At 65.6% G+C, this 48,435-nt stretch carries 44 protein-coding genes (1 of these 44 running past the window's edge); 22 read left to right on the top strand and 22 right to left on the bottom strand.

Annotated features, from left to right (window positions below; genetic code table 11):
• The 6 genes from ASE31_RS32740 to ASE31_RS20650 form a co-directional block, all read right to left on the bottom strand.
• On the bottom strand, positions 1-1,104 hold a 1,104-nt coding region (locus ASE31_RS32740; RefSeq protein WP_235514707.1), incomplete at its 3' end, for an MCP four helix bundle domain-containing protein.
• An 88-nt stretch (positions 1,105-1,192) separates the two neighbouring features.
• Positions 1,193-1,711: a chemotaxis protein CheW gene (locus ASE31_RS20670; protein WP_057203675.1), complete on the bottom strand. Its 519-nt coding sequence runs from the start codon at positions 1,709-1,711 to the stop codon at positions 1,193-1,195.
• Positions 1,712-2,047: 336 nt separating this feature from the next.
• Positions 2,048-4,591: an ATP-binding protein gene (locus ASE31_RS20665; protein WP_057203674.1), complete on the bottom strand. Its 2,544-nt coding sequence runs from the start codon at positions 4,589-4,591 to the stop codon at positions 2,048-2,050.
• A 1-nt stretch (position 4,592) separates the two neighbouring features.
• The gene (locus ASE31_RS20660; protein ID WP_057203673.1) at positions 4,593-5,387 is read right to left on the bottom strand and encodes an ABC transporter substrate-binding protein; all 795 of its coding nucleotides are present in this window, start codon (positions 5,385-5,387) and stop codon (positions 4,593-4,595) included.
• A 25-nt stretch (positions 5,388-5,412) separates the two neighbouring features.
• A complete protein-coding gene (locus ASE31_RS20655) occupies positions 5,413-6,183 on the bottom strand; it encodes an HD-GYP domain-containing protein (RefSeq protein ID WP_235514706.1) in 771 nt (256 codons plus the stop codon).
• On the bottom strand, positions 6,149-6,550 hold the full coding sequence (locus ASE31_RS20650) for a response regulator transcription factor (RefSeq protein WP_057203671.1): 402 nt from the start codon (positions 6,548-6,550) through the stop codon (positions 6,149-6,151). Before ASE31_RS20650 ends, ASE31_RS20655 begins: the two co-directional genes overlap by 35 nt.
• Positions 6,551-6,682: 132 nt before the next feature.
• Here ASE31_RS20650 and ASE31_RS20645 point away from each other — a divergent pair, with 132 nt between their 5' ends.
• Both ASE31_RS20645 and ASE31_RS20640 read left to right on the top strand, forming a co-directional pair.
• On the top strand, positions 6,683-7,381 hold the full coding sequence (locus ASE31_RS20645; protein WP_057203670.1) for a helix-turn-helix domain-containing protein: 699 nt from the start codon (positions 6,683-6,685) through the stop codon (positions 7,379-7,381).
• Between the two features lie 49 nt (positions 7,382-7,430).
• Positions 7,431-8,141: a response regulator gene (locus tag ASE31_RS20640; RefSeq protein ID WP_235514715.1), complete on the top strand. Its 711-nt coding sequence runs from the start codon at positions 7,431-7,433 to the stop codon at positions 8,139-8,141.
• Between the two features lie 43 nt (positions 8,142-8,184).
• Here ASE31_RS20640 and ASE31_RS20635 read toward each other — a convergent pair whose 3' ends face one another.
• Together ASE31_RS20635 and ASE31_RS20630 are read right to left on the bottom strand one after the other, a co-directional pair.
• A complete protein-coding gene (locus tag ASE31_RS20635) occupies positions 8,185-9,810 on the bottom strand; it encodes a PAS domain-containing methyl-accepting chemotaxis protein (protein WP_057203668.1) in 1,626 nt (541 codons plus the stop codon).
• A 141-nt stretch (positions 9,811-9,951) separates the two neighbouring features.
• A complete protein-coding gene (locus tag ASE31_RS20630; protein WP_057203667.1) occupies positions 9,952-10,866 on the bottom strand; it encodes a sensor domain-containing diguanylate cyclase in 915 nt (304 codons plus the stop codon).
• A 500-nt stretch (positions 10,867-11,366) separates the two neighbouring features.
• Here ASE31_RS20630 and ASE31_RS20625 point away from each other — a divergent pair, with 500 nt between their 5' ends.
• The 10 genes from ASE31_RS20625 to ASE31_RS20580 all read left to right on the top strand — a co-directional run bounded on the left by ASE31_RS20625 (position 11,367) and on the right by ASE31_RS20580 (position 23,415).
• Positions 11,367-12,200: a nitrilase family protein gene (locus ASE31_RS20625; RefSeq protein WP_369819479.1), complete on the top strand. Its 834-nt coding sequence runs from the start codon at positions 11,367-11,369 to the stop codon at positions 12,198-12,200.
• A gap of 71 nt (positions 12,201-12,271) precedes the next feature.
• Positions 12,272-13,435, top strand: a complete 1,164-nt coding sequence (locus ASE31_RS20620; RefSeq protein ID WP_057203850.1) for a substrate-binding protein — start codon at positions 12,272-12,274, stop codon at positions 13,433-13,435.
• Between the two features lie 167 nt (positions 13,436-13,602).
• Complete coding sequence (locus ASE31_RS20615) at positions 13,603-15,264, top strand: methyl-accepting chemotaxis protein (protein ID WP_057203665.1); 1,662 nt, start codon at positions 13,603-13,605, stop codon at positions 15,262-15,264.
• Between the two features lie 20 nt (positions 15,265-15,284).
• On the top strand, positions 15,285-16,475 hold the full coding sequence (locus tag ASE31_RS20610) for a substrate-binding protein (protein WP_082604281.1): 1,191 nt from the start codon (positions 15,285-15,287) through the stop codon (positions 16,473-16,475).
• Between the two features lie 467 nt (positions 16,476-16,942).
• Positions 16,943-17,776, top strand: a complete 834-nt coding sequence (locus ASE31_RS20605) for a branched-chain amino acid ABC transporter permease (protein WP_057203664.1) — start codon at positions 16,943-16,945, stop codon at positions 17,774-17,776.
• Positions 17,777-17,840: 64 nt separating this feature from the next.
• On the top strand, positions 17,841-19,604 hold the full coding sequence (locus ASE31_RS20600; RefSeq protein WP_235514714.1) for an ATP-binding cassette domain-containing protein: 1,764 nt from the start codon (positions 17,841-17,843) through the stop codon (positions 19,602-19,604).
• Positions 19,601-20,320 (top strand): ABC transporter ATP-binding protein, encoded by a 720-nt coding sequence (locus ASE31_RS20595; protein ID WP_057203663.1) that lies wholly within the window; start codon positions 19,601-19,603, stop codon positions 20,318-20,320. The genes ASE31_RS20600 and ASE31_RS20595 overlap by 4 nt, the downstream gene beginning before the upstream one ends.
• A 1-nt stretch (position 20,321) precedes the next feature.
• The gene (locus tag ASE31_RS20590; RefSeq protein WP_057203662.1) at positions 20,322-21,350 is read left to right on the top strand and encodes an asparaginase; all 1,029 of its coding nucleotides are present in this window, start codon (positions 20,322-20,324) and stop codon (positions 21,348-21,350) included.
• A 9-nt stretch (positions 21,351-21,359) separates the two neighbouring features.
• Positions 21,360-22,511 (top strand): transporter substrate-binding domain-containing protein, encoded by a 1,152-nt coding sequence (locus ASE31_RS20585; protein WP_057203661.1) that lies wholly within the window; start codon positions 21,360-21,362, stop codon positions 22,509-22,511.
• Between the two features lie 271 nt (positions 22,512-22,782).
• Positions 22,783-23,415: an ANTAR domain-containing response regulator gene (locus tag ASE31_RS20580; protein WP_200961146.1), complete on the top strand. Its 633-nt coding sequence runs from the start codon at positions 22,783-22,785 to the stop codon at positions 23,413-23,415.
• Positions 23,416-23,430: 15 nt separating this feature from the next.
• Here ASE31_RS20580 and putA read toward each other — a convergent pair whose 3' ends face one another.
• Positions 23,431-27,174 (bottom strand): trifunctional transcriptional regulator/proline dehydrogenase/L-glutamate gamma-semialdehyde dehydrogenase, encoded by a 3,744-nt coding sequence (gene putA / locus ASE31_RS20575; protein ID WP_057203660.1) that lies wholly within the window; start codon positions 27,172-27,174, stop codon positions 23,431-23,433.
• Between the two features lie 125 nt (positions 27,175-27,299).
• Here putA and ASE31_RS20570 point away from each other — a divergent pair, with 125 nt between their 5' ends.
• The 3 genes from ASE31_RS20570 (at position 27,300) to rlmD (ending at position 29,692) form a co-directional block, all read left to right on the top strand.
• Positions 27,300-27,773, top strand: coding sequence for an Lrp/AsnC ligand binding domain-containing protein (locus ASE31_RS20570; RefSeq protein ID WP_057203659.1), 474 nt, complete (start codon positions 27,300-27,302; stop codon positions 27,771-27,773).
• Between the two features lie 84 nt (positions 27,774-27,857).
• On the top strand, positions 27,858-28,160 hold the full coding sequence (locus tag ASE31_RS20565; protein ID WP_057203658.1) for a hypothetical protein: 303 nt from the start codon (positions 27,858-27,860) through the stop codon (positions 28,158-28,160).
• A gap of 68 nt (positions 28,161-28,228) precedes the next feature.
• Positions 28,229-29,692, top strand: a complete 1,464-nt coding sequence (rlmD, locus tag ASE31_RS20560; protein WP_057203657.1) for a 23S rRNA (uracil(1939)-C(5))-methyltransferase RlmD — start codon at positions 28,229-28,231, stop codon at positions 29,690-29,692.
• Positions 29,693-29,753: 61 nt separating this feature from the next.
• Here the strand turns inward: rlmD and ASE31_RS20555 are convergent, their stop codons facing one another.
• Both ASE31_RS20555 and ASE31_RS20550 read right to left on the bottom strand, forming a co-directional pair.
• Positions 29,754-30,113 carry a hypothetical protein gene (locus tag ASE31_RS20555; protein ID WP_057203656.1) on the bottom strand — a complete coding sequence of 120 codons (360 nt, stop codon included), beginning with the start codon at positions 30,111-30,113 and terminating at the stop codon, positions 29,754-29,756.
• Between the two features lie 108 nt (positions 30,114-30,221).
• On the bottom strand, positions 30,222-30,917 hold the full coding sequence (locus ASE31_RS20550) for a Bax inhibitor-1/YccA family protein (protein ID WP_057203846.1): 696 nt from the start codon (positions 30,915-30,917) through the stop codon (positions 30,222-30,224).
• 250 nt (positions 30,918-31,167) lie between these two features.
• Between ASE31_RS20550 and ASE31_RS20545 the strand changes: the two genes are divergently transcribed.
• Positions 31,168-31,575 carry a heme-binding protein gene (locus tag ASE31_RS20545; RefSeq protein WP_057203655.1) on the top strand — a complete coding sequence of 136 codons (408 nt, stop codon included), beginning with the start codon at positions 31,168-31,170 and terminating at the stop codon, positions 31,573-31,575.
• Positions 31,576-31,653: 78 nt separating this feature from the next.
• Here ASE31_RS20545 and ASE31_RS20540 read toward each other — a convergent pair whose 3' ends face one another.
• From ASE31_RS20540 to ASE31_RS20500, 10 genes are all read right to left on the bottom strand, one after another.
• Entirely contained in the window at positions 31,654-32,850 is a 1,197-nt protein-coding gene (locus ASE31_RS20540) for a fatty acid desaturase (RefSeq protein WP_057203654.1), read from the bottom strand.
• Positions 32,851-33,245: 395 nt separating this feature from the next.
• Positions 33,246-33,470, bottom strand: coding sequence for a hemin uptake protein HemP (gene hemP, locus ASE31_RS20535; RefSeq protein WP_057203653.1), 225 nt, complete (start codon positions 33,468-33,470; stop codon positions 33,246-33,248).
• Between the two features lie 216 nt (positions 33,471-33,686).
• Positions 33,687-34,094 carry a biopolymer transporter ExbD gene (locus ASE31_RS20530; RefSeq protein ID WP_057203652.1) on the bottom strand — a complete coding sequence of 136 codons (408 nt, stop codon included), beginning with the start codon at positions 34,092-34,094 and terminating at the stop codon, positions 33,687-33,689.
• Positions 34,095-34,097: 3 nt separating this feature from the next.
• A complete protein-coding gene (locus ASE31_RS20525; protein WP_057203651.1) occupies positions 34,098-34,820 on the bottom strand; it encodes a MotA/TolQ/ExbB proton channel family protein in 723 nt (240 codons plus the stop codon).
• Between the two features lie 15 nt (positions 34,821-34,835).
• On the bottom strand, positions 34,836-35,531 hold the full coding sequence (locus ASE31_RS20520) for an energy transducer TonB (protein ID WP_057203650.1): 696 nt from the start codon (positions 35,529-35,531) through the stop codon (positions 34,836-34,838).
• 101 nt (positions 35,532-35,632) lie between these two features.
• The gene (locus ASE31_RS31180) at positions 35,633-35,905 is read right to left on the bottom strand and encodes a bacterioferritin-associated ferredoxin (protein ID WP_082604280.1); all 273 of its coding nucleotides are present in this window, start codon (positions 35,903-35,905) and stop codon (positions 35,633-35,635) included.
• 82 nt (positions 35,906-35,987) lie between these two features.
• On the bottom strand, positions 35,988-37,136 hold the full coding sequence (locus ASE31_RS20515; protein WP_057203649.1) for an alpha-hydroxy acid oxidase: 1,149 nt from the start codon (positions 37,134-37,136) through the stop codon (positions 35,988-35,990).
• 27 nt (positions 37,137-37,163) lie between these two features.
• Complete coding sequence (locus ASE31_RS20510) at positions 37,164-37,856, bottom strand: Fe2+-dependent dioxygenase (RefSeq protein ID WP_057203648.1); 693 nt, start codon at positions 37,854-37,856, stop codon at positions 37,164-37,166.
• Between the two features lie 56 nt (positions 37,857-37,912).
• A complete protein-coding gene (locus ASE31_RS20505) occupies positions 37,913-40,153 on the bottom strand; it encodes a TonB-dependent siderophore receptor (protein WP_057203647.1) in 2,241 nt (746 codons plus the stop codon).
• 304 nt (positions 40,154-40,457) lie between these two features.
• Entirely contained in the window at positions 40,458-40,790 is a 333-nt protein-coding gene (locus ASE31_RS20500; protein WP_007856154.1) for an SWIB/MDM2 domain-containing protein, read from the bottom strand.
• Between the two features lie 314 nt (positions 40,791-41,104).
• Here ASE31_RS20500 and rraA point away from each other — a divergent pair, with 314 nt between their 5' ends.
• A complete protein-coding gene (gene rraA, locus ASE31_RS20495) occupies positions 41,105-41,617 on the top strand; it encodes a ribonuclease E activity regulator RraA (RefSeq protein ID WP_057203646.1) in 513 nt (170 codons plus the stop codon).
• Here the strand turns inward: rraA and ASE31_RS20490 are convergent.
• A complete protein-coding gene (locus tag ASE31_RS20490; RefSeq protein WP_057203645.1) occupies positions 41,609-42,562 on the bottom strand; it encodes a DMT family transporter in 954 nt (317 codons plus the stop codon). The two genes, rraA and ASE31_RS20490, sit on opposite strands and share 9 nt — an antisense overlap.
• 176 nt (positions 42,563-42,738) lie before the next feature.
• Between ASE31_RS20490 and ASE31_RS20485 the strand changes: the two genes are divergently transcribed.
• The 5 genes from ASE31_RS20485 to infC form a co-directional block, all read left to right on the top strand.
• Complete coding sequence (locus tag ASE31_RS20485; protein WP_057203644.1) at positions 42,739-43,716, top strand: zinc-binding dehydrogenase; 978 nt, start codon at positions 42,739-42,741, stop codon at positions 43,714-43,716.
• Between the two features lie 27 nt (positions 43,717-43,743).
• Entirely contained in the window at positions 43,744-44,166 is a 423-nt protein-coding gene (locus tag ASE31_RS20480; RefSeq protein WP_057203643.1) for a gamma-glutamylcyclotransferase, read from the top strand.
• 330 nt (positions 44,167-44,496) lie between these two features.
• Positions 44,497-45,816 carry an isocitrate lyase gene (gene aceA / locus ASE31_RS20475; RefSeq protein WP_057203642.1) on the top strand — a complete coding sequence of 440 codons (1,320 nt, stop codon included), beginning with the start codon at positions 44,497-44,499 and terminating at the stop codon, positions 45,814-45,816.
• 418 nt (positions 45,817-46,234) lie between these two features.
• Positions 46,235-48,154 carry a threonine--tRNA ligase gene (gene thrS, locus ASE31_RS20470; RefSeq protein WP_057203641.1) on the top strand — a complete coding sequence of 640 codons (1,920 nt, stop codon included), beginning with the start codon at positions 46,235-46,237 and terminating at the stop codon, positions 48,152-48,154.
• Between the two features lie 152 nt (positions 48,155-48,306).
• A protein-coding gene (gene infC / locus ASE31_RS20465) for a translation initiation factor IF-3 (RefSeq protein WP_057203640.1) crosses the window boundary here: on the top strand, positions 48,307-48,435 show its 5' portion. 408 nt of this gene lie beyond the right edge of the window; 129 of the gene's 537 nt are visible here — the first part of the coding sequence; the start codon lies at positions 48,307-48,309; the stop codon falls past the right edge of the window.

Genomic DNA, 48,435 nt, shown 5'->3' with positions numbered 1-48,435 from the left:
CTGGAAGGCGATGCCGTCGATGACGCTGATGATGTCGGCGATCTTGCTGCTGCTGGCGTTGATTTCCTTCATCGTCTCCACGACTTCGGACACCACATCGCCGCCCTGCACCGCCACCGTGGAAGCGCTTATGGCCAATTGGCTGGCTTGTCGGGCGCTGTCCGCGTTTTGCTTGACGGTGCTGGACAGTTCCTCCATCGATGCTGCCGTCTCTTCCAGCGCCGAGGCCTGTTGCTCCGTGCGCGCCGACAGGTCGTTGTTGCCCGAGGCAATCTCTGCACTGGCCGATGCCACACCCTCGGCGTTCTGGCGCACGGCGCCCACGGTGGTCACCAGGCTTTGCTGCATGCGCTGCAGGGAACTGAGCAAGTGGCCCGTTTCGTCCTGGCTCCGGACCACGATCTGGCCGCTCAGGTCGCCCTGGGCGATGCGATCGGCCGCGTTGACGGCCTGTTCCAGCGGCCGGGTGATGGAGCGGATCAACCACAGGGCTGCCAGCGTTGCAAAGGCCACGGCCAGGGCTGCTGCCGCAATCAGTACCACCCGTGCGGTTGCCTCAGTCTGTTTGGCATTTTCGGCTTCTTGCCGTGCTCCCCTGCCGTTGAGCTCCACCAGCTTCTCGAGGGTGGCAGAGGTCTTGTTGAACAGCTGAAGGGATTCGCCACCCAGCAAGGCTGCCGCCTGGTCCTTGTCGTTCTTGCGCGAGAACTCGAATATCTTCGTTGTGAGTTCGACGTACTTCTTGCGGTCGGCAATGAAATCGTCATAGATCTTTTGCTCTTCTGGCGAGTTGATCAGGACTTCGTAGGATTTTTTCAGTTTGTCCATCTCTGCCTGCAACTCGCCCATGGATTTCTCGTGGGTGGCGGTGGCGGCAGGCTCGGCGGCCATCACGTGGCGCAGTTCAAAGAGCCGGGCTTTGGCAATGCCGGTGTCGAGCTGGTTCACCAGTTCCACACTGGGGAGCCAGTCGCTTGTGATTTCGCGGGTCTGGGCGCCCATGGCAGCCAATTGCGACCAGGCGGCGATGACGACGGCCAGCAAGACGGCGACCAGAACCGCGAAGGTGCCGGCCAGGCGGGTGGAGATTTTCAGGTTGTTCATGGGATTGAGCTTTGAAACAGGAGGGGTCCGGGGTCAGCTCGTCTGTGGCGCGGCCGGTCCGGGATGTTCTGGGGTGCTATACGCCGTATCAGGCGGTCGCCGTGGACTCGACCAGCCCGATTTCCTCGTGGCTGAGCAAGGCGTTGATGTCCATCAGGATCAGCATGCGGCCGTCCACGTTGGCAATGCCCTGCACGAACGAAGGGTCCACGTCGCCCTGGGTTTCGAACTGAGGAGCCGGTTTGATGAGTTCGGGCGCCAGCGACACCACGTCGGCCACCGAGTCCACCACCGCGCCGATCACCGAGGTGCCGATGTCCAGGATGATGACCACGGTGAAGTCGTTGTAGGCGACCTCGGCGCACTGCAGCTTGATGCGCAGGTCCAGGATGGGGACGATGCGCCCGCGCAGGTCGATGACCCCCTTGATGAAGTCAGGCGCATGCGCCAGGCGGGTGGGCTGCTCGTAGGAGCGGATCTCCTGCACGCGCAGGATGTCGATGGCGTACTGCTCGGCACCCAGGCGAAAGGCCAGGTACTCACCTGGTGCGGCGGAGTCCAGGGCGATGCCTGAGGTTTTGGGGGGGGTGGAAATTGTGGTGTTCATGATAAAAAAAGTGGTATCTTGCGGGTTTTTCGTAATTTTAATGATAAAAATGATTTAAGCAAGCGATTCACGTCTTGCTTTGACAATAAATTCATATTTGCTACCTTTGGGTGATTCCGCGGGCGGCGCCGTTGGAGTAGGGAGGCGGCCCAGCGCGGGGCCGCCGCTGGCGGCCTGCGCACCACCAGGATCCTTGGAACGCACTCACGACAATGCGCGGTGCCTGGGGGTTGTCTTGCGCGCGATGCGACGCAGCTGCGCCCAGCAAGCCGTCGGCATGCACAAGCCACCCACCTGCCAGCATTCTTGCCGGCTGTGCGGCTTTTGGAGGCCGGGCTATTCCAGCTCGGCCGGCATGGTCTCGCTGGCGCCGCGTGCGGGCAGGATGATGTGGAACACCGAGCCGCCTTGCCGCACGTTCTCGGCGTAGATCTGCCCGCCCAGGGCCTCCACGATCTTCTTGCAGATGGCCAGGCCCAGGCCCGTGCCCCCCGAGCCGTCCTTGGTCTTGCTGGACTGCTTGAAGGCCTCGAAGATGGCGCCGAGCTCGTCTTGCGGGATGCCCGGGCCGTGGTCGCGCACGGCCAGCCGTATCTGGCCCCGGCGGTCGACCCTGCCCAGCAGGGTGATGGACGATGCCTCGGGAGAGAACTTGATGGCGTTGGCCACCACGTTGCGTATGACCTGTTGGAACCGCACGGGATCGACCTTGGCCGTGAGCGGCAGGTCGCCCAGCGCCACCTCCAGGTGCAGCTTGCGTTGGGCCAGCAGCGGCTCCAGCTCGCGCAGCACGGGATGGATGATGCCGCGCAGGTCCACCCGCTCCAGGTGGAAGGTGCCCACGGTACTTTCCAGCTTGGCCACGTCCAGCAGGTCGTTGACCAGCGAGAGCATGCGTTCGCCGGAGCGGTGGATGTCCTCGAACATGCCCGCCAGCCGGGCGTCGGCCTTGCCGCGAAGCATGCCCAGCTCCGAAAAACCCATGATGGATTGCAGCGGTGTGCGCAGCTCATGGCTCATGTTGGCCACGAACTCGGACTTGGATCGGGATGCCTCCTCGGCGGCCTCGTGGGCCTCGCGGGTCAGCCGTTCGGCCTCGCGGAAGTCGCTGACATCCATCAACGTGGAAAGAATGCCGGTGGCCTGCCCGCGGGCATCGGTCACCACCGCTTTCGTCACCCGCGTATCGCGCCAGGATTGCCCACCGTAGAGCACCCGGGTCTCGAACATCACCCTGCCGCCCTGTTGCTGCAATTGCCTGTCTGCAGACTGGTGCACGGCTGCTTCTTCGGAGGGCAGAAAGTCCGCCAGGCGCAGCCCCATCACGTCGGCGCGCTTGCGCGCCTTGTACTCCTCCCAAGCGCGGTTGACCAGCACCAGGTGGCCCGTCATGTCGGTCATCGAGATCGGCAGGGGGTTCATCTCCAGCATCTGGCCGCGAAACTCCAGCTCGGTCTGGAGGCTCTGCTGTGCAACCCAGCGCTCGGTCACGTCCACGGCGCTCCCTGCAAAGCCGATGACCGCGCCTTCGTCGAGCAAGGGCACCAGTGCCACGTCGAACAGCAACTGGCGGCCAGTGTCGAGGTGGATCATGGCCTGGCAGTTGCGCACCCCGCCCGCTTCGCCGTTGGCGAAGAGGCCTTCCACCGCGGGCCGGCTGCCGGGCTCCACCAGTTCCTGCAGTGGCCGGCCTATGGCCGCGGATTCGCTGCCACTGATCAGCGATGCCAGCCGGGCGTTGACGAAGGTGATGCGGCCGGCGGTGTTGGTGCGAAAGATGACCTCCTGCACGCTGCGCATCAGCACTGCCAGCTCGCGTTCGCTGTGGGCAATGCGTATCTGGGCGTGCCGGGAAGCGTGGCTGGCGGCCTCGCGGGAGCGCAGGCTGCGCCAGGCCACGAGGGTGAGCAGCAGCACCACCAGGGTCGCGGCGCAACTGAGCCAGATGTAGCCCTGTGATTCGGTCCACCAGCGGTTGATTGCAGCGTCTCGTGGCTCCTCCACCAGGACTACGAGCGGCTGGGTTCTGGACAGGCGGAACGCGACGATCTGGTTGCCGCCACCCAGCCCCTGGCCCACATAGCTGCCGTGCTCGCGCGCGGGCAGGTAGGTGCGGAACACGGGGAGGTCGCTGGCCTGTGCGCCATGCAGTGCGGTCTCCTGGGAGGTCGCAAGAATCTTGCCGTCGTACGATGCAATCGCAGAGCTGAAGCCGACCTGGCCTACGGCCAATTGCTGCTGATTGGCCAGCGCGTCGGGGTTGATCAGCCCGATCAGCAGCAGGTCTTGCCCATCGGGCGTGACGAACTTGCGCATGAGCGGAATGAAGCCCAGGCCCGCCGGGGTGGGGCCTTGTGGTGCACCGGCGCGCAGGCTGCTAACGCCCCGGCCGGCGATCCAGGGGCCCAGGGTGGTTTTGCCCTTCTGCGGACGTGGCCCCAGTTTGAGCAGATCGATGGTAACCCCCGCCTCCTGTGGCGAGCTGCTGGCGATGACCAGGCCGGTGGCATCGGCTACCAGCACCGTGCGCAGGAAGGGGGCGCCTGCCATTGCCTCGCGCAGAAACGCCTCGGTGCGCGGCAGGTCGGCCCCGGGGGCGTGCAAGGCATTGGCATCGCCCATGGTGGCCAGGATGAAAAGGCCACTTTCCACCGTGCGGGTGGTCTGGTCCTCGAGCACGCGCGCCAGGAGTTCGGCCCTGTCGGTGTCCGAGGCGATTGCCTTGGACCGGTCTTTCAGCGATATCCAGGCCGTGGCCGCCAGGATGCCCGCCACGAGCAGCAGGCCGCAGAGCAGCGCGGTGTTGCTCGCCTTGCGGCTGAGCTTCACCAGGCCCTGGGCGTGGCGCCAGGGTGCGCTGCGGGTGAAGGTCTGTGCCATGTCAGTGCACAACGATCTCGGTCAGCCCGTGCCTGGCGGCCGCAGCGTCGAGCCGGCCGTCACGCTTGACGCGTGCCACGAAGTCATCCACGGTCTTGAGCCAGGCATCGTCGCCCGGCTTCACGGCATAGGCATAGGGCAGCACGAACACCGGTTTGGGCGGGGACACCAGGCGTGCCCAGTCGGCATTGTCGAGCAAGCGCCGGCTGTAAGGGAAGTCGGTCATGAACACGTCCACCCGACCGCCTTCGAGCTCCCGTTCGCGCGTGGCGGGGGGCGATATTCTCACCAGCTTGGCATGCTTGAGGCGCTCGCCCATCACCGGTTCCATGAAGGTTCCGGCCTGTACGGCCACCAGCACGCCGGGCTGGTCGATGTCGGCCCATTGCTTGATGACGGCATTGCTCTTGGTGGTGATGCCGTAGATGTCACTGCTCAGGTAGGGCTGGGTGAATTTGAGATGCGCCATGCGCTGGGGCAGCATGCCAATCGCGAACATGCCCACATCGCAACGGTCTGCCTGCAGGTCTTCGACCAGGGTGGCGAAAGACGTCTCCACATACTCCACTTTTGCCTTCAGATCCTTGCCCAGTTCGGCCGACAGATCGATGTCGATCCCTGCCAGCTGCTGGGTGCGCGGGTTGCGAAAGGTGATGCCGTAGTAGTCGGGCCAGATGCAGACGCGCACGGCGTGCCGTGCCGATACCTTTTCCTGCACCGGGCCTGCCAGAGCGGGTCCGCAGAGCATCAGGCTGGCAATTGCGCTGGTGAAGGCGATTCGGAGGATGGGGGGCATGGCGCTATCCTAGTGGGAGGATGGTTCAGGGGGCGTCGATCAGATCGGCGAAGGTGGGGCGTTGCTCGGTGACCTTGCGCCGCAACGTGTCCAGATGATCGAAGTGCTGGACGAAAGTGTCCACGATCACGGGGTCGAATGCCGTGCCGCGCTGTTCGATGAGCATGGACAAGGCCTTTTGGGGGCTGAATGCGGGGCGGTAGACGCGGTCCATGGTCAATGCGTCGTAGAAATCCACGATGGCCGTGATGCGGCCCGACAGGGGGATATCCTCGCCTGCCAACCCGCGGGGATAGCCTTTGCCGTCGTAGCGTTCGTGGTGGGTAAGCGCCACTTCGGCGGCAAGCAGGAACACAGGCACGCGGGATTTGCCGATGATCTGCGCGCCAATGGCCGGGTGGAGTTGAATGACAGCCCGCTCTTCTTCGGTGAGCGGCCCTGCCTTCTTGAGCACATGGTCTGGAGTGCCGATCTTGCCAATGTCGTGCATGGGCGCAGCGCGCCGCAACAGGCTGGCAAATCCAGGTGTCGATCCCACGAGCAGTGCCAGCGCCTCGGCCAGAAAACCTATCCTGACGATGTGCACGGAAGTGTCATCGTCGCGGGCCTCGGCGGCCATGCACAATTGCAGCAAAGCCTCGTTGTGCGCCCGCGTGATTTCATCCAGCGCCTTGTTTCGCTCACGGTACATGTGGCCAAAGTCTTCGACGAAGCGCAGCATCTGTTCAGCTGCCGCTTCGTCGAAGCGAGTGCTCTCGCCTTCAAAATGGGAAGGCATCGGAATGGTTTCGGTCATGGGCGATTTCCAGCCGGTAAATTGATTCCAGCACCTGGATGGTGCTGAACGGCTTGATGAGGTATTCGTCTGCGCCTGCCTTCATGCCATCGCGACGGTCTTCCGCCTGGCCGCGCGCGGTGAGCATGATGACCTTGGTGTGCTTGAGCGCGGGGTTGGCCTTGATGCAGCGGCACACTTCCAGCCCCGACAGGGTGCCCGGCATCATGATGTCCAGCAACACCACGTCGGGTGAGTGAGCACGGGCCATTTCCAGCCCCACATCGCCGTTGGCGGCCTCATAGATCTCGAAATCCTCGAATTCCATGGTCATGTGCAGTAGCTTTCGGATGTCGGCGTGGTCTTCGACGATGAGTACTTTTTTCATGGAGTGCCTGTTGCAGTTGTTGGCCTATTTGCCAAAATTTGACAAATTGTTCTGTTGAAGAATCATATCAATCATTTAAATCATTTGCAAGTGCCTTCAATAAAAATGATTTGCAAGTAAAATGGTGCAGCCATGAAAACTGAAAAATCTCTAGACACTTCATCTGCCGCCGATCAGCTCACGACCTTTGAGGCTGCACGGATGCTCGGAATGGCCGTGCGCTCCGTGCAACTGATGGTCGACCGCAACGAGCTCCAGGCATGGAAGACGCCGGGTGGGCACCGGCGTATTTCGCGCCGCTCGGTGGAGCAGTGGTTGCGTTCGCGCTCTGGCGGACCGGTGCCTGCGGCCGATGCACAGTTTTCAGCGGCCGCAGCGCATGAACCTTTCAGGCACACGGCCATGCCGATCCCGGAGCTTGCAGATGGGCGAGTGCAGGCGCCTGGTGATATGAAGGTGCTGCTGATCGAGGACTCCATCCACTTCCAGAACCTGGTGTCCTTGCTGGTGGAGCAGCACTTTCCGGCATGGCAGTTGCACATTGCCAATGACGGCATCACCGGGCTGGCGATGTACGGGCAGATCCAGCCCGATATCCTGATCGTGGACATTCTGCTGCCCGGAATCGATGGCGCGGCCCTCATCACGACGCTGCGCTCGCATCCCCAGTTCGCCCGCAGCCGCCTCATCGTCGTGACCTCGCTGGACGAATCCCAGCGCGCGCCCTATGCGTTTGCGTTGCAGGGCGTGAACGTGATTCACAAGCCGCGGCTGGTGGCCGAGTTGCCAGCGCTTCTTGCCCAGAGTGCGGAAGTCAGGGCCGCGTCCTGAGCGCAGCGAGGGTTCCATGACCAACGCATCTGTTGTGCCGGTTCGGCGCGTGTTGCTGGTGGAAGACGATGCCTCGATTGCGCGCTTCATCGACATGGCGCTGGAAGACGAGGGGGTGGATCTGACCGTGTGCGGCGACGTGGAAAGCGCCTTGGCTGTTCTGCACGAGGGCCCTGTGGGGCTGGTCATCACGGATCTGATGCTGCCCGGCTTGTCGGGCTACGATCTGGTGGAGCGGTTGCATTCCGAGCCCGCACTACTCGCTGGCGCCAGGCTGGTCATCTTCAGCGCGGGTGTGAACCTGGACAAGCAGGCGCGGCTTGAAGGCCGTGGCATATGGCGCATTCTGCGCAAGCCGGCGTCGGTTGCCCAGCTGCAGGCCTGCGTACTGGAGGCATTTGCGGGACAGGATGCAGCGCCGCCGCCAGCAGAGGTGCCGGCGCAGCCTGCTGACCCCAACTGCGCCGAGAGCGACGCGGTACTTGCCTATTTTGGCGGCGACGCCGTCCTGTTCCGTGCGTACCGGGCCAAGTGCCTTGTGCAGTTTGAACACGATCTGGTGGCGGGTGATGCCGCATTGCATGCGGGCGATCTCGCGGCGCTGCAGCGCTTGTCGCACAGTCTGTCCACGGTGTTCAGCACCTTGGGCTGGGCAGAGGATGGCCTGGTGGCAAAACAGCTGGAAGCGCTGGCGGCCTCTGGTGACACGCAGGCCTCGGCCACTGCCTGGTACCAGGTGCGCCGCAGATTGATCGGCTGACACGCGGCCTGGTGCGCCATACCGGTGGGTGGTCGTGGATGCATCAATCGATGGCCAACTGGCTGGCGTTGCCGGCGCGCCGAAGAGCCACAGCATCCATTTGGGACAGTGACACTTCACCGGTCCTCAGTCGGAACAGGCGCATGGAGTTGCTGACGCCCTGCACCTGGCCGTAGACCGATTGAGCTGCCGCTGCCAGTTCTTCCACCATCGCGGCGTTCTGTTGGGTGATGGAGTCCATGTGCGCTACCGCCTCGTTGATCTGGGACACGCCGACCTTTTGCTCGCCTGCGGCAGTGCTGATCTCATCGAGCACGGTGTTCACCTTTCCAATCGACTGCAGGACCGCCTGCATCCGCTCGCGTGCCTGGCCGGCACTGGCCACACCTGCCGTGACGCGCGCACCAGACTCGACGATGAGTTCCTTGATGTCCTTGGCGGCCGATGTGGTGCGCTGAGCGAGTGCCCGCACTTCGGATGCCACGACCGCGAAGCCGCGCCCCTGGTCTCCCGCCCGCGCTGCTTCCACTGCGGCGTTCAGCGCCAGGATGTTGGTCTGGAACGCGACGCCTTCGATCAATTGGATGATGTCTTCGATGCGTTTGGACGATGCGGCGATGCCTTGCATGGTGTCCGCCAGGTTCTGGACTGCTTCGTCGCTGTGCCGGGCGACTTCGGAGGTGGCGTGGGCCATCTGGGCTCCCTGGCTTGCCGAGGTGGCGCTGTTCTGGATCGTGCCATTGATCTCTTCCATGGACGCGGCCGTCTGCTCTAGGCTGCTGGCCTGCGCCTCCGTGCGGGAGGAGAGGTCGTTGTTCCCGGAGGCGATTTCCTGCACGGCCACATCCAGATGCCCCACTTCCTGGCGGACATCGCTCACGACCGTGCGCAGGTTCACGCTGAGCTGGTTCAGTGCTTGCTGCAGTTTCCCCACCACGTCGGAGGCACCAGTTTCCACGCCGCGGGACAGGTCACCGGATGCGAGGCGGTTGGCATCCCTGACCAGGCGATGCAGGGGACTGACTGCAAAGGCGCGGATGAGCGAGGCGCTGGCCAGCAGCGCCAGCAGCGCTGCACCCAGCACCACATAAGCCGGTGCGCCCAGAAAATGCGGAGTAACTGCTGCGGCAATCGCTGCGGCTTGTGTCAGCGCCAGCTTCGTCGCCAAGGTGGGCTGGCTCAGCCGTTTGAACCATCCGGTCAAGCCCTTGCGTACTACCAGGCCACCCTGGAGCCCCAGGTGCCGCTGCCCTGTCGCTTCCTGTCGCTTGAACTGCGTGTACAGCGCCTCGGCCGACCGGACCTGATCGCGGCTGGGAACCGTGCGCACCGACAGAAAGCCGGTGATCTGGGTGCCATCCATCATGGGGGTGGCGTTGGCCTGCACCCAGTAGTGGTCGCCGTCCTTGCGCCGGTTTTTGACGAGGCCGGTCCATGGCAGACCGGCCTGGATCGTTTCCCACATGTCGCGGAATGCCTCGGAGGGCATGTCGGGATGCCTCACCAGGTTGTGGGGCTGGCCCAGCAGTTCCTCGCGCTGGAAGCCGCTGACCTGGATGAATGCGTGGTTGCAGTAGGTGATGCGCCCCTTGAGGTCGGTCACGGACACGAGTGTTTCGTCGGGGGAGAAAGTGAACTCCCGCTGTGTGATGGGCAGATTGTTGCGCATGGGTGGCTTTTAGGTCTGTATGGTGGGTAACTCAAAGCCAGAGCCATCAGAGTGGCTACCAGTTTTGTGATTCAAATGATAGTTTCATTTGATAACAATGTCAAATATGATTTTCCTGTGGCGCATTTGGGGCGTGGGAGGCTATCGGGCAAATCTGGAAGTTGTCGACGCTGACATTTCGGGCGTGAACACGATGCTGCGCCCCCGGCCTTGGGCCTTGGCGTGGTACATGGCGAGGTCGGCGCAGTGCATCAAGGCCTCGGGCTCCTGCGCATCCATGGGGTACATGGCGATACCCACGCTGCAGCCAGTCTGAACCGGGAAGCCATCGAGGTTGCGAGGGCTTGAGAGCGCGGCGGTGAGTTTTTCAGACACCAGGACTGCATCCGAGACTGCTTCGACCTCGCGCAGCAAAACGACAAACTCGTCCCCGCCAATGCGCGCAACGACGTCGCTGGCACGCACTTGGGCTGTCAGGCTCCCGGCCACATCGATCAGCAGCTTGTCTCCAATGGCATGGCCGAAGGTGTCGTTGACGGACTTGAAGCCATCAAGGTCCAGCAGTAGCAGCGCAACCCGCCGGCCAGCGCGCTGTGCATGCGCGATGGCGTGACGCAGGTACTCACTGAACAGCCAGCGATTGGTCAGGCCCGTCAGTGCGTCGTGCGTTGCCTGGTGCTGCAGTTGCCGTTCGGACTGCTTCGCCTCACTGGTGTCTCGAACAAAGGCGATGGTGCCAACATGGCCTTCGCCATCCACGCGGCTCAGTGCGATGTCTATCGGGACCTTGGTTCCGTCCTTGCGCAGCAGGGTCAGATCTCCCATGGTTCCCATGGGTCTGCGTTGGGGTTCGCTCGCATAGCGCTGCCTGTTTTCGACATGCAATCGGCGCAGGTCGGCCGGCAAGAAGAGCTCGACGGATTGCCCCAGCAGTTCATGGGGCTGGTAGCCTGACAGCGTGCACAGCGCCTCGTTGGCAAGCACGATGGTGCCGGCGTCCGATACGAACAGGATGCCGTCGGGCGCCTGTGTGACGATGAGCTCGGAAAGGTTCATGGGGCGCGGAATCCGTGGGTAGCCCTGCTGGGCGGTGCACCGGAACCGTTGTGGGGCCGGGTACCTTCCCATGGTCGGCCAAGTGCAGGTTCACCGGCTTGACGTGCATCAAGTCTTGCGTGCGTGACGGCGAAAGTGCGAGTTGGCGAGGCGAAGCAGGGGCGCCTATTGCGTTCCGGAAAATTCACACCGCTCGCCATGGCTATTTTTTGTTCGCCTGCATGCCCGATCGACTACAGGGCGCAACAACGACACTGTGACAAGTTGTTGACTCCGATTTTTTACACGTCCATAATTCGCAGCACTGGTTCGGTCTTCACCGCACCAGCACCTCAGCAACATTGCTGATCACATACCGGCTATGAAAGCCCCTGACATGCGCGTACAGCGCGGTCAGGGGCTTTTTGCTTTTTGGAGTTTGAATGTCGTTGTCGTCCGATTCGGGAAACCTCCCCGCGCCAAGCACTGCGGGGCACCTCGTCACCGTGGCGAGCATCCAGATGGAGCCGCGCATCGGCCGCAAGGACGAGAACCTGGCGCGCTCGGTGGCCCTGGTCGAGCGTGCGGCCGCAGGCGGCGCTGTCCTGGTGGTGCTGCCCGAACTGGCCAACACCGGCTACATGTTCGAGAGCCGCGCCGAGGCCTTCGCACTGGCCGAGCCTGTGCCTGCCGGCCCCAGCACGCAGGCCTGGATCGAGGTGGCCCGCCGCTGCAACACGCTCATCGTCGCCGGCATTGCCGAGCGCGATGGCGAGCGCCTGTACAACGCGGCCGTGGTCGTCGGCCCCGGGGGCTGGCTGGGCACCTACCGCAAGCTGCACCTGTGGGGTGACGAGCACCTGTTCTTCGAAGCCGGCGACAAGGGCCTGCCGCTGTTCCACACGCCGTGGGGGCGCCTGGGCGTGGTGATCTGCTACGACGGCTGGTTCCCCGAGGTCTACCGCCTCCTGGCCATGCAGGGCGCCGACGTCGTGGCGATGCCCACCAACTGGGTGCCCATGCCCGGCCAGCCCGCAGGCAGCCCGGCCATGGCCAACACGCTGGCCATGGCCAGCGCCCACAGCAATGCGCTGAACATCGTCTGCGCCAACCGCACGGGCACCGAGCGTGGCCAGCCCTTCATCGGCCAGAGCCTGATCGTCGATGCCCAGGGCTGGCCTGTCGCAGGCCCGGCTGCCCAGAGCGGTGAAGACCTGGTGCTTATCGCGCAGCTGGACCTTCGGGCCACGCGCCAGGCGCGCCAGCTCAACGCCTTCAACCACGTGCTGCGTGACCGCCGCGACGACGTCTACGACCCCATGCTGGGCACCGGCTGGCCGCTGCCGCGGCACTGATGCCTACCTCCGAATTTTCCCGCCCCGTGTTCTCTTTTTCGTTCAACCCCAACCCAAGGAGCCTTCTGATGATGTCCCCCTTTGCTTCCCTCCTGCGCTACGGCGCAATCGCCCTGGCGGCCGCGCTGGCCCTGCAGGCCCAGGCCGCCGACCCCATCCGCATCGGCGTGGCCGTGGGCCTCTCGGGCGCCAACAGCGTGGTGGCACCCGCCGTGGTGCAGTCTTCGCAACTGGCGGTCGAAGAGATCAATGCCGCAGGCGGCATTCTCGGTCGCAAGGTCGAGCTCGAGATCGTCGACGATGCCTCGGGCGCCGTGGGCGCGCAGAAGGCCTTCGACACCCTGGTGTTCCAGAAGAAGGTCGACGCCGTCATCGCCATGGAGACCAGCGCCGCGCGCAATGCGGCCCTGCCCATCATCTCGCGCGGCAAGGTGCCCTACATCTACACCTCGTTCTACGAAGGCCGCTCGTGCAACCCCTGGATGTACGTCAACGCCTGGGTGCCCGAGCAGCAGGTGGCGCCCATCGTCAACTACTTCTGGTCCAACCTGAAGGCGCGCAACTTCTTCCTGGTGGGCAATGACTACGCCTTCGGCCGCGGCATGCTGGACTTCACCAAGAAGTACATCGAGAAGAATGGCGGCAAGGTGGTGGGCGAGGAGTACCTGCCCATCGACGGCTCGGACTGGACCCCGGTGCTCAGCAAAATCCGCGCGGCCAAGGCCGATGCGCTGATCAGCGCCACCGCCGGCGGCGCGCCCAACGTCTCGCTGGCCAAGCAGCTGCAGGGCTCGGGCCTGAACCTGCCCTATGGCAACCTGGCCATCGACGAGGCCACCGCGAAGAACATGGGCGACGTGGCGACGGGCATGTACATGTCGGCCTCGTACCTGACCACCATCGAAACGCCCGAGAACCAGAAGTTCATCGCTGCGATGACGAAGAAGTTCGGCACCGACCTGAAGACGCCCAATGAACTGTCCGAGCCGCAGTACGAGGCCTTCTACCTGTACAAGGCCGCCGTCGAGAAGGTGGGCGCGGTGGACAAGGACAAGATCATCAAGGCGCTGGGCGAGGTGTCCTACACCGGCCCGCGCGGCGAGGTCAGCATGAACAAGAGCCGCCACGCCCCGCTGGCGATGCGCCTGGGCCAGATCCAGGCCGGCGGCGCCATCAAGATTTTGCAGACCTTCAAGGGCGTGGACCCCGGCGCGCAGTGCCCTGACCTGAAGTAAGCCTGCCAGCACAGGCTGCCGGCACCCTGCTGCGGTGCCGGCCGCTGGCCCCACCCGGCCGCAAGGGCCGGGGTTTCCTCCCGTACACCATCACGACCCGCTGCACGAGGGGCGGTGCCACCCGCGCCACCCCTGGGCGCAGCCATGCCCGACTCGAGGAGTTTTCCATGACCTTGCACCGATTCACCCACTCCATCGCCAGCCGCCTGGCGCTCGGCTTTGGCTGCCTGCTGGCGTTGATCATGACCGTGGCCGGCATGAATGCCTGGTCCTCGCACCAGGTGGGCAGCCAGGTGCGCCAGATCGTGGAGGTCAACAACCAGCGCGCCGCCTTCGCCCGCGAGCTGCTGGACAACATCAACCTGATGGCCGTGCAGGTGCGCTCCATCGTGCTGCTCACCGACATGGCCGAGCTCAAGGCCGAAGGCGCCACCCTGGAGACAGCGCGCGGCGAGTACGTGCGCGCCGAGAAGGCGCTGGCCGCGGCCATGGCCGATGCCCAGGCCGACGAGCGCCAGCTCGCGTCAGACATCGCCACGCTGGGCGCGCGCGGCATGGCGCTGGTGCAGCAGGCCGCCCGGCACGGGCTGGCGGGTGCCAACATCGATGCGACCACCACGCTCACGCAGGAGTTGCGGCCGGTGGAGGCGCAGTGGCGCGCCAGGGTGAATGCACTCATTGCCCTGCAGACCCAGCGCAATGCGGTGCTGGCCACGGCGGTGGGCACGCAGATCCAGCGCTCCACCGCCATCGGCGCGCTGCTGGCGCTGGCGGCAGTGGCCCTCGGTGTGCTTGTGGCCTGGCGCATCGCGCGTGGCATTCAGCGACCGGTGGAGCGCGCGGTGCGCATCGCCGAGCGCATTGCCGAGGGCGCGCTGGACAATGCCATCGAAGGCGCGGGGCAGGGCGAAGTAGGCCGCCTGCTCGACGCCATCGCCACCATGCAGCGGCGCCTGCGCGGCCTGGTGGCCGACATCCGTGATGCCGCCGTGAGCATCGATACCGCCAGCTCCGAAGTGGCGGCCGGCAACCTGGACCTGAGCCAGCGCACCGAGCAGGCCGCCACGCGCCTGCAGGAGACGGCCCATTCGCTGGACCAGCTCGCCGGCAACCTGCGCCACAGCGCCGAGGCGGCAGGCGAGGCCAACGGTCTGGCCGGCAATGCGGCGGCCGTGGCCCAGCGCGGCGGCGCGGCCGTGGGCCAGGTGGTGGACACCATGGGCCAGATCACCCAGTCATCCCGGCACATCGCCGACATCATCGGTGTCATCGACGGCATCGCCTTCCAGACCAACATCCTGGCGCTCAATGCGGCGGTAGAGGCGGCACGTGCGGGCAACGCCGGGCGTGGCTTTGCCGTGGTGGCGGGCGAAGTGCGTGCGCTCGCGCAGCGCAGTGCCTCGGCGGCCAGGGAGATCAAGGGCCTCATCGACGACAGCCTCTCGCATGTGGCGGCGGGCGCGCGCCTGGTGCAGGGCGCCGGCACCACCATGACCGACATCGTGGCCAGCGTGGAGCGGGTCTCCACCATCATCGGCGAGGTGGCCGGGGCATCCACCGCGCAAAGCGGGCGCATCCACGGCATCAACCACGGCATCGCCGCGCTGGACCATGCCACCCAGCAGAACGCCGCGCTGGTGGAGGAGGGCGCCGCCGCAGCCGCCAGCCTGCAGGACCAGTCGCGCCGTCTGCTCGCGCTGGTGTCCACCTTTCACCTGGGGGCCGAGCCCGTCGACAGCGCGCCGCCGGCAGGCACTGCCAGGGCCGTGCCTGCAGCGGCCTGGCGCGGGGGCGCGCCGCAGTGGCTGCCCCTTGCCGCTGCGCGTTGACCACGGCGGGAGATGCTGCGATGAAGATGCTTCTGAACACACTGCAGATGGCCGTGCTAGCCCTGTTCGCCACGGCGGTGCTGCTTGCCATGGCCACCACTGTCTCGGCGCAGCCGCGTGCGGCCGAGCCCATCCGCATCGGCGTGGCCGTGGGGCTTTCGGGCGCCAACAGCGTGGTGGCGCCCGCCGTGGTGCAGTCCTCGCAACTGGCGGTCGAGGAGATCAATGCCAACGGCGGCATCCTGGGGCGGCCGGTGCAGCTGGAGATCATGGACGATGCCTCTGGCGCCGAGGGCGCGCAGAAGGCCGTGCAGGCGCTGGTGTTCGACAAGAAGGTGCACGCCCTCATTGCCATGCAGACCAGTGCGGCGCGCAATGCGGCGCTGCCCATCGTCGCGCGCGGCCAGTTGCCTTATATCTATACCTCGTTCTACGAAGGCCGCTCGTGCAGCCCCTGGATGTACGTCAACGCCTGGGTGCCCGAGCAGCAGGTGGCGCCCGTGGTCGAGTACCTCGCGCGCAACCGGAATGCGCGCAGTTTCTTTCTCGTGGGCAGCGACTACGCCTTCGGCCGCGGCATGCTCGAGTTTGCGCGCCAGACCATCAGAAAGGGCGGTGGGCAGGTGGTGGGCGAGGAATACCTGCCCGTGGACGGCAGCGACTGGACGGCGGTGATCGCCAAAATCCGCACGGCCAGGCCCGACGCGATCATCAGTGCCACCGCAGGCGGCGCACCCAACGTGTCGCTGGCCCGGCAGCTCAAGGCCGCCGACGTGCGCATACCGCTTGGCAACCTGTCCATCGATGAAAGCACTGCGCGGGAGATGGGCAGCGCGGCGACGGGCATGCTCATGGCGGCGTCCTACTTCCCCTCCATCGACACGGCGCACAACCGCTCGTTCCGCATGCGCATGCTGGTGCGCTTCGGCGCGGACCTCAAGGCGCCCAACGAACTCTCGGTGCCGCAGTACGAGGCTTTCTTCCAGTACAAGGCGGCGGTGGAGGCGGCAGGCAGCACGAATGCCGCCAAGGTCATCAAGGCGCTGGGTGAGGTCACGGTGACCGGCCCGCGCGGCACGCTGCGCATGGGCAAGGGCCGGCACACGCCACTGGCCATGCGCCTGGGGCAGGTGCGCTCCGACGGCAGCATCCGCATCCTGGAGACCTACGCGAGCGTGGACCCGGGCGCGCAATGCCCGCAGATGGAGTGAGTTGGGCCGATTGAATGACCCGCCTGAGGGCGCCTGCAGGGAGGACAAATCGCGAAGAAAGCGGCTTCGCAGTTGATTGACGCTGGTGTGACCGGCTGTCATAATTGAAACGACCGCACTGGCCAAGCCACTGCAGTCCCTCAGCAGCATTGCTGACCACATACCGGCTATGAAAGCCCCTGAATGCGCACACCGCGCGGTCAGGGGCTTTTTGCTTTCTGGAGCTTGAAAACATGTTCTCTGTGGGACCCCTCCCGCTGTTCCTTTCACTGACCGATTTTGTGCGCCAGGCCCGCCGGGCAGGCACGGCCTGTGCATTGCCTGTGCAGGCACTGCTTGCGCTACCCAAGATACCCACGATACGCACGATACCCAAAAGACCCAGGAGATACCCCATGACCCGTGCCGCCACCACCACCGCGCTGTCCCTGCGCGGCCCGATTCCTCTCCATTCGTAGGAGCACACCATGGTTCTCTTGCTGGATCTGCTCACCACGGCGGCGATGCTGTTCGTCGTCACGGCGGGGCTGATGATGGTCTTCGGGGTGATGAAGATCGTCAATTTTGCGCATGGTGCCCTGCTCACGCTGGGCGGCTATGCGAGCTACGTGGTCACCCGGCTGCAGATGGACCCGTGGCTGGCCTGGCCGCTGGCCATCGTGGTCGGCATTGCCGTGGGCATGCTGGTGGAAGGGCTCATCGTGCGCCCCTTGTACAAGCGGCCGCTCGACGCCATCCTGGCCACCTGGGGGCTCGGTATCGTCATCGGCCAGCTCATCGTGATCGCCTTCGGGCGCGAAGTGCAGTTTGTCAGTGCCCCGCTGTCGGGTACCTGGCAGGTCGCGGGGGTGGACTACTCGGCCTACCGCCTGGTGCTGGTGCCGGTGGCCATCGTGCTGTGCCTGGCGCTCACGGGGCTGCTCAACGGCACGCGCTTTGGCGTGCGCACCCGCGCCGTGATCATGAACGAGGACCTGGCCAGCAGCCTGGGCATCCATTCGGGCCGCGTGCGCTTCATCACCTTCAGCCTGGGCGCGGGCCTGGGCACGCTGGCCGGCGCCATGATCACGCCGCTGTCCAGCGTCGACCCCAACATGGGCCTGCCCTGGCTGGTCAGCGCCTTCATGCTGGTCATGGTCTCGGGCCATTCCATGGCCAGCCTGCTGGTGACCTGCGTGGTGTTCGGCGCGGCCCAGGTGCTGGTCAGCACCTACGCCAGCCCCGTCCTCGGCGGGCTGACCATCGCCGTCCTCGCCGCAGTCACGCTGCGCATCCGTCCCAAGGGGTTTGCCCGTGGCTGATACCACCACCCATTCCAATGCGGCATTGCCGCCCGCCATGCCCGCCGAACCCGCTGACCCAGTGATGCGGGCGCGCCCCTTCAACAGCCTCCTGGTGCTCGGCGCCATCGGTGTGGCCCTGCTCGTCGCCGGGCCCTGGGTGTTCGACACCTATTTGCTGAACATCCTGATCAAGGCCTTCTTCTTCGCCATCGCGGCGATCACGGTGGACATCCTCTGGGGCTACACCGGCTACCTCACCTTCGGCCAGTCGGCCTTCTTCGGCATCGGCGCCTATGCCGCCGGGCTGGTGTTCACCCACGTCGGGTTCAGCACCTTCACCGTGCTGCTGGCTGTCGGTGCCACGGTGCTGGCCAGCGCGGCGGTGGCCGGCCTGGTGGGCTGGCTCTCGTTCTACCGCGGGGCCTCGCCGTTCTTTGCGACGGTGATCTCGCTGGTGCTGCCCATCGTGCTCACGCAGTTGCTGCTGTCGGGTGGCAGCTTCACGGGGTCGAGTTCGGGGCTCACGGGTTACCAGAGTTTCGACTGGTCGCTTGAGGCCTGGTACTGGGTGGCCGGCGCCATGCTGGCCGTGGCTGGTGCCATCGGCTGGGTGCTGGTGCGCAGCGATGCGGGCCGCGTGTTCGCGGCCATCCGCGACAACGAGGTGCGCTGCACCTACCTGGGCATCGACACCTCGCGGGTGAAGATCGCGCTGCTCACGGCCATGGGTGTGATGGCCGGCATCGCAGGCTTTGGCTACGGCGCGTTCAGCGGCGTGGTGGCGCCGGAGCTCACGGGCTTTGCGCTGGGCACCGAGCTCATCATCTGGGTGGCGCTGGGCGGGCGCGGCACGCTGTGGGGGCCGCTGGCCGGTGGCGTGCTGATCAACGTGGCCACGGCCTACCTGAGCAGCAGCATGCCCTTTGCCTGGCAACTGATACTGGGCGGGGCGTTCGTGGTGGTCATCGTGCTGTTTCCGCAGGGGCTGATTCCGCTGCTGTTCAAGCCCTTCGGCCTGCTGCAGGGTGCCAGGCGCATGCCGCAGCTGCAGGAGCGGCCGGGCAGCACCGACGGCCAGGCGACCGATGCGGTGGCCATCCGCCTGCAGGGCGTGACCAAGCATTTTGGCTCCCTCAAGGTGCTGCAGGGCATCGACTTCGAGGCCCGCCCAGGCGAGCTGGTGGGGCTGATCGGGCCCAACGGCGCCGGCAAGACCACGCTGATGCGCTGCATGAGCGACGGCGCCGAGCGCAGCGGCGGCACCGTGGAGCTGTGCGGCAGCGACATCCGCCAGCTACCGCCCGAGGCCTGTGTGCGCCTGGGCCTGGGCCGCAAGTTCCAGAACGCCAACATCTTCGAGTCGCTGACCGTGGCCGAATGCCTGCGCATCGCCGGTACGCGGCTGGAGCGCCCCTCGCTGCTGCACCAGGACCCGGTGCTGCGCCTGCCGCCCTATGCGCTGCATGTGGTGCGGGCCACGGCGCTCGAGGGCAAGCTGGCCACCGTGGCGCGCGACCTGTCGCACGGCGAGCAGCAGGCGCTGGAGCTGGCCATGGTGCTGGCGCTGGAGCCGCGCGTGGTGCTGCTCGACGAACCCACGGCCGGGCTGACCAAGACGGAGCGCACGCAGATCGGCGAGGTGCTGTCGTCGCTGGCGCACCGCTACGGCCTGTGCTGCCTGCTGGTGGAGCACGACCTCGATTTCGTGGAACTCATCTCCACGCGCATCGTGGTGCTGCACCAGGGTGCGATCGCCATGCAGGGCAGCTTCCAGGAGGTGGTCAACTCGCCCCTGGTCAAGACCATCTACTCGGGCAGTACGCATGCCATGAAGGAGGGCGCATGAACGCCATTGCATCTCCCTCGGCCCTGGTGCTCGACGGCATCACCAGCGGCTACCGCGCCTCCGTGGTGCTGCGCGGCCTGAGCCTGGACATCCGCAAGGGCGAGGCCGTGGCCCTGCTGGGCAAGAACGGCATGGGCAAGAGCACCCTGCTCAAGACGGTGATGGGCTACCTGGCCAAGAAGGCCGGCGCCATTCACCTGCATGGCGAGAACATCACCCGCCTGCCGCCGCACCGCATCGCGCGCCAGGGTGTGGCCTACGCCTCGCAGGAGCAGCCGCTGTTCGCCGACCTGAGCATTCGCGACAACCTGCGCCTGGGGCTGGCGCAGGAGTCGCTTTTCGACGAGCGATTTGCGGCGGTGGAGCCGCTGTTTCCGGTGTTCGGCAGCCGCCTCGCGCAGTACGCTGGCACGCTGTCGGGTGGCGAGCAGAAGATGCTGCTGCTGGCGCGGGCGCTGATGGTGCGGCCCTCGGTCATCCTGCTCGACGAGATCACCGAAGGCCTGCAGCCCTCGGTGATCGACCGGCTGGCCAATGCCCTGCTGCAGGAGCGCGAGCAGCACGGCACCACCTTGCTGATCGTGGAGCAGAACGTGCCCTTTGCGCTCAAGGTGGCTGATCGCTACGTGGTCCTCAAGCAGGGCGAGCTGGTCGACGAGGGTCTGGCCAAGGCCGATGGGGCTGTAGAGGCGGTTTTCAGCCACCTGAGGGTCTGACATGCACGCCCAGGACTGCCCCCTGTCGGCACCACCGTCCATGCCGCTGCCCCTGCCGCTGTGCCAGCTCATCGCCACCGGCGGCACCATCGCCATGAAGCTCGACCCCGAGCGGGGTGGGGCCGTGCCCGCTCTGTCGGGGGAGGACCTGCTGGCGGCAGTACCCTCCATGTCGCGTGTGGCGCGGCTGGAGGTGCGCGAGCTGTTCAACATCCCCTCCGACCACATGGACCCGGGGCGCTGGGTGCAGCTGTGGCATGCGGTGCACGAGGCGCTGGCGCGCCCCGAGATCACCGGCGTCATCATCTCCCACGGTACCGACACGCTGGAGGAGACGGCCTGGTTCCTGGACCTGACCCTGGCCAGCGACAAGCCCGTGGTGCTGGTGGGCGCGCAGCGCAATGCTTCGATGCCTGATTTCGACGGTCCGCGCAACCTGCTCAACGCGGCGCGCATCTGCGTGGCCGGCCAGGCGCGCCGCCAGGGCGTGCTGGTGGCGATGAACAACCAGATCAACGCCGCCCGCGAGGCCACCAAGACCCACACGGCCGACGTGGAGGCCTTCAAGTCCGGCGACTTCGGCCTGCTGGGCGTGGTGGACGATGACCGGGTGGTCTTCTCGCGCCAGCCCACGCGCCGCCAGCATGTGCCGCTGCGCGCGGGGGATCTGCCGCGCGTCGAAATCGTGCCCATGTTCGCGGGCGCCAGCGGCGACCTGGTGCGCGCCGCAGTGGCGCTGGGTGCGCGCGGCGTCGTGGTGCAGGCGCTGGGCTTTGGCAATGTGAATGCCGGCATGTTCGAGGCCATCCGTGAAGCCATCGCGCGCGGGGTGGCCGTGGTCATATCGACCCGGGTGCCCAACGGGCGCGTGCAGCCGGCCTACGCCTTCGATGGCGGCGGGCACACGCTCAAGGCCGCGGGCGCCGTGTTCGCCGACAATCTGAGCCCGCACAAGGCGCGCATCTTGCTGATGCTGTTGCTGCAGGGCGCGAGGACGCCGCACCAGCTGCAAAGCATGTTCGACCAATGAAGGAATGCCATGTCCGATGATCCCTCCATGCAGCAGCCCGATGACGGCTGGCGCGTTGGCGTGCTGTTTTCCCGCTCAGGGCCCACGGGCGTCACCGAGTCGGAGCACTTCTTCGGCACGGCCCTGGCCATCGAGGAGATCAACCAGCTCGGCGGCGTGCTCGATCGGCCGCTGATCCCTGTCGTCTACGACCCCAAGGGCGACATTGCCGAGTACCGCAAGCTCGCCACGCGGCTGCTGCTGGAGGATGAGGTCAATGTGGTCTTCGGCTGCTCGCGCTCATCGAGCCGCAAGGCCGTGCTGCCGGTGATCGAGCGCAACAACGCACTGCTGTGGTACTGCTCGTTCTACGAAGGCTTCGAGTATTCACCCAACGTGATCTACACCGGAGCCGTGCCCAACCAGAACAGCGTGCAGCTGGCCGCCTACCTGATGCAGAACCGCGGCACGCGCTTCTTCCTCGTCGGCGCGGACTACATCTACCCGCGCGAATCGAACCGCATCATGCGCGACATGGTCGAACAGCATGGCGGCGAGATTCTCGAAGAGGTCTACCTGCCCATCGAGGCCGGCCCCTCCGAACTCAAGGAAGTGCTCGCGGACATAAAGGCCCAGCAGCCCGACGTGGTGTTCTCCACGCTGGTGGGGCAGTCGGCCCGCCTGTTCTACCAGCTGTACCGCGATTTTGGTCTGGACCCCAAGACCATGCCGATCGCCAGCCTGTCCATGGCCGAGGAGGAGATCCGCCTCATCGGCCCGGCGCTGTGCGAGGGGCACATCACCTCGGCCACCTACTTCGGCTCGGTGCAGAACGAGAGCAACCAGCGCTTCGTGGCGCTGTGGCGCAAGCGTTTTGGCGACCGGCCCACCAGCACTTGGTCCGAGATGGCCTATACCCAGGTGCACCTGTTCGCCCGCGCCCTGCAGCGTGCAGGCAGCATGGACCGGCGCAGGCTGGTCGAGGCGGCGCGCGCCGTGTCCTTCGACTCGCCCGAGGGGCGCGTGACGGTGGATGCCGAGAACAACCACTGTGCGCTCACACCGCGCATCGGCATCTGCCGAGCGGATGGGCAGTTCGACATTGCCTGGGAAGCGTCGGAGCCGGTGCGGCCCGATCCGTACCTGTCCACCTTCGGTTTTTCCGAGTTCTGGCTGAGGTAAGAACGTGTTTACGGTTTTTCCGAAGCCGCGCAAGTACCTTGCCGGGATGGGATGCAAGGCGCGGTGCGCAGTTGATAGCTTGACTATCAACAAGCGCCGCAACGCCACAGACCGCCCGGCAAGGCACTTGCCCAAAGGGTTGGGGCTAAATCGGGCGATTAGACGCCCCGATTGTTTGCATGGGCATGAGCCCATGCAGCGCACCCGAAGCATCCACTCATCCCGATTGCGCTCCAACGCGGCATCGGAAAAACCGTAAACACGTTCTCCTATGAGTTCAAGCCTCCGCCGTCTCTACGAAGACCTGCGCAGCATCAGCGTCACCGTGGTCTATCCGCCGGGGGAGGACCGCGACGTGGTGGTGCAGCAGCTGCAGCGCATCGGCTGCCGCTTGAAAGTGGTGTGGCCGTTCCCGGCCGAGCCGCCCACGGGGGTGGACGTGATCTTTTTCCAGGTCTCGCAGGACCTGGAGGGCAGCAGTGCCTGGAACGCCAGCGCCGTGGACGCCGCGTTCGTCGCCCTGTCGGACTATGAAAGCCCGACCACGCTCAAGCTGCTGCTCGACACCAAGGCGCATGGCGTCATCACCAAGCCGTTCCGTTCCTCGGGCATTCTCAGCACCCTGGTGCTGGCGCGGGCCTCGCAGGGCTTCCAGCAGCGCCAGCAGAGCAAGATCGAGAAGCTCGAGTCCACGATCAAGTCGCGCCGCCAGATCGAAAAGGCCATCCGCGTGCTGGTCGACTACCAGCGCATGACCGAGGCCCAGGCCTACGAGCACATGCGTGAGCGCGCCACCGGCCTGCGCGTGACGGTGGCCGAGGTATCTGCCATGCTGCTGGAAACGCACGAGGCCATGGAAAAGCTGGGGTTTGCGGCGGCCAAGCCGGCGGGCAAGGCCAGGTAGCCCGGCGCCTGCGCGTTAGCCGATCGTCATCAGGCTCGCATTGCCCCCGGCCGCCGCCGTGTTCACGCTCAGCGCGCGCTCGATCAGCAGGCGCTCCAGTGGCACCTCGGTGCTGCCTGGGGGCAGGGCCGTGACGGCGACGATGGGGCCTGGGCGGCGGGCGAGCTGTTCGCACACGCTGCGCAGTGCGTCGGGGCTGCCGTGGTGCAGCACGGCAGCCAGTTCGATGCCGCCGTCGGCCAGGGCATTGCCGGTGGTGCTGATGCGCGCCTGTACCTCGGCAGGGAGTGTGGTGCACAGGGCGGTGTGGGCATCGGCCCAGACGGCCTTGCCGCCGCTGGCGAGCACGGCGGCCAGTTGGGTCAGCAGTTCGTCCTGCGTGGTGGCGATGCACAGCACCGTGGCACGCGGCAGCAGGCTGTAGACGTTGCGCTCGCCCGTGGGGCCGGGCAGGGTGCGTGCGGTGCCGCTCTGGCTTTCGGCGGCAAAGCGGCGGCAGGTGGCGGCCAGGGGGGCATGGCCCTCCATCTGGGCCCAGCGCTCCAGGGCACGCAGGGGCATGAGCAGGTGGTCGCGTGCGGCCATGTCGGCGGGCACGGCGCGGTCGGCGGCGGCAAACGTGTGCGCCAGTGCGTTGGCCGGGCGCGCTGCCAGCAGGCGCAGCAGGTACAGCGGGCCGCCGGCCTTCGGGCCGGTGCCCGACAGGCCTTCGCCGCCAAAGGGCTGCACGCCCACCACGGCGCCCACCATGTTGCGGTTGACGTAGACGTTGCCGGCGTGCGCGCGGTCCACCACGCGGGCGATGGTCTCGTCGATGCGGGTGTGCACGCCCTGGGTCAGGCCATAGCCGGTGGCGTTGATCTGGTCGAGCAACTTGTCGAGGTCGTTGCGCGCACAGCGCACCAGGTGCAACACGGGGCCGAAGACCTCGCGCTGCAGCTCGCTGATGGCGTTGAGCTCGATCAGCGTGGGCGGCACGAAGGTGCCCTGCGCTGCCTCGGCCTCGTCGCTGCGGCAGTGCTGGAACACAGGGAGGCCCTTGGCCTTGAAGGCCTCGATGTGCTTGTTGATGCCGCCCTGGGCCTCGGCGTCGATCACTGGGCCCACGTCCACCGCCAGGGCTGCGGGGTTGCCCATGCGCAGCTCGCCCATGGCGCCCTTGAGCATTTCCACCACGCGGTCGGCGGCATCCTCCTGCACGCACAGCACGCGCAGGGCCGAGCAGCGCTGGCCGGCGCTGTCGAAGGCGGAGGACACGGCATCGGCCACCACCTGCTCGACCAGGGCCGAGGAGTCCACGATCATGGCGTTCTGCCCGCCGGTCTCGGCGATCAGCGGGATGGGGCGGCCCGCGGCATCGAGCCGGCCGGCGATGGTGCGCTGCAGGATACGCGCCACCTCGGTGGAGCCGGTGAACATGACGCCCATCACCCGGTCGTCACCGATCAGGCGCGCGCCCACGGTCTCGCCCTGGCCGGGCAGCAGCTGCACCGCGCCGCGCGGCACGCCGGCCTGCCACAGCAGGCGCACGGCCTCGGCGGCGACGAGTGGCGTCTGCTCGGCCGGCTTGGCCAGCACCGGGTTGCCGGCGGCCAGCGCCGCAGCCACCTGGCCCATGAAGATGGCCAGCGGAAAGTTCCAGGGGCTGATGCACGCCACCGGGCCCAGGGGAATGTGCGTGGCGTTGTCGAAGGTGCCCTCGACCTGGGCCGCGTAGTAGCGCAAAAAGTCCACGGCCTCGCGCACCTCGGCGATGGCGTTGCTGGCGCTCTTGCCGGCCTCGCGCATCAACAGGCCGATCAAGGGCTGCATGCGCTCTTCGAGCAAGTCGGCCGTGCGCTGCAGGGTGGCGGCACGCTCGGCTGGGGCGGTGGCGGCCCAGGCGGGGGCGGCCGACTGTGCGTTCTTGAGTGCCTGGTCCACGTCGCCGGCCGTGGCTTCCTGCACCTGGCCAACCACATCACGCAGGTCGGCGGGGTTGCGCACGGGGATGGTCGTGCCGGTGGGCGCATCGGTGGCGAGCAGCGGGCCGGCCTTCCATTCGTGCAGCGCGCTGGCCTGCAGCGTGGCGGTCAGCTGTGCCAGCATGGCGTCGCTGGCGATGTCGAGCCCTTGCGAGTTGGCTCGGCCGTGGCCGTACAGCGCGCCCGGCAGCGGGATGCGTGGGTGGGGCAGGGCGGCCGCGCCTTCGCGGGCGGCGGCTTCATCCACTACCTGCACGGGGCTGCGCACCAGCTCGGCCAGGGCGATGGTCTCGTCGGCGATGCGGTTCACGAAGGAGGTGTTGGCGCCGTTTTCGAGCAGGCGGCGCACCAGGTAGGCCAGCAGCGTCTCGTGCGTGCCCACCGGGGCGTAGATGCGGCAGGGGCGGCCCAGCTTGCCGGCGCTGATGGTGCCCACCACCTGCTCGTACAGCGGCTCGCCCATGCCGTGCAGGCACTGGAACTCGTACTGCCCCGCGTAGTAATTGCTGCCCGCCAGGTGGTAGATGGTGGCCAGCGTCTCGGCATTGTGCGTGGCGAACTGCGGGTACACCGCCTCGGGTGCGGCCAGCAGCCTGCGCGCGCAGGCCACGTAGGAGATGTCGGTGTGCACCTTGCGCGTGTAGACCGGGTAGTCGGCCAGGCCGTCGATCTGGGCGCGCTTGATCTCGCTGTCCCAATAGGCGCCCTTGACCAGGCGCACCATGAGGCGGCGGCGCGTGCGCCGCGCCAGGTCGATCACGAAGTCGATCACATGCGGGCAGCGCTTCTGGTAGGCCTGGATCACGAAGCCGATGCCGTTCCAGCCCGCAAGGCTGGGCTCATGGCACAGGCGCTCGAGCAGGTCGAGCGAGATCTCCAGGCGGTCGGCCTCCTCGGCGTCGATGTTGATGCCGATGTCATAGCGCTTGGCCAGCTCGGTCAGGCGCAGCACCAGGGGGTAGAGCTCGTCCATCACGCGCGCGAACTGGGCCCGGCTGTAGCGCGGGTGCAAGGCCGACAGCTTGATCGAGATGCCCGGCCCTTCGTAGATGCCGCGCCCGGCCGATGCCTTGCCGATGGCGTGGATGGCCTGCTCGTACGAGGCGTAGTAGCGCTCGGCGTCGGCCGTGGTCAGCGCCGCCTCGCCCAGCATGTCGTAGGAGTAGCGAAAGCCCTCGGCCTCCATGCGGCGGGCGTTGGTCAGGGCCTCGGCAATGGTCTCGCCAGTGACGAACTGCTCGCCCATCATGCGCATGGCCATGTCCACGCCCTTGCGGATCAGCGGCTCGCCGCCCCGGCCGATGAGCCTGCCCAGCGATGCACCCAGGCTGCCTTCGCTGTGCGTGGCCACCAGCTTGCCGGTGATCAAGAGGCCCCAGGTGGCGGCGTTGACGAACAGCGAGGGGCTCTTGCCCAGGTGCGGCTCCCACTGGCCGTTGCTGATCTTGTCGCGGATCAGCGCGTCGCGTGTGGCTGCATCGGGAATGCGCAGCAGCGCCTCGGCCAGGCACATCAGGGCCACGCCCTCCTGGGACGACAGCGAGAACTCCTGCAGCAGCCCCTGCACGATGCCGGCACGGCCGCTGGCGGCCTTGCGCTGGCGCAGGGCGCCTGCAATGCGCAGCGCCAGTTGCTCTGAAGCGGCGGCCATGTCCTGCGGCACGCGGGCCTGGGCCAGCAGCGGGGCCAGGGCCTCGGGCTCGGGCCGGCGGCAGGCAGCAGTGATGGCGGCGCGCAGCGGGCTGGTCAGGGCGGGGCGTGGGGCGAAGTCTGCAAAAGCGGCGGAATGGGTCATGGCGGGTTCTCTGGTGAGAAATTCGGGCCCGACGGCTGCGGGCCCCACTAAATGGATCATCTCTGGACTTGCGGTGAATAAATGTTCGAAAATCGGCCTATCGAACGAATGAATCACTAGAGTCAATGACCAACGATGCCGATCTGGACCGTATCGACCGCCGGATCCTGTCGATCCTGCAGGATGACGGGCGCATTGCCAACCTCAAGCTGGCCGAGGCCGTGGCCCTGTCGCCCACGGCGGTCCTGGCGCGCGTGCAGCGGCTCACGCGCGACGGCTTCATCCTGGGCTACGAGGCGCGGCTGAACCCGCTCAAGCTCGGGGCGGGCATGCTGGTCTTCGTGGAGGTGCTGCTTGACCGCACCACGCCCAACGTGTTCGACCAGTTCAAGGCGGCCGTGCAGGTGCATCCCGAGATCATGGAATGCCACATGGTGGCGGGCGGCTTCGACTACCTGCTCAAGACCCGCTCGGCCGACATGAATGCCTACCGGGTGTTCGCCGGGGCGGTGCTCTGGCAGCTGCCGGGCGTGCGCGAGACACGTACCTATGCCGTGATGGAAGAGGTCAAGCACACCAACCACCTCGTGTTGCGGTAGGCACGCGCGCAACGCCATCATTGGCGAGTGCCCTGCAAGCCCGCATAATGGGTGCAATACCCGAAAGTCGCAGGAGGAGTTCTCATGTCCGCATTCAAATTCGCCGCAGCGGCCCTGGTGGCCGCCTGTTTCAGCCAGACCGCCTCCGCCGCCTGCTACGTGGTCTACAGCCCGGCCAAGGAAATCATCTACCGTGCGCCCGAGCCGCCGGTGGACATGTCGTTCCAGGTCCATGAAGTGCTGCCCCGCGTGGCGCCTGGCAGCACGCTGGTGTTCACGCTGGACAACTATGGCTGCGACCTGCGCATCAACGAACTGCCGCGCTTCGCACCTGCCCGCATGACCGGCCCTGGCGGGCGCCGCGCGCCGCGCGCCGACCGCGGCTGAGCCATTGCATCCGCGCACCCCGTGGACGGGTGCGCAGGACGGTTCGCAGCCTCTGAGACAATCGGAGGATGAGCGAACCCAAAGAATTGTCCCCCTCGTATGAACCCGCCGAGCAGGAAGCGGGAGAACTGCCGGAAGGCTGGCTGTCCGTGCAGTCCCTGGACCTCGAAGCCCAGGGCGTGGCGCGCCGGCCCAATGGCAAGGTGGTCTTCATCGACGGCGCCCTGCCGTTCGAATACGTCACCGCCAACACCCACCGCAAGAAGAACAACTGGGAGCAGGCCAGCCTGACGGCGATCCACCGTGAGTCGTCTCAGCGCGTGCGCCCGGGCTGCCCGCATTTCGGCCTGCATGCCGGCGCCTGCGGCGGCTGCAAGATGCAGCACCTGCACGTGGGCGGGCAGGTGGCGGTCAAGCAGCGCGTGCTCGAAGACAACCTCTGGCACCTGGGCAAGGTGCGCGCCGAGATGGTGCTGCGCCCCATCGAGGGCCCCGCCTGGGGCTACCGCTACCGTGCGCGCCTGTCGGTGCGCCATGTGATCAAGAAGGGCACGGTGCTGGTGGGCTTTCACGAGCGCAAGAGCCGCTACGTGGCCGATATGCAGACCTGCCCGGTGCTGCCCCCGCATGTGGACGCCATGCTGATGCCGCTGCGCGCGCTGATCGCCTCGATGGACGCACGCGACACCTGCCCGCAGATCGAGCTGGCCTGCGGCGACAGCGTGACCGCGCTGGTGCTGCGCCACCTGGAGCCGCTGAGCGCGGACGACCTCACCCGGCTGCGCGATTTCGCCACCGCCCACCAGGTGCAATGGTGGCTGCAGCCCAAGGGCCCCGAGACCGTGAAGCTGATGGACGAGTGCGGTGAGCAGCTGTCCTATGCGCTGCCGGACTTCGGCATCACCATGCCCTTCAAGCCCACCGATTTCACGCAGGTGAACCCGCACATCAACCGCGTGCTGGTCACGCGGGCGCTGCGCCTGCTGGACGTGCAAAAGCACGAGCGCGTGATCGACTGGTTCTGCGGCCTGGGCAATTTCACGCTGCCCCTGGCCACCCAGGGCCGCGAGGTGCTGGGCATCGAGGGCAGCGAGGCGCTGGTGGCGCGCTCGCGCGAGAACTACCGGCTCAACCAGGGCCTGGTGGCCGAGGGTGGCAAGGCCCTGGCGCCCACCGATTTCGTGGCCCGCAACCTGTTCGACATGACGCCCGAGATGCTGATTGCCGATGGCTCGGCCGACAAATGGTTGGTGGACCCGCCGCGCGAAGGCGCGTTCGCGCTGGCCAGGGCGCTGGCCGACATCGAGCAATCGCGCATCGGTGCCGAGGGCGCGGCGCCGCTGCCCCCAGGTGCCGAGCACTGGACGCCACCCAAGCGCATCGTCTATGTGAGCTGCAACCCCGCCACGCTGGCGCGCGATGCGGGCCTGTTGGTGCATCTGGGTGGCTACCGCTGCACGGCGGCGGGCATGGTCAACATGTTCCCGCACACGGCCCACGTGGAGAGCATGGCGGTGTTCGAGCGGGATTGACCTGCACCGGCGGGAGGCTGGATACAAAAAAGGAGCCTGCGGGCTCCTTTCGTTTTGGTGCTCAGTTTTCCCTGGCGGCCCTCGACGCGGCGCGCGCGGACGCCTCCGGCGGCGCAGCCTTGGTGATCACCGAGGGGCTGCCGTCGATCTTGTTCTCGCGCATGTACTGGTCCATCTCCTTCCACCCGTCGAAAACCGCCGCCTTGGTGGCCTTGGGGTTGAGGGTGTAGCAGTCTTCCACCCCGCGCAGCGCATGCCGGCAGGCGCCGCCGATGGCCTTGGCGTCGGCTTCCCGCTGGATGGCGCCCACATCCGGTCCGAGGCCCGGGATCTTGTCGCACCCGGCCAGTAGCAACGCGGCTACGGACGCGGCCATGAGGCGCAGGATGGGGAGGGGGACAAAGGGGGCAGTAGAGCGCATGTGGTCTCATTATCGGCAGCTGGCCAGCGGTATTGAGGGTTGACCATTGCGAGTGGTCAACAAAAAGGCTCCCGAAGGAGCCTTTTGAGGGAACGGTGCCAAAGGAGCTCAGTCCCTTTCGCCGCCCATGATGCCCAGCAGGGCCAGCAGGCTCTGGAATACGTTGAAGATGTCCAGGTACAGGGCCAGCGTGGCGCTGATGTAGTTGGTCTCGCCGCCGTCCAGGATCTGCTTCAAGTCATACAGCATGTAGGCGCTGAAGATGCCGATGGCTGCCACCGAGATGGCCATCATGCCGACCGAGGAGCCGACGAACACGTTGATGATGGCTCCGGCCATCAGCACCAGCGCGCCCACCATGAGCCACTTGCCCATGCCCGAGAGGTCGCGCTTGATCACGCTGGCCAGGGTGGCCATCACGAAGAACACGCCTGCGGTGCCGGCAAATGCGGTCATCACCAGGTCGGTGCCGTTCTTGAAGCCCAGCACCATGCCGATCATGCGCGAGAGCATCAGGCCCATGAAGAAGGTGAAGGCCAGCAGCACGGGCACGCCGGCGGCAGAGCGCTTGGTCTTTTCGATCGCGTACATGAAGGCGAACGCGCCGCCCAGGAACACGATCAGGCCCACGCCGCCGCGCAGCGACTGCGTGATGCCCGTGGCGACGCCGATCCAGGCGCCCAGCACGGTGGGGATCATGCTCAGTGCGAGCAGCCAGTAAGTGTTGCGAAGCACCTTGTGGCGCTCTTCCTGCGAGATGCCATAGCCCGCAGAGCTCCCCAGGGTGGTGACTTGGTCATTCATCATCTTGTGTCTCTCCTTTGTGGCCTGCACGTCGCAGACTTGACAAATTCTAGGTGGTGGCGTTCCTGCAAATGGCAATACCCGCACCGGCCAACGGGCTTGCGATCTTTTCCAAGGGTGGGGCATTGCACCGGCTGGGTCAATATTCTTTCGCCCCAGGCAGTGCTTGTGGCCGCATCGGTAGCCGCTATGCTTGCCGGTTTCCATCCGGGGCCGCCCCGCGCGCCCCCTCAACCCTGGCATTGCACCCATGAAAACGAAGCACGAACTCGAACTGGCCGACGTCAAGGCCATTGCCGCCGCTGCCGAAGCCGAAGCGCTCAAGAACAACTGGGCCGTGACCATCGCCATCGTCGACGATGGTGGCCACCTGCTGTGGCTGCAGCGCCTGGATGGCGCAGCCGCCGTGTCTTCGCACATCGCCCCCTCCAAGGCCCGCACGGCCGCGCTGGGCCGCCGCGACAGCAAGGTCTATGAGGACATCGTGAACGGCGGGCGCACCGCCTTCCTGAGCGCCCCGACCATCGACGGCCTGCTCGAAGGCGGCGTGGCCATCCTCAAGGACGGCCAGTGCCTGGGCGCCGTGGGCGTGAGCGGCGTGAAGTCAACCGAAGACGCGCAGGTCGCGCGCGCCGGTATCGCCGCCATCGGCCTGTGAACTGCAGCATGCCCTGCGGCATGCGCCCATGAAAAAACCGGCCGAGGCCGGTTTTTTTCGTTGGAGCTGCGAGCTGGCTCAGGCAGTTGCGTCCGCCATTGGGTGGGGCATGGCATGGCCGTTGTCGACGGGCGCTGCCGGCGCAGGCAACGGGCTGGCCACGGTGGGCCGGCGCACGGGGTGGCGCAGTGCGACCAGGCCCTTTTGCTCCAGGTCGATGCGCGGGGCGCTGGGCTGGCCCTTGAAATCGAGCCACTGGTGGTTCTCGTAGTCGTAGAGCTTGCAGGTGCGCATGGTGCGCAGCAGGGTGCGTGCCGAGGCTTGCTCGATCACCAACTTGTGGCCCACCAGCTCGTTCATGCGCTTTTGCGCGGCCAGCAGGTGGTATGAGGGGATGCCGGCGTGCGCGTGGTGCGCGGCGTGGTTGTAGACGTTGTTGACCACCTTGGAGATCCAGTCGGGCAGCACCCAGACCACCGAGCACACCTCGGGGCTGTGGCGGTTGTGGCGCAGGTCGTCGCTCTTGAACCAGGGGATGTTGGGGTGGGTGTGCATGATGTACAGCGAGGTGCTGCTCAGGAACATCAGCGTGAACAGCGGCAGCACCCAGCCCAGCAGCACGGCCTGCAGGGCCGTGACGGGGGCGAAGGCGGGCGAGCACAGCAGCAAGGCCAGATAGCTGCCGTGGTAGGCCAGCAGCAGGGCAGAGTACCTGCGCGACTCGGCTACCTGGTCCTTGGGCGTGCGCACGTTGGGGTACACGCGGGTCGGGAACCAGTGGATCGCGAAGTACAGCCACAGGCCGATGCCCAGGGGCGCGCGGTAGATGTGCTCCAGCACCTTCCTGTGCCAGGGCAGCGCGTCGTAGCCAGCCTTGGAGTAGGGCGTGTAGTAGTCGAAGTGGTCGCCGTTGGTGTAGGGGTGGTGCACCTTGTTGTGGTCGTGCGACCACATGCGGTAGTTGTGCGTGGCGGGCACGCCGGCCACGAGCGCCAGCACCCAGTTCAGCCGTTTGGAGCGCGCCAGCGTGCCGTGCGCTGCATCGTGCGCCAGGGTGTAGAACGAGGACAGGCGCACGCCCGCCATCAACGCGGCCACCACCTTGAGCCACATCGGCTCGGCCAGCAGCACGGTGGCGATGAAGGCCCAGTACAGCACATGGTCGCGCAGTACCAGGATCACGCCCTTGCGGTCGCTGGGATTGGCGAAGGCCGAGAGCTCCTGGAGCAACTGGGCTTTGGAAATCTCGGGCCGGGCGGCGGTGGGCTGGGTCATGGGCGGTGCACTGGGTGGGCGGATGGCCCCTTGTGCGTCACGCCGGTGGCGTGTGGGTGGCCGCCAGATGGGATCTCTGTGGCGTGCGCGCAAAGGGGAGAAACGTCAAGAAGTGTTTCACACAGGACCCCGGATCCCGCGCCGGAACAGCAGGGTGAAATCCGCCCATTTCGGGCATTTGCCGGCAAGGATGCGCGGTGTCCCAAAAGAAAACGGCCCCGAAGGGCCGTTGGATGGGCGAGGGCCGTAGCGACGGCTGGCTCTGCCTTAAGAAGCTCCCGTGGAAAAAAGGCCTGGCTACGCGGGACAATCTGGCCCGTTGGCTGGCAAAAACGACCCTTGCGGACTGGAAGCCCGGGAGTCGCCCCACGATGAAACCCGTTGATGGAATGTTCTTACTTGGTGAGGATCAGCTTTCCAAGCTTGGTGGCCTGCAGCCGGTATACCGAGCCGTTGTGGCTGATGGCCACGGCCTTCTGGCCCTGCAGCAGATCGTTGCTGTCCACGGCGGCCGCTCCATCCACTGCGGCAGCGCTGCGCAATGCGGCGGCCTGCTGCGGCTGCAGAGAGTCTGCAGAGGCGGGGCGCATGAGCGTGGCGGCAGTAAGGGTCGCTTGCATGGAAGGGTTCCTGGTACGTTGAATGGTGTACGGTTTGCTAATGATAGTGATTCGCAATTACTGGTCAAGTGATTTCGCACATTGAACGGTATGAATCCTGGTTGGTGCCCGGATCGGGGTGAACCACTGCGGCTTGTGCGCCACAGGCACCAAGCAAAACAGGCCCGAAGGCCTGTTGTTGCGTGGCAGAGGACTGCGCCTTGCGGGTGCAGGGCATCACTGCGGATCGGTCACGAAGCCGATCTTGCGCACGCCGGCGCGCTGGGCGCTGGCCATGGCCTGGGCCACGCGTTCGTAGCGCACTTCCTTGTCGCCCTGGATGTGCAGATCCGGCTGGGGCTGCTTGGCTCCTTCGGCCTGCAGACGGGACTGCAATTCCTCGTCGCTCACCTGCGAGCCGTTCCAGTAGTACTTCCCGTCGGCCGCCACGGACAGGCGCACGGTTTCGGGCTTGATGTTCTCGGGCTGGTTGGTGGCGCGCGGCAGGTCCACGTTCACCGAGTGCTTCATGACGGGCACGGTGATGATGAAGATGATGAGCAGCACCAGCATGACGTCCACCAGCGGCGTCATGTTGATCTCGTTCATCACGTCATCGGCGTCGTCTTGCGTTCCGAAGGCCATGGCTTAGCCGCCTTTCTTCATGGGCAGCACCTTGCCCTGCTCGCCGCCGCCAGCGGACACGCGGGCGCCGGTGACGAAGTAGGCATGCAGGTCGTGCGCAAAGCTGTTGAGGCCGCCCAGGATGGACTTGTTGCCGCGCACCAGCGCGTTGTAGCCCAGCACGGCGGGGATGGCCACGGCCAGGCCCAGGGCAGTCATGATCAGCGCTTCACCGATGGGGCCGGCCACCTTGTCGATGGTGGACTGGCCCGAGGTGCCGATGGCCAGCAGGGCGTGGTAGATGCCCCAGACGGTGCCGAACAGGCCAATGAAGGGGGCGGTGGAGCCGACCGAGGCCAGGATGGCCAGGCCCGATTGCAGGCGTGCGGTGAACTCGTCGATGCAGTTGCGCAGGCAGCGCGTGACCCAGTCGCTCACGTCCAGGCTGTCGTGCAGGTGGGCCTTGGTGTTGCGGTGGTGGGCCGTGGCTTCGCGGCCTTCCAGTGCCAGGTGGCGAAACGGGTTGGTGTTGTCCTGGCCCAGCTTGGTCAGGCCGGCGGCAAAGTCTTCGCTGTGCCAGAAGTCCTGGGCAGAGCGCGTGTGCTTCTTGAACTTGATGATGTCCAGGGCCTTGATGATGATGACGATCCACGAGGCGAGGGACATGCCCAGCAGCAGCACGGCCACTGCGCGGGTGACAAAGTCACCCTGGATCCAGACGTTGGCGATGCCGAATTGCGATTCCATGAGAACTCCTGATGATTATTCGAGAACAAAATTGACGGGCTGCATGTACCACATGGCTTCAGGCACTCCATTGCGTTTGCCTGGCACAAAGCGCCAGCGCGTAACCGCTTCCTGGGCCTGGCGGTCCAGCCGGTCATAGCCGCTGGACTTGTTGATCTCTACCTTCTGCGGCACGCCGTCGGTGCCGATGAGCACGCGCAGGATGACCTTGCCCTGCTCGCCCATGCGCTTGCTGATGGCAGGGTAGCTGGGGGAGGGGTTGTTCAGGTGGGCCGCGTCGCTCGACGGCAGCTCGATCTTGGGTGGGGCGGGAGGGGCGGGCGGTGCCGGTGGCGGCGCCTGAACGGCCACGGGCGCCTCGATGGGCGGGGCAGGCGGCTGCGGTGTGGTCACGCCCGTGGGGGCATTGGGCGCGGGCGTCGGGTCGGCAATGGCCAGGGGCATGGGGGCCGGGCGCGGGGCCTTCACCTGCGGGGCGGGCCTGGGTGGCGGCGGCACCGGTGGCTTGGGCGTCGGCGGCTCTATCTTGGGGGCCGGCGGTGCGATGAATTCGCTGAGCAGCTCTGCCGGCACGATGACTTCTGCCGCGCGGCGCAGCAGGCCCGACTGCAGTGCCCAGATCCCGGCCACGTGCAGCAGCACGACGGAACCTACGATCACGGTATTGCGGCTGACGCCCCCGGGAGGGGCAAAACGATCAGGGTGAGACATAAGTGTGATGGCAACTGCCGCCGCTTGCACGGCAAACGGCACAGGCCTGAGAGACCTTGATTATTTACGGAAGATCCACCAGGCCGAGCCTGCGACGAGGATCAGGCTGCCGGCGAGTGTCGAGAGGAGTTCCATGCCCTGCTTTCCATGATGGAGCTGGCAAGCTGGATCGTCTGGGGCGCTGCCTCGTTGTGCAGGGCGGCGACCGGACTCGATGCACTGCACTGGGCCACCACGTCGCGGGCGCAGCTTTCGCAGCATCCGCATTGGGTGGCGACGCCCAGTTCGAACTGGATTTCATCAAAGCTCATGCCTGCACGGGCGTGGCGGGCGATCTCGCGGTCAGAAATCCGGCGGCAAACACAGACGATCATGGCGGCAGGCAGTGGTGGCTGGCTGGTAGAAGATGAGTGATTATAAATGCGAATTTTTCGCATTTGCAATAAATCAATTCTGTCAGGAGGGGAAAAACCGATAGTCCGCCTCGAGATCGGCTCCCAGCAAGGCCGGCGAGGCGTCGGCCAGCGTGGCGCAGCCGGTGAGCGCCATGGCGATTTCCAGCTCATCGCGCAGCAGGCGCAGCACATGCGCCACCCCGGCAGCGCCCGCGTTGGCCAGGCCCCACACCACGGGGCGGCCCACCAGCACCGCAGATGCGCCCAGTGCCATGGCCTTGAGCACATCGGTTCCCCGGCGGATGCCGCCGTCCACCAGCACCGGCAGAGCCCCATGCACCGCCTGCACGATGCGCGGCAGCGCGGTGGCCGTGGCGGGGGCGGTGTCGAGCGTGCGACCGCCATGGTTGGACACCACCAAGCCCGCCACCTGGAGGCTGGCGGCCTGGTGGGCGTCTGCCGGGTGCAGCACGCCCTTGAGCAGCACCGGCAGGCGGGTGATGGACTGCAGCCAGGCCACGTCGTCCCAGGTGGGTGCCTGGTGCAGCAGGGCATCGAACAGGGCGCTCTGGCCGGGCTGCAGCGCCACGGGCGGCGCTGGCGGCATCTGGGCCAGGTTCACGGCGTCGATGCCGGGCGGCAGGCGAAAGCCCGCCCGGCGCTCGCGGTCGCGCGCGCCGCTGGACGGCGCATCCACGGTGAGCACCAGGGCCTCGTAGCCGGCGGCTTCGGCACGCTCCACCAGGGCGCGGGTGAATCCCCGGTCGTGCTGCAGGTACAGCTGGAACCACAGGGGCCCGCGCCCGGCATCGTTCAGCACGGCCTGGGCAATGGTTTCCAGCGGCAGCGTGGCCTGGGTGCTGAGCACCAGCCCGGCGCCCATCGCCGCAGCCGCGTAGGCGGTGGCCAGCTCGCCATCGCCATGGGCCATGCGCTGAAAGGCCACGGGCGCCAGCAGCACCGGGTGGGCCAGCGTGCGGCCGAGCAGCTCAATGCGCGTGTGGCCGCCAGCCAGGGGGCGCAGCACGCGCGGCCACAGGGTCAGGGCGTCCCAGGCGCTGCGGTTGGCGCGCAGGCTGATTTCGTCGGCCGCGCCACCGGCAAAGTAGGCCCAGGCGTTGTCGTCCAGGTGCTGCCTGGCTTGCTGCTCGTGATCCGCCAAGCTGGCGATGCCAGGGGGAAGCTGTTGGCGTGATGGAACGTAGGTCATGAAGTGACAGAAGAACCTGGCGTCAGGTCACACATCGGACCACATGCGCAGCAGATTGTGGTACGTGCCCGACAGGGTGATCACCGAAGGGTGGGTTTCGCCCACGCTCTGTCTGAGCCGCAGCAGCGCCATGTCCATGTCGAACAGCAATTGCCGCTGCTCCAGGCCGCGCACCATGCTTTCCACCCAGAAGAAACTGCTGATGCGATGGCCGCGGGTGACGGGCAACACCTGGTGCACGGTGCTGCCGGGGTACATGACCATGTCGCCAGCCGGCATCTTGATGCGTTTTTCACCCCAGGCCTCGGTGGCCACGAGTTCGCCGCCTTCGTACTCGTCCGGCGGCGTCAGGAACAGCGTGCACGACAGGTCGCTGCGCATCCACGCGTTGTCGGCCCTGGAGTGCATGACGGCGCTGTCCACATGGTCGCCATAGTAGTTGGCACCGTCTGCGTAGTGGTTGAACAGAGGGTTGTAAATGCGCCGAGGCAGGGCGGCTGAAAAAAACAATGCGTTGCGGGCGAGCGCCGCCTTGACCAGGCCCTGCAGCTCGCCCGAGAGCTCGCTGCCCTGCGAAAGCTGCAGATTGTTCTTCTGGTGCACGGCTTGGCCGCCCGCGCTGCGGGCTCCATCCACCCACGGGGTGTCGGGTGCCCAGAGCTTTTGCCGAAAGAGCGCGATTTCTTCGGCCGTCAGTACATTCTTGATGTGCAGGAACATGGGGCCTGATTGTGACTCCGCCCCGGTGAAGGGGGCGGAGCCATCTCGTCACATCATCAGAAGCGCGTCTTCAGCGTCATCTGCACGGAGCGTGGCACGCCTGGCGTGTAGAAGCCGCGGTACAGGCCGTCCGCATAGGTGCGGTCAAACACGTTGTTTACGTTCAGCTTCAGCGAGGTCTTGTCGTCGAAGGCGTATTCGACCATGGCATCCATTACCGCAAAGCCGCTGGCGTACACCGCGCGCGAGCCTTCGGGGTTCTGCTTGCCGCGGTAGGTCAGGCCTGCACCCAGGCGCAGCTTGGCGGTGAGGGCATAGGTCGTCCACACGCTGCCGCTGTGCTTGGGCGTGAGGCCGGGGCGGTCGCCCTGTACCTGCGCGCCGCCACCATTGGCTGCCAGCGCCACGTTGCTTTGGTCGATCTTGGCCGAAGGAATCCAGGTGTGGTTGGCGAACAGCTCCCACTGGGGTGTCAGGCGGCCCGCCAGATTGAACTCCATGCCGGTAGCGTGGCGCTTGCCGGACAGCAGCTCCTGCTGGGCTGCGGTATCGGGGTCGGTGTTGCGCTCGTTGTACTTCTGGCTATAGAAGGCGGCGACACCCAGCAGCGCGCGGCGCTCGAACAGTTCGAACTTGCTGCCGATCTCGAAGTTGCGGCTCTTCTCAGGCGGGGTGTTGGCCGTGCGGGCGGTGCCGTTGCCGGGGTTGCCGAACTGGTAGGTGTCGCCCGAGGTGTTGTACGACGTGCCGAACGATGCGTAGTACGAAGCCAGCTCGTTGGGCTGGAACACCAGGCCTAAGCGGGGGCTGAACAGGCTGTCGGAGCGGGAGTTGCTCAGGGCCCCGGTCGCGTTGTTGTAAGACGCCTTGAAGTCGTCATAGCGCAGGCCGGCCACCAGCTTCAGCGTGTCGTTGAGCGAAACCGTGTCCTGGAAGTACAGGCCCAGGTTGCGCGAGGCGAAGGTGTTCCACTGCAGCGGTGCGCGGCCATCGGCCACCCAGGCGCCATCGTTGGGTGAACCCACGGTGGTGTTCGGACGTGGCGTGGTGTTGGCGTAGTTCTGATTGCGCTTGGCATCGTCGTCGTAGTAGTCCACGCCGGCCAGTACCGCGTGCTTGCGGCCACCCCAGTTGAAGGTGTTGTTGTAGTCGCTTTGCACCTGCAGCACTTCGCTTTCGCCCAGGCGGCCCTTGGAGCCACGGGTCAGCACGGTGTCGCCGTTGATCTGGTCCAGCGTGAGGGCGCCGTTCTGGAAACCGATGGTGCTGGCCAGCAGGTCGCGCTCGTACTTGCCGTAGCGCAGGCGCGTGGTCAGCTCGCCGTTGTCGTCAAAACGGTGGATGTGTCCCAGCGTGACGTACTGCGAAGAAGTGTTGTTGTGGTCGCTGGCCAGGCCGTAGTAGTTGCGCGCCTCCAGGGGCGTGTTGATCTTGCCGTCGACCAGGCGCCAGGGGTGGTTGTACAGCGGGCGGCCTTTGGATTCGAAATAGTACAGCCCGATCGAGAACTCGTCGCGTGTACCGATACCCCAGGCGAAAGTGGGCGCAATGCCACGTTTGTCCTGCTTGGCGCCGTAGTTGTCGTACTCCTGCACCATGGCGTTCAGGCGGAAGGCCGCGTTCTCGCCGGTCTTGAAGTTGAAGTCGCCCGTGGCGCGGTGGTATTGGCCGGTGCCGAAGGTGTAGGCAGCCTCGTGCTGGTCGATCAGCAGCGGGTACTTGTTCACCTGGTTGACCACGCCGCCGGTCGATCCCTTGCCGAACAGCATCGAGGCAGAGCCCTTGAGCACTTCGATGCGATCGTTGTTGAACGTGTCGCGCTCGATCAGCGGTGCGTCCTTCATGCCGTCCACATAAATGTCGCCGGCCTGTCCCAGGGAGAAGCCGCGCAGGCGCACGTCTTCCTCGCCTGTTTCGCCGGACAGGAAGGTCACGCCTGCGGTGGTGCGCAGCACCTCGCGGAAGTCGTCCTGGTTGCGGTCGTTCATGAGCTTTTCGGTGAACACCGTCACGGACTGGGGAATGTCCTTGATGTCCTGGTTGCCCTTGCCGACCGTGGTCTTCTTGAGCAGCAGGGTGTCCTTGCCTTGCACTTCGGCAGCTTCCTTGACCGTCACCGTGCCCAGGGTGGGCGCGGCGGTCTGCGCCCAGCTGCTCACCGATGCGGCCAGCATGAGGGCGCCCAGGGGCAGAAGGCCCTTGTCGGACGTGAAGGAGGTGGTGGCTGCAGCGGTGTGTGCAGCGGCGGCGGCGCGCGCAGCAGGCTGCGCTGCACGGCGGATGTTTTTCTTGGCCAAGGTGGCTTCTCCAACGGAACAAAAGGGTCGCTGCGGGGCCCGCGGCGGGGGTGTTCAGAAGCAGTGGCTGGCAGGCGGCGTGCAGGGCAGGAGTTCTGCAAAGGGTGCAGTGGCTGGCAACGGCAGATCGCGTGCGTGGCTGTGCTTCAGGGCGTCGGAATATTAATCTTATTGCGTATTATTCATATTCACAGTGTTGCTTCTTTGCAACGATCCTGAATGGCTTTCGCGAAAATGACGCAAAAAAGCCGGCGCGAGGCCGGCTTTTCAGAGAGTGCGGGGTGCGCTCTGTGCGCTTGCGTGCTTACTTGACGTGCTTGCCGATCAGGCCAGCCAGTTCAAACATCGACACCTGGGGCTTGCCGAAGAGCTCCTTGAGCTTGGCGTCTGCATTGATGTTGCGCTTGTTCGCAGCATCTTGCAGGTTGTTGGCCTTGATGTAGACCCACAGCTTGCTGATGATCTCCGTGCGTGGCAGCGGTGCCGAGCCGACCACAGCCGCGAGAGCGGGGCTGGGGGTGAGGGCCTTCATGAACGCAGCGTTGGGCGTGCGCTTCTTGGCAGGAGCCGCCGCCTTGGTGGCGGGCGTCTTGGCTGCGGGTGCTGTTTTTGCCGGAGCCTTTTTTGCAGTTGCCATGTTGGATTTTCCTTGTTGGAAGTAGATTGTCTGACCAGTGAAAGCCTAGCCTCTCTGCTGGCAGGCCGATGCTACTGGGAAAAAAACGCGTTTCCAAGGGAGAAAACGCTTTTTTTGCCTCGATTTGTTGCTTGGGTGCCCCAGGGAAGGTAAAGCTCACCGTTTTGGTGCTTTCCCTAGGGGGAAAGTGGGTCCTGGCGATTTATGCGGGTGCGGGCGCCACCCGACCACAGTGCATGACAATGAAAGGCGCTGAGTGTCCGCGCAGCACCCTCTTTTCTTCTGGTCTTTTTTGCACGAAAGGTCTTTGCAACATGACAGCCCCCTCCTCTGCAGCCTTCAGCACCTGTGATTTCTGCGACGCGCACAAGGGCGACGACAGCGGTGCCTTTCGCGTGCTGCCCCCGGTGTTCCAGGACCTGGGCGGTGTGGCCGCCTTCAGCGGGCCGGTGAGCACCGTCAAATGCTTCGAAGACAACACCCTGGTCAAGGCCGCCGTCGATTCGCCCGGCAACGGCCGCGTGCTGGTGGTGGATGGCGGCGGCTCGCTGCGCCGGGCGCTGGTCGGCGGCAACCTGGCCGCTGCGGCCGCGCGCAATGGTTGGGCGGGCGTGGTGGTGGACGGCTGCGTGCGCGACATCGCCGAGCTGCGTGCGGCGGCCGTCGGCATCCGTGCCCTGGCCCTGATGCCCCTGCCCACCGAGAAGCGCAACGAGGGCCAGCGCGACGTGGCCGTGCAGATCCAGGGCGTCTGGGTGCGCCCGGGGGACTGGCTCTACGCCGATGCCGATGGCATCGTGGTCAGCGCGGCGCCTCTGTCAGCCTGACTTTTTTCCCACGCGCCAGGCCAGGCGCGAGGGCAGGGTGGCCAGCAGCACGCTGGCCAGCGCGATGGCAAAGGCCAGCAACTGCAGGCCGCTGAGCGATTCGCCAAGCACCAGCACGCCCACCAGGGCCGCGCTCACCGGCAGCAGCACGGTGAACACACCGCCCTGTGCGGCGGGCACCACGCGCAGGCCCGTCATCCACAGCCACACCGTCCAGATGCTGGCAGCCAGGGCGTAGAACACCAGCAGCACCCAGGTGCCCCAGCCCACGGCGGCAAAGTCGAAGTGCCACGCCGCGTACAGGCCCAGGGGCATGGACAGCGTGAAGCCCCACAGGTTGATAATGGAGGTGATGCGCTTGGGCCCCAGCGCGCCCGTGAGCTTCTTGCCGATCACGGAGTACGCCGCTTCGCACACCACGGCGCCCAGCAGCAGCAACTGGCCCAGCCAGGCCAGGTCGGCCTTGCCTGCAGGCGCATCGGCACCTGCCGGGCCTGCATGGCCGGCGCTGGGGCTTGCCAAGGAAAACAGGGCAATGCCCACCACGGCGCAACCCACGGCCACCCAGGTTCTCGGCGCCACCTTCTCGCGCAAAAAGGCCCAGCTCATCACCGCCACCGCCGCCGGCATGCTGGCCATGGTGACGCCGGCCGATACCGCATTCGTCAGGCTCACGCCGTAGATCATGCAGGCGGTGAAGAGGAAGTTGCCCAGGAAGGATTCGAGGAACAGCAGGCGCCTGGTCTGCGCCGTCATCGGTGGCTCGTCGGCCGGCTTCTTGAGCCAGTGCAGCATGGCCAGGCCGCCGATGCCAAAGCGCATCCACGCGAGCAGGAACACCGGCAGCACAGCCGCCAGCGGCTTGGACAGGGCGACATAGCTGCCCACCAGCGACATGCTGAGGGCCAGGCAAAGGTAGGCAACGGTGCGGCTGGGGGCGGTCATGGGGCAGAGGGAGGCTTGCGCACCCGCGTTCCGATACGGTGCACCGGGGTCGCGAGCGGGATGGAGGTGTCGGCAGAGCGACCCCGCGATGATTGCACAGGCGCTAAGCTCCTTTGGGTTCACGGCGCAGATCTGGCGCCGCTCTTTTTTCAAACCCTTGTTCCGAGGAATACCCCATGCGCAGTGTCGTTTTCGAATCCTTTGGCGAGCCTTCCGAAGTGCTGGTTCTGGCCGACCGCCCAGAGCCCGAGCCCGCAGCCGGCCAGGTGCGTGTGCGCATGGCGATGTCGCCGATCCACAACCATGACCTGGCCATCATCCGCGGCAAATATGGCTACACGCCGCCGCTGCCGGCGGTGCCGGGCACGGAGGCGGTGGGCGTGGTCGACGCATTGGGCGACGGCGTCACGCACCTGAAGGTGGGCCAGCGGGTGATGCTGGCCGGCGCCAGCGCCACCTGGGCCGAGTTTTTCCTGGCCCAGGGCGCCAAGCTGATCCCCGTGCCCGATGCGGTGTCCGACGGCCTGGCCTGCCAACTGATCGCCATGCCCCTGTCGGCCGCCATGCTGCTGGAAGACCTGCAACTGCAGCCGGGCCAGTGGATGGTGCAGAACACCGCCAACGGCGCCGTGGGCAAGACCGTGGCCATGCTGGCCCAGGCGCGCGGCGTGAAGGTGGTGAACCTGGTGCGCCGCGACGCGGGCGTGGCCGAACTCGATGCCCTGGGCATTGCCAACGGTGTATCGACCGAGCAGGCAGGCTGGGAGGAGCGCGTGCAGGCCATTACCGGCGGTGAGCCCATCGTGCGTGCGGTGGACTCCATCGGCGGCGACGCCGCCAACCAGATCATGAACGTGGTGGCGGCGGGCGCCACGCTGGTGTCGTTTGGCGCCATGTCGGGCCAGCCGCTGGTGCTGAGCGCCAACAACCTGATCTTCAAGCAGGCCACGGTCAAGGGCTTCTGGGGTGCCAAGCGCTCCGAGGCCACGCCACCGGCTGAGATGGCGCGGCTGATCGGCGAGCTGATCCGCCTGGCCGCCAGCGGCGAACTGCGCCTGCCCGTGGAGGCCTCTTTCGACATCGCGGATGCGGCCAGGGCGGCTGCCGCCAGTGATGTGCCGGGCCGCGCCGGAAAGATCACGCTCACCGCGTGACGGTTGTCCCAACAAAGGATCTGCACGATGCCTGACGCATCCCCTCTCTCTGGCCCGCTGCGCTGCGTGTTCGTGTACGGCACCCTGCGCAAGGGCGGCTCCAACGACATCACGCGGCTGCGGCCAGCGCCGCGCTTCGTCGGCATGGCGCGCCTTGCGGGCACGCTGTACCACCTGAGCGCCTATCCCGGGCTGCTGCTGGGCGGTGCCGTGGATGTCGTGGGGGAGGTCTACGCCATCGAGCCGGCGCTGGAGCAGCGCCTTGATGGGATCGAGGAAATCCACGGAAGACCTGATGACGAGTATTTCAAGCGCGAGGTCACCCTGGACGTGGATGGCCAGGCTGTCGATTGCCTGGTGTACGAGATCAACCCCGGCCGAGTGACCTCTGCCGCACGCATAGAGAGCGGCGACTGGATGCTCGAATTGTCACGCTCTGTAAGGAAATGAGGCTGCGGGCAAGGCGGTAGCTGGGAGAGCTGCCTCCTGCGCCTGAGCGCGTGGACTTCTTGCGTGGCGGAATCCATGCAATTTCACATTGCAAAAATTGCTTTTGGCGATATGGAATGCAAGAATGTTGCGGTGCGGCAATTTCTCTCAATACGAGAAAACGGTTTCCACATTGAGGAATTTGAAGCATAAGGTGTTGTTTTAAAAGAGAAAAATTTATCTCTTATATAAGACATAAGAGCTTGTGCAACTCTTATAGAAGACTTAAAGTTCTCTCCATGGGCCGCAGACGCAGCCCGGTGTTTTCAACCAACCTCAGGAGTAGACCCCATGCCCCAATCCTTCAACGAACAACTGAGCCGCGAACAGCAGATTGCCGCCCTGGAAAAAGACTGGGCCACCAACCCCCGCTGGAAGGGCATCAAGCGCGGCTACTCCGCTGCCGACGTGGTGCGCCTGCGCGGCTCGTTCCAGGTCGAATACACGCTGGCCCGCCGTGGTGCCGAGAAGCTGTGGGACCTGGTGAACAACGAACCCTACGTGAACTGCCTGGGCGCGCTGACCGGTGGCCAGGCCATGCAGCAGGTGAAGGCCGGCATCAAGGCCATCTACCTGTCGGGCTGGCAAGTCGCTGCCGACAACAACGAATACTCGGCCATGTACCCCGACCAGTCGCTGTACCCCGTCGACTCGGTGCCAAAGGTCGTGGAGCGCATAAACAACTCTTTCACCCGTGCGGACGAGATCCAGTGGTCCAAGGGCATCAACCCCGGTGACAAGGCCTATATCGACTACCACGCACCCATCGTGGCCGATGCCGAAGCCGGTTTCGGCGGCGTGCTCAACGCCTACGAATTGATGAAGGCCATGATCCGCGCCGGTGCCGGTGGCGTGCACTTCGAAGACCAGCTGGCTTCCGTGAAGAAGTGCGGCCACATGGGCGGCAAGGTGCTGGTTCCCACCGTGGAAGCCTGCCAGAAGCTGATCGCTGCCCGCATGGCTGCCGACGTGTACGGCGTGCCCACCCTGGTGATCGCCCGTACCGATGCCGAAGCCGCTGACCTCTTGACCAGCGACTACGACGAGAACGACAAGCCCTTCCTGACCGGTGAGCGCACCGCCGAAGGCTTCTACAAGACCAAGAAGGGCATGGACCAGGCCATCTCGCGCGCTGTGGCCTATGCCGAGTACGCCGACCTGGTGTGGTGCGAAACCGGCACGCCTGACCTGGAGTTCGCCAAGAAGTTCGCCGACGCCGTGCACGCCAAGCACCCCGGCAAGATGCTGGCCTACAACTGCTCGCCTTCGTTCAACTGGAAGAAGAACCTGGACGATGCCACCATCGCCAAGTTCCAGCGCGAGCTGGGCGCCATGGGCTACAAGTACCAGTTCATCACGCTGGCTGGCATCCACTCCATGTGGTACAACATGTTCGATCTGGCCCAGGACTACGTGGCCCGCGGCATGTCGGCCTATGTGGAAAAGGTGCAGGAGCCCGAGTTCGCAGCCCGCGACCGTGGCTACAGCTTCGTGTCGCACCAGCAGGAAGTGGGCACCGGTTACTTCGACGAAGTGACTACCGTGATCCAGGGCGGCAAGTCCAGCGTGACCGCGCTGACCGGCTCGACCGAGGAAGAGCAGTTCCACTGATCTGAAATCCCTCGGCAAGAGGGGTGAGTAGACTGCAAGAAGCCACCCCGCGGGGTGGCTTCTTGCATTGGGCTGCCGGTTTTTCCGCGCTGCGCATGTTGTCGGGGCGCGACTGGCGGGGCCGTCGGGTGGCCCGGGCCGTGCGCCCTTTCATGAACATGGTTAAAATGGCGCCATCAACTGTTTGATTTCCCACAAGGGCGAGAAAGGCAATCTGGTTATGACACCGCGAACTACAACGGAGTTCTCCACCGGCCACTAGTGGCTGGCCGTTCGCGCCTGCACGAGATTCACCTCTCCCCAATCAAAAGCGCGGCCGGTTCCGCGCTTTTTTGTTTTTCGATTCCGGCTGGCGTGCGCCGCAGCACCTGCCCCGTGATCGACCCCCCTACCCACATCCACGGACAAGAGACCCCTCATGATTCACATCACGCTCCCCGACGGTTCGCAGCGAGAGTTTCCCGGCCCGGTCACGGTCGCCGAAGTGGCGGCCTCGATCGGCGCTGGCCTGGCCAAGGCGGCCCTGGCCGGCAAGATTGGCGACAAGGTGGTGGACACCAGCTACCAGATCACGGCCGACAGCCCGCTGGCCATCGTGACGGCCAAGGACGCCGATGGCCTGGACGTCATCCGCCACTCCACGGCCCACTTGCTGGCCTATGCCGTCAAGGACCTGTTCCCCGAGGCGCAGGTGACCATCGGCCCGGTGATCGAGAATGGCTTCTTCTACGACTTCGCGTACAAGCGCCCGTTCACGCCCGAAGACCTGGTGACCATCGAAAAGCGCATGGCCGACCTGGCTGCCAAGGACGAGCCCGTGGTGCGCCGCGTGCTGCCGCGCGACGAGGCCGTGGCCTACTTCAAGGGCCTGGGCGAGAACTACAAGGCCGAGATCATCGCCAGCATCCCGAGCAACGAGGATGTGAGCCTGTACCGTGAAGGCAATTTCGAGGACCTGTGCCGCGGCCCCCACGTGCCCAGCACCGGCAAGCTCAAGTTCTTCAAGCTCATGAAGGTGGCTGGTGCCTACTGGCGCGGCGACCACCGCAATGAGATGCTGCAGCGCATCTACGGCACGGCCTGGTCCACCAAGGACGAGCTGCAGCAGTACCTCACCATGTTGGAAGAGGCCGAAAAGCGCGACCACCGCAAGCTCGGCCGCGAGCTCGACCTGTTCCACATGGACGAGCACTCGCCCGGCACCGTGTTCTGGCACCCCAAGGGCTGGGCCCTATGGCAGGAGGTGGAGCAGTACATGCGCCGCGTCTACCGCAACAACGGCTACCAGGAGGTCAAGGGTCCGCAGATCCTGGACAAGCAGTTGTGGGAGAAGACCGGCCACTGGGACAAGTACCACGAGAACATGTTCACGACCGAGTCGGAAAAGCGCGAGTACGCGCTCAAGCCGATGAACTGCCCCGGCCACATCCTTATCTACAAGCAGGGCATCAAGAGCTACCGCGACCTGCCGCTGCGCTACGGCGAGTTCGGTGCCTGCCACCGCAACGAGCCCACCGGCGGCCTGCACGGCATCATGCGCGTGCGCGGCTTCACGCAGGACGACGGCCACATCTTCTGCACCGAAGAGCAGGTGCTGGAGGAGTGCGCCAACTACACGGCGCTGGTGCAGAAGGTCTACAAGGACTTCGGCTTCACGAACATCATCTACAAGGTGGCTACGCGCCCCGAGGCGCGCATCGGCACCGACGAGTCCTGGGACCGTGCCGAAAAGGCGCTGATGGATGGCCTGCGCCATTCGGGCTGCGAGTTCGAGATCGCCGAAGGCGAGGGCGCCTTCTATGGCCCCAAGATCGAGTACACGCTGAAAGACGCGCTGGGCCGCCAGTGGCAATGCGGCACGATGCAGATCGACCCGAACCTGCCCGAGCGCCTGGACGCCGAGTATGTGGCCGAGGACGGCAGCCGCAAGCGCCCCCTGATGCTGCACCGCGCCACCGTGGGCAGCATGGAGCGTTTCATCGGCATGCTGATCGAGCACTATGCCGGCGCCTTCCCCCTGTGGCTGGCCCCGGTGCAGGTTGCGGTGCTCAATATCACCGACGCGCAGGCCGATTACTGTCGCGAAATTGTTGAACGGCTGCAAAAAGCACTGCCGAATCAAGACCTTAGGGTGGCGGTGGATCTGCGCAACGAGAAGATTACGTATAAAATACGCGAGCATTCGTTGCAAAAGCTGCCGTATATCCTCGTCGCGGGCGACAAGGAGAAGGCCGCAGGCGCCGTTGCAGTACGCGGCCGGGGCAATCGTGACCTCGGAGTGATGTCCATCGAAGCGTTCGCTGAGTTGATCGCCAATGACATCGCCACCAAAGCCTGAGTTTGATTCAAAACCTGCTTTGTCGCTTGCCAGCTGTACGGTTGTAGCTACAATTTTTGTAGTATTTTGATTGAAGGAAGATAGCCATCGCTACTGAATTTCGTGATCGTCGCCACCGTGAAGAGCGCAAGCACCGCCTGAACCGTGAAATCATGGCCCCGGAAGTCCGTCTCTCCGGGCCGGAAAATGAGCCTTTGGGCGTGGTCAGCCTCATGGAAGCCCTGCGCATGGCAGGTGAGCTGGATGTGGATCTGGTGGAAATCGCTGCCACAGCGAACCCG

The sequence above is a fragment of the Acidovorax sp. Root217 genome (assembly GCF_001428645.1).
GTDB lineage: Bacteria > Pseudomonadota > Gammaproteobacteria > Burkholderiales > Burkholderiaceae_C > Acidovorax.
Note: the sequence above shows the minus strand (reverse complement) of the source record. Positions and strands in the feature narration are given on the sequence as shown.

Excerpts from the sequence above, each read along its gene's own strand:
- ASE31_RS20570 (WP_057203659.1), top strand. The coding sequence starts at position 27,300 with ATGACCAACGATGCCGATCTGGACCGTATCGACCGCCGGATCCTGTCG.
- ASE31_RS20480 (WP_057203643.1), top strand. The coding sequence starts at position 43,744 with ATGCCTGACGCATCCCCTCTCTCTGGCCCGCTGCGCTGCGTGTTCGTG.
- ASE31_RS20530 (WP_057203652.1), bottom strand. The coding sequence starts at position 34,094 with ATGGCCTTCGGAACGCAAGACGACGCCGATGACGTGATGAACGAGATC.
- ASE31_RS20545 (WP_057203655.1), top strand. The coding sequence starts at position 31,168 with ATGAAAACGAAGCACGAACTCGAACTGGCCGACGTCAAGGCCATTGCC.
- ASE31_RS20515 (WP_057203649.1), bottom strand. The coding sequence starts at position 37,136 with ATGACCTACGTTCCATCACGCCAACAGCTTCCCCCTGGCATCGCCAGC.
- ASE31_RS20635 (WP_057203668.1), bottom strand. The coding sequence starts at position 9,810 with ATGCGCAACAATCTGCCCATCACACAGCGGGAGTTCACTTTCTCCCCC.
- ASE31_RS20595 (WP_057203663.1), top strand. The coding sequence starts at position 19,601 with ATGAACGCCATTGCATCTCCCTCGGCCCTGGTGCTCGACGGCATCACC.
- ASE31_RS20485 (WP_057203644.1), top strand. The coding sequence starts at position 42,739 with ATGCGCAGTGTCGTTTTCGAATCCTTTGGCGAGCCTTCCGAAGTGCTG.
- ASE31_RS20580 (WP_200961146.1), top strand. The coding sequence starts at position 22,783 with ATGAGTTCAAGCCTCCGCCGTCTCTACGAAGACCTGCGCAGCATCAGC.
- ASE31_RS20590 (WP_057203662.1), top strand. The coding sequence starts at position 20,322 with ATGCACGCCCAGGACTGCCCCCTGTCGGCACCACCGTCCATGCCGCTG.
- ASE31_RS20600 (WP_235514714.1), top strand. The coding sequence starts at position 17,841 with ATGCGGGCGCGCCCCTTCAACAGCCTCCTGGTGCTCGGCGCCATCGGT.
- ASE31_RS20585 (WP_057203661.1), top strand. The coding sequence starts at position 21,360 with ATGTCCGATGATCCCTCCATGCAGCAGCCCGATGACGGCTGGCGCGTT.
- ASE31_RS20550 (WP_057203846.1), bottom strand. The coding sequence starts at position 30,917 with ATGAATGACCAAGTCACCACCCTGGGGAGCTCTGCGGGCTATGGCATC.
- ASE31_RS20630 (WP_057203667.1), bottom strand. The coding sequence starts at position 10,866 with ATGAACCTTTCCGAGCTCATCGTCACACAGGCGCCCGACGGCATCCTG.
- rlmD (WP_057203657.1), top strand. The coding sequence starts at position 28,229 with ATGAGCGAACCCAAAGAATTGTCCCCCTCGTATGAACCCGCCGAGCAG.
- ASE31_RS20540 (WP_057203654.1), bottom strand. The coding sequence starts at position 32,850 with ATGACCCAGCCCACCGCCGCCCGGCCCGAGATTTCCAAAGCCCAGTTG.
- ASE31_RS20655 (WP_235514706.1), bottom strand. The coding sequence starts at position 6,183 with ATGACCGAAACCATTCCGATGCCTTCCCATTTTGAAGGCGAGAGCACT.
- ASE31_RS20555 (WP_057203656.1), bottom strand. The coding sequence starts at position 30,113 with ATGCGCTCTACTGCCCCCTTTGTCCCCCTCCCCATCCTGCGCCTCATG.
- aceA (WP_057203642.1), top strand. The coding sequence starts at position 44,497 with ATGCCCCAATCCTTCAACGAACAACTGAGCCGCGAACAGCAGATTGCC.
- ASE31_RS20490 (WP_057203645.1), bottom strand. The coding sequence starts at position 42,562 with ATGACCGCCCCCAGCCGCACCGTTGCCTACCTTTGCCTGGCCCTCAGC.
- ASE31_RS31180 (WP_082604280.1), bottom strand. The coding sequence starts at position 35,905 with ATGATCGTCTGTGTTTGCCGCCGGATTTCTGACCGCGAGATCGCCCGC.
- ASE31_RS20665 (WP_057203674.1), bottom strand. The coding sequence starts at position 4,591 with ATGGCACAGACCTTCACCCGCAGCGCACCCTGGCGCCACGCCCAGGGC.
- ASE31_RS20650 (WP_057203671.1), bottom strand. The coding sequence starts at position 6,550 with ATGAAAAAAGTACTCATCGTCGAAGACCACGCCGACATCCGAAAGCTA.
- ASE31_RS20520 (WP_057203650.1), bottom strand. The coding sequence starts at position 35,531 with ATGTCTCACCCTGATCGTTTTGCCCCTCCCGGGGGCGTCAGCCGCAAT.
- putA (WP_057203660.1), bottom strand. The coding sequence starts at position 27,174 with ATGACCCATTCCGCCGCTTTTGCAGACTTCGCCCCACGCCCCGCCCTG.
- rraA (WP_057203646.1), top strand. The coding sequence starts at position 41,105 with ATGACAGCCCCCTCCTCTGCAGCCTTCAGCACCTGTGATTTCTGCGAC.
- ASE31_RS20615 (WP_057203665.1), top strand. The coding sequence starts at position 13,603 with ATGACCTTGCACCGATTCACCCACTCCATCGCCAGCCGCCTGGCGCTC.
- ASE31_RS20670 (WP_057203675.1), bottom strand. The coding sequence starts at position 1,711 with ATGAACACCACAATTTCCACCCCCCCCAAAACCTCAGGCATCGCCCTG.
- ASE31_RS20525 (WP_057203651.1), bottom strand. The coding sequence starts at position 34,820 with ATGGAATCGCAATTCGGCATCGCCAACGTCTGGATCCAGGGTGACTTT.
- ASE31_RS20625 (WP_369819479.1), top strand. The coding sequence starts at position 11,367 with ATGGAGCCGCGCATCGGCCGCAAGGACGAGAACCTGGCGCGCTCGGTG.
- thrS (WP_057203641.1), top strand. The coding sequence starts at position 46,235 with ATGATTCACATCACGCTCCCCGACGGTTCGCAGCGAGAGTTTCCCGGC.
- ASE31_RS20610 (WP_082604281.1), top strand. The coding sequence starts at position 15,285 with ATGAAGATGCTTCTGAACACACTGCAGATGGCCGTGCTAGCCCTGTTC.
- ASE31_RS20565 (WP_057203658.1), top strand. The coding sequence starts at position 27,858 with ATGTCCGCATTCAAATTCGCCGCAGCGGCCCTGGTGGCCGCCTGTTTC.
- hemP (WP_057203653.1), bottom strand. The coding sequence starts at position 33,470 with ATGCAAGCGACCCTTACTGCCGCCACGCTCATGCGCCCCGCCTCTGCA.
- ASE31_RS20620 (WP_057203850.1), top strand. The coding sequence starts at position 12,272 with ATGTCCCCCTTTGCTTCCCTCCTGCGCTACGGCGCAATCGCCCTGGCG.
- ASE31_RS20660 (WP_057203673.1), bottom strand. The coding sequence starts at position 5,387 with ATGCCCCCCATCCTCCGAATCGCCTTCACCAGCGCAATTGCCAGCCTG.
- ASE31_RS20605 (WP_057203664.1), top strand. The coding sequence starts at position 16,943 with ATGGTTCTCTTGCTGGATCTGCTCACCACGGCGGCGATGCTGTTCGTC.
- ASE31_RS20500 (WP_007856154.1), bottom strand. The coding sequence starts at position 40,790 with ATGGCAACTGCAAAAAAGGCTCCGGCAAAAACAGCACCCGCAGCCAAG.
- ASE31_RS20510 (WP_057203648.1), bottom strand. The coding sequence starts at position 37,856 with ATGTTCCTGCACATCAAGAATGTACTGACGGCCGAAGAAATCGCGCTC.
- ASE31_RS20645 (WP_057203670.1), top strand. The coding sequence starts at position 6,683 with ATGAAAACTGAAAAATCTCTAGACACTTCATCTGCCGCCGATCAGCTC.